Genomic DNA, 54080 nt, shown 5'->3' on the forward strand with positions numbered 1-54080 from the left:
TCCGGCCAGGGGCGTGGGCCCCGGCCCGGTGGCCCGGGCCACCCGTGACCCGATTGCACCCCGACCGCACCCCGACCGCGCCCCGACCGCGCCCCGGCCCGCCCCGCCGCCCCACGCGTCCCCGCACTGTCGCGGCGTGCTGGACAATGGAAGGCATGCCTTCCGCACTCCCCGACGGCGAGCCCGTCCCCGCCGACGGCGCGCTGCCCGCTTCCGCGCTCGCCGGGGCCGCCGGCCGGCCGCTCGGGTTCTACCTGCACGTGCCCTACTGCGCCACCCGCTGCGGCTACTGCGACTTCAACACCTACACCGCCACCGAACTGCGCGGCAGCGGCGGCGTGCTCGCCTCCCGCGACAACTACGCGGCGACCCTGGTCGACGAGGTCCGCCTCGCGCGCAAGGTGCTCGGCGACGACCCGCGCCAGGTCCGCACGGTCTTCGTCGGCGGCGGCACGCCCACGCTGCTCGCCGCAGGTGACCTGGTACGGATGCTGGCGGCGATCCGCGACGAGTTCGGTCTGGCGCCCGACGCGGAGGTCACCACCGAGGCCAACCCCGAGTCGGTCGACCCGGCGTACCTGGCGGCGCTGCGCGAGGGCGGTTTCAACCGGATCTCCTTCGGCATGCAGAGCGCGAAGCAGCACGTGCTGAAGATCCTCGACCGCACCCACACCCCCGGTCGCCCCGAGGCCTGTGTCGCAGAGGCCCGCGAGGCTGGTTTCGAGCACGTCAACCTGGACCTGATCTACGGCACCCCCGGCGAGTCCGACGACGACTGGCGGGCCTCCCTCGACGCGGCCCTCGGCGCCGGCCCCGACCACGTCTCCGCGTACGCCCTCATCGTCGAGGAGGGCACCGGGCTGGCCCGCCGGATCCGCCGCGGCGAGATCCCCATGACCGACGACGACGTGCACGCCGACCGCTACCTGATCGCCGACGAGATGCTGTCCGCGGCGGGCCTCGACTGGTACGAGGTGTCCAACTGGGCCACCTCCGAGGCGGGCCGCTGCCTGCACAACGAGCTGTACTGGCGCGGCGCGGACTGGTGGGGAGCGGGCCCCGGCGCGCACAGCCACGTGGGCGGCGTGCGCTGGTGGAACGTGAAGCACCCCGGCGCATACGCCGCCGCGCTGGCCGAGGGCCGCTCCCCGGGCGCCGGGCGCGAACTCCTCACGGACGAGGACCGCCGGGTGGAGCGCATCCTGCTGGAGCTGCGACTCAAGGAGGGTGTGCCGCTCTCCCTCCTGCGCCCGGAGGGCCTGGCCGCCTCCCGGCGCGCGCTGTCCGACGGTCTCCTGGAGCAGGCGCCGTACGAGACCGGACGCGCCGTCCTCACCCTGCGCGGGCGGCTCCTGGCGGACGCGGTGGTGCGGGACCTGGTGGACTGAAAACCCCTCCCCGCCTTTGCGGGGACCACGATCTGCTCGGCCGGGTCGACCGGCTCATCGACGAGACATCCCCGCGTCGGCGGGGACAGTCCACCGGGCTGGACGCGTTCAACGACCTTGACCGGCTCAGGGCACGGTCACATGGTCGATGAGACGTTCCACACATCCCAGCAGCTCCGGCTCCAGGTCCTTGTACGACCGCACCCGCGCGAGGATCCCCTGCCAGGCGGCGCCCGTGTTGTCCGGCCAGCCCAGCGCGCGGCAGACGCCCGTCTTCCAGTCCTGGCCGCGCGGGATCCGGGGCCAGGCCTCGATACCGAGGGAGGACGGCTTCACGGCCTCCCAGACGTCGATGTACGGATGGCCGACGACCAGGGCGTGCTCGCCGGTCACCGCCTCGGCGATGCGCCACTCCTTGCTGCCTGGCACGAGGTGGTCCACGAGGACGCCGAGGCGGGCGTCCGGGCCGGGCGCGAACTCGGCGACGATCGCCGGCAGGTCGTCGACGCCCTCCAGGTACTCGACGACGACCCCCTCGATGCGCAGGTCGTCGCCCCACACCTTCTCGACCAGCTCGGCGTCGTGCCGGCCCTCCACGTAGATGCGCCCGGCGCGGGCCACGCGCGCGCGTGCACCGGCGACGGCGACCGAACCGGAGGCCGTACGGGTGGGGCGTACCGGACCGGCGGCGGGCCGCACCAGCGTCACCGGCCGCCCCTCCAGCAGGAACCCCCGGGGCTGGAGCGGGAACACCCGGTGCTTGCCGAAACGGTCCTCCAGGGTCACCGTGCCCGCCTCGCAGCGGATCACCGCGCCGCAGAAACCGGTTGCCGGTTCCTCGACGACCAGCCCGGGCTCGGCCGCCACCTCCGGCACCGGCGGCGGCTTCTTCTTCCAGGGAGGGGTCAGATCGGCGGAGTACTGGCGCATTCGAGTGACGATATGGAGATCTCCGGCGGTGATCAGCGCGACACGCCGAAGCGCGCCGCCAGCGCGTCCCGCTGGGACCGGACGAAGGCCGCGTCGACCACCGCGCCGTGCCCGGGGACGTACAGCGCGTCCTCGCCGCCCACCTCCAGCAGGCGGTCCAGCGCGTCCGGCCACCGCTCCGGTACGGCGTCGGGGCCCGCCTGCGGCTCATCGGACTCCTCGACGAGGTCACCGCAGAAGACCACCGTCCGGTCCGCCGGCCGCTCGCCCGGCACCACCACGGCGAGGTCGTGCGCGGTGTGCCCGGGCCCCACGTTCGCCAGCAGCACCTCCCGGCCGCCGCCCAGCGGGACGGTCAGCCGGTCGCGGACCTCGCGGCCGGGGCGCACCAGGGCATCGGCGGCCTCCTCGGCCGCCCGCGCGTCCAGCCCCTGGCGGACCCCGTCCGCGCGCAGCTCCGCGCGCTCGCGCTCGTCGCCGAGCAGCGCGCCCGCCCCCTCTGCGGCGAAGACCTCGGCCGCCTCGAAGGCCGCCGCCCCGAAGACGTGGTCGAAGTGGAGGTGCGTGAGCGCGAGAAGAGTCACACCGCCGCCGGTCAGCTCCCGCGCCCGCGCCCGCAGCCACGCGCCCTCCGCGAGGGACGACCCCGTGTCCACCCACAGCGCCGCACCGTCCCCGAGGACCAGTCCGGCGGTGCAGTCCCACACCGGCAGCCGCAGCCGGCCGACCCCGCCCGCCAGCCGCTCCCAGCCCAGCTCTTCCCAAGTCATGGTCATACCGCGACGCTAAGGCAGGCCCGTCCTTGCGCGGACCGGTCTTGCCCCCGGCGTACCCGGCGGCCGTACACTGGGCCGGGGGATGCTGGCACTCGTATGCGCCGAGTGCCAGGTGGGAACCGAGGGACGACTCTGGAGGTGCGCGCGATGCTCAGTGAGCGAAGGCTGCAGGTGCTGCGCGCCATCGTCCAGGACTACGTCGGCACCGAGGAGCCGGTGGGCTCCAAGGCCCTCACCGAGCGGCACAACCTCGGCGTCTCACCGGCCACCGTCCGCAACGACATGGCGGCCCTGGAGGACGAGGGCTTCATCGCCCAGCCGCACACCAGCGCCGGCCGCATCCCCACCGACAAGGGGTACCGCCTCTTCGTCGACAAGCTCGCCGGGGTCAAGCCGATGACCGCGCCCGAGCGGCGCGCCATCCAGAACTTCCTCGACGGCGCGGTCGACCTCGACGACGTGGTGGCCCGCACGGTGCGGCTGCTGGCGCAGCTGACCCGGCAGGTCGCCGTGGTGCAGTACCCCTCGCTGACCCGTTCGACCGTCCGGCACGTGGAACTGCTCTCGCTCGCCCCCGCGCGTGTGATGCTCGTGCTGATCACGGACACCGGACGGGTCGAGCAGCGGATGATCGACTGTCCGGCGCCCTTCGGCGAGACGTCCCTGGCGGATCTGCGCGCGCGGCTGAACAGCCGGGTCGCGGGCCGCCGCTTCGCGGACGTGCCGCAGCTGGTGGAGGACCTCCCCGACGGCTTCGACCTGGAGGACCGGGGGGCGGTCGCCACCGTGCTCTCCGCCCTCCTGGAGACCCTCGTCGAGGAGAACGAGGAGCGGCTGATGATCGGCGGCACCGCCAACCTCACCCGCTTCGGACACGACTTCCCCCTGACCATCCGGCCCGTCCTGGAGGCGCTGGAGGAGCAGGTCGTCCTGCTCAAGCTGCTCGGTGAGACACAGGATCCGGGCATGACCGTGCGCATCGGTCACGAGAACGCACACGAAGGACTCAACTCCACGTCCATCGTGTCGGTGGGCTACGGTTCGGGCGGCGAGGCAGTCGCCAAGCTCGGCGTGGTCGGACCGACCCGCATGGACTACCCGGGAACGATGGGAGCGGTACGCGCAGTGGCACGGTACGTCGGACAGATCCTGGCGGAGTCGTAAGTGGCCACGGACTACTACGCCGTTCTCGGCGTGCGCCGCGACGCGTCGCAGGATGAGATCAAGAAGGCGTTCCGTCGGCTCGCGCGCGAGCTGCACCCGGACGTCAACCCGGATCCGAAGACCCAGGAGCGGTTCAAGGAGATCAACGCCGCCTACGAGGTGCTGTCGGACCCGCAGAAGAAGCAGGTCTACGACCTCGGCGGCGACCCGCTCTCGCAGTCCGGCGGAGCCGGCGCCGGCGGCTTCGGGGCCGGTTCCTTCGGCAACTTCTCCGACATCATGGACGCGTTCTTCGGCACGGCGTCGCAGCGCGGGCCGCGCTCGCGCACCCGCCGGGGCCAGGACGCGATGATCCGGCTGGAGGTGGAGCTGGACGAGGCTGCCTTCGGCACGACGAAGGACATCCAGGTCGACACGGCCGTCGTCTGCACCACCTGCAACGGCGAGGGCGCCGCGCCCGGCACCACCGCGCAGACCTGTGACATGTGCCGCGGCCGCGGTGAGGTCTCGCAGGTCACCCGGTCCTTCCTGGGCCAGGTCATGACCTCCCGCCCCTGCCCGCAGTGCCAGGGCTTCGGCACCGTCGTGCCGACCCCGTGCCCGGAGTGCGCCGGTGACGGCCGCATCCGCGCCCGCCGCACGCTGACGGTGAAGATCCCGGCCGGTGTGGACAACGGCACGCGGATCCAGCTCGCAGGCGAGGGCGAGGTCGGCCCCGGCGGCGGCCCGGCCGGCGACCTCTACGTCGAGATCCACGAACTGCCGCACCAGACCTTCCAGCGGCGCGGTGACGACCTGCACTGCACGGTCACCATCCCGATGACCGCGGCGGCCCTCGGCACCAAGGTGCCGCTGGAGACCCTGGACGGCATGGAGGAGGTCGACATCCGGCCCGGCACGCAGTCCGGCCAGTCGATCCCGCTGCACGGCCGAGGCGTCACGCACCTGCGCGGCGGCGGCCGGGGCGACCTCATCGTCCACGTCGAGGTCCAGACCCCGACCAAGCTCGACCCCGAGCAGGAGCGCCTGCTGCGCGAGCTGGCTGAACTGCGCGGCGAGGAACGCCCCCAGGGGCAGTTCCAGCCGGGGCAGCAGGGGTTGTTCTCGCGGTTGAAGGATGCGTTCAACGGGCGTTGAGCCGGGCGCCTGGTGCCGGGGGTCCGGGGGTCGTCCCCCGGGCGGGCACAGTCAGCCGGGGCAGCAGGGGTTGTTCTCGCGGTTGAAGGACGCCTTCAACGGGCGCTGAGCCGGTAGGCGTCGCCACGATGCACGTCCCAGGGCAGCCGCCGACGTCGGTGGCTGCCCTCGGCATATGCCGGAGGACGCCCGGATTCGGAGCCGTACGCAGGACGTGACACCATGCGGTCATGTCCTCCGCATTGTCCGCACTGACCGATCTCTTTCCCCATCCGATCGTGCAGGCCCCGATGGCGGGCGGCCCCTCCGGGCCGCAGCTCGCCGCCGCGGTGTCCGAGGCCGGCGGGCTGGGCTTCCTGGCCGCCGGGTACAAGACGGCGGACGGCATGTACCAGGAGATCAAGCAGGTGCGCGGGCTGACCGGCCGCCCCTTCGGCGTGAACGTCTTCATGCCCCAGCCGGAGCTCGCGGAATCCGGCGCCGTCGACCTCTACGCCCAGCAACTGGCCGGCGAGGCCACCTGGTACGAGACCGAGCTGGGCGACACCGACTGCGGACGGGACGACGGCTACGACGTCAAACTCGCCGTCCTCCTGGACGACCCGGTCCCGGTGGTCTCCTTCCACTTCGGCGTCCCCACCCGCGAGGTCGTCGACTCCCTGCACCGCGTCGGCACGTACGCCCTGGTCACCGCGACCACCGTCGAGGAGGCGCTGGCCGTGGCACGGGCGGGCGCGGACGCCGTGATCGCGCAGGGCGTGGAGGCGGGCGGCCACCAGGGCGCCCACCGCGACCAGCCGGAGAACGACGGCGCCGGCATCGGCGTCCTCTCCCTGGTCGCGCAGCTCCGCGAGGCCGTGGACCTGCCGATCATCGCCGCCGGAGGCATCATGCGCGGCAGCCAGATCGCCGCCGTCCTCGCGGCCGGCGCGAGCGCCGCCCAACTGGGCACGGCGTTCCTCGCCACCCCCGAGTCCGGGGCGAACGCCCTGCACAAGCAGGCCCTGACCGACCCGCTGTTCCCGCACACGGAACTGACCCGTGCCTTCTCCGGGCGGCCCGCCCGCGGACTGGTCAACCGTTTCGTGCGCGAACACGGCCCGTACGCGCCCGCCGCCTACCCGGAGGTCCACCACCTCACCTCGCCGCTGCGCAAGGCCGCCGCGAAGGCGGGCGACCCGCAGGGCATGGCGCTGTGGGCGGGCCAGGGCCACCGCATGGCCCGCGCGCTGCCCGCCGGGGAGCTGGTGGCGGTACTGGCGGCCGAACTGGATGCCGCCAGGACAGCGTTGTCGGCGTACCCCTCGACCGGAGGCGACCCGCGATGACGGCGCCGGTGTTCGTGGTCGACCGACTGGACGACGGGCAGGGGCAGTGCGTGCTGGACGGCCCCGAGGGACGGCACGCCGTCTCGGTGAAGCGGCTCCAGCCCGGTGAGCGGGTCGTGCTCACGGACGGCGCCGGGCGGTGGGCCGAGGGAGAGGTGACCGCCGCCGAGGGCAAGGACCGGCTCGTCGTGCGCCTGGACGAGGTGACCGAGGAACCCCCGCGGTCGCCCCGTATCACCGTCGTCCAAGCCCTCCCCAAAGGCGACCGCGGCGAGCTGGCCGTGGAGACCATGACGGAGGTCGGCGTCGACGCGATCGTGCCCTGGGCCGCCTCCCGCTGCATCACCCAGTGGAAGGGCGAGCGGGGGCTCAAGGCGCTCGGCAAATGGCGGGCCACCGCCCGCGAGGCCGGCAAGCAGTCCCGCCGGGTCCGCTTCCCCGAGGTCGGGGACGCCGCGACGACCAAGCAGGTCGCCGCGCTCCTCGCGGCGGCGGACTTCGCCGCCGTGCTCCACGAGAGCGGCGAGGAGCGGCTGGCCACCGCCCAACTCCCCGACCGCGGCGAGATCGTGCTGGTCGTGGGCCCCGAAGGCGGCGTCTGTCCCGAGGAGTTGGCGCTGTTCGCCGAGGCCGGCGCCAAGCCCTACGTACTGGGTCCTACTGTGTTGCGTACATCGACCGCCGGCACCGCGGCCGCGGCCCTGCTCCTGGGCCGCACCGGCCGCTGGTCCTGACCGCGCCAGGGGCAAACACCGTGGAACTCGCCCAAGTACGGCTCCTCGTCACCGACTTCGCCGCCTCCTACCGCTTCTACGCCGACGTGCTCGGCCTCAAGCCGCAGTCCGGTGCGGTGCGGGGACCGTACGAGAAGTTCAGCCCCGCCACCGGCTCCGCGGGCATCGCCCTCCAGGACCGGGCGATGATGGCCGGGGTGCTGGGCGAGCTGGGCGAAACCGTCACCGGGCACCGCTCGCTGGTGGTGCTGCGCGTGGACGACCTGGACGCCTACTGCGCACAGATCACCGAGCGCGGCGCGACCGTGCTGCACGGCCCGGCTCCGATGACGGACCGCATGCGCGTCGCCCACCTGAAGGACCCCGAGGGCAACCTCGTGGAACTCCAGGAGTGGCTGCTGCTGAGCTCCTGACGGTGTGCGGGCGCGCACGGCGCGCAGGTGGCCGCACGCGCTCCGGCGCACCGGCCCGGACACGCGGCCCGCTCCGACGGCGGCGGCAGGGCGAACACGCCGGAAAGGCAGGCGACGCGCGGGCCGCGAAGTGATCCCGAAGTGATCCGGACCCCTGTCCGTGACCGCGGGCGCTGCGTAGGGTGATCGGGTGACTCAGTCCGCATCGTCTGCATCGACCGTACCGTCTGCGTATCTCCGGTTTCCGCACCTGCACGGGGAGTTGGTCGCCTTCACCGCCGAGGACGACGTGTGGCTCGCGCCGCTGGACGGCGGCCGGGCCTGGCGGGTCAGCGCCGACAACGTGCCGGTGAACCACCCGCGCATCTCGCCCGACGGCACCACCCTCGCCTGGACCTCCACCCGCGACGGCGCCCCCGAGGTGCACGCGGCGCCGGTCGCCGGCGGTCCCGCCAAGCGCCTGACGCACTGGGGGAGTTGGCGCACCCAGGTGCGGGGCTGGACCTCCGGCGGCGAGGTCCTCGCGATCAGCACCCAGGGCCAGGCCAGCCTGCGCCGCAGCTGGGCCCGCGCCGTCCCGCTCGACGGCACCGAGGCCACCACCCTGCCCTACGGCCCGGTCGGCGACATCGCGTACGGGCCGCACACCGTGCTGCTGTCCGCGCCGATGGGCCGCGAGGCCGCCTGGTGGAAGCGGTACCGGGGCGGCACGGCAGGCAAGCTGTGGATCGACCCGGAGGACACGGGGGAGTTCGTCCGGCTCCACGCCGACCTGGACGGCAACATCGAGTACCCGCTGTGGGTGGGCGACAGGATCGCGTTCCTCTCCGACCACGAGGGCACCGGCGCGCTGTACTCGTCGCAGGCCGACGGCTCCGACCTGCGCCGCCACACGCCCCATGGGGGCACCTCCCGCTCGAGCGAAGCCGAGAGCGGGGGAGGCTTCTACGCCCGGCACGCCGCCACCGACGGCACCCGGGTCGTGTACGCGAGCGCCGGTGAACTCTGGCTCCTGGACGACCTCGACGGCGCCGAACCGCGCCGCCTCGACATCCGGCTCGGCGGGCCGCGCGTGGACCTCCAGCCGTACCCGGTCGACGCCGGCCGCTGGTTCGGCTCCGCCGCCCCCGACCACACCGCCCGCGGCAGCGCCGTGGCCGTGCGCGGCGCCGTCCACTGGGTCACCCACCGCTCGGGCCCGGCCCGCGCGCTCGCCGCCGAACCCGGCGTCCGCACCCGGCTGCCCCGCACCTTCCGCGCCGACGGCGAGGAGTGGGTGGTGTGGGTGACCGACGCCGAGGGCGACGACGCGCTGGAGTTCGCGCCCGCCACCGGCCTCGCCCCCGGCGCCACCCCGCGCCGGCTGGCTGCGGGGCAGCTCGGCCGGGTCCTGGAACTGGCCATGTCGCCCGACGGCAGCCGTGCCGCCGTCGCAGCCCACGACGGACGGCTGCTGCTCGTCGAGCGCGAGAGCGGCGAGGTCCGCGAGGTCGACCGCAGCGACAACGGCGACGTCACCGGTCTCGCGTTCTCGCCCGACTCGGCCTGGCTCGCCTGGTCCCACCCGGGCCCGAGCCCGCTCAGCCAGCTCCGCCTGGCCCACACCACCGACCTGTCGGTCACCGAGGCGACCCCGCTGCGCTTCCAGGACTACGCGCCCGCGTTCACCCTGGACGGCAAGCACCTCGCCTTCCTCTCCCACCGCTCCTTCGACCCGGTCTACGACGAGCACGTCTTCGACCTGGCGTTCGTGGAGAGTTCCCGCCCGCACCTGATCACGCTGGCCGCGACGACACCGTCCCCGTTCGGCCCGCAGCGCCACGGCCGCCCCTTCGAGGCCGCCGACAAGGACGAGACCCCGGACAGCGAGGGCGCCCCGGCCACCCGCATCGACCTCGAAGGACTCGCCGACCGCATCGTGCCCTTCCCGGTCGAGGCCGCCCGCTACTCCAACCTGCGCGCCGCCCGAGACGGCGTGCTGTGGCTGCGCCACCCGGTCACCGGCGTCCTCGGCGCCTCCCGCGCCACCCCCGAGGACCCCGACCCGAAGACCGAGCTGGAACGCTACGACCTCGCCCAGCAGCGCATCGAGCACCTGGCCGCCGACGCCGACCACTTCGAGGTCAGCGGCGACGGCAAGCGCGTCCTGCTGTGGTCCGACGGCAAGCTCAGGGTGGTCCCCAGCGACCGGCGGGCCTCCGGCGACGAGGACAGCGACTCCAACATCACCGTCGACCTCGGCCGGGTGCGCCAGTACGTCGACCCGGCCGCCGAGTGGCGGCAGATGTTCGAGGAGACCGGCCGCATCATGCGGGACAACTTCTGGCGCGCCGACATGAGCGGCGTCGACTGGGACGGCGTCCTCGACCGCTACCGGCCCGTCCTGGACCGCCTCGCCACCCACGACGACCTCGTGGACCTGCTGTGGGAGGTGCACGGCGAACTCGGCACCTCGCACGCCTACATCACTCCGTTCGGCGCCTTCGGGGACGGCGCCCGCCAGGGCCTGCTCGGCGCGGACCTCTCCCGGCACGAGGACGGCAGCTGGCGCATCGACCGCATCCTGCCCTCGGAGACCTCGGACCCGCACGCCCGCTCCCCGCTCGCCGCGCCCGGCGTCGCCCTCCGCCCCGGGGACGCCGTCCTCGCGGTCGCCGGCCGGCCCGTCGACCCGGTGACCGGCCCCGGCCCGCTGCTGGTCGGCACGGCCGGCAAGCCCGTCGAGCTGACGGTCTCGCCCGCCGGCGGCGGGGACGTGCGGCACGCGGTCGTGGTGCCCCTCGCCGACGAGGAACCGCTGCGCTACCACGCCTGGGTGACCGACCGCCGGGCCTACGTGCACGAGAAGTCCGGCGGCAGGCTGGGCTACCTGCACGTGCCCGACATGCAGGCGCCCGGCTGGGCCCAGATCCACCGCGACCTGCGCGTCGAGGTGGCCCGCGAGGGCCTGGTCGTGGACGTGCGGGAGAACCGCGGCGGCCACACCTCCCAGCTCGTGGTGGAGAAGCTGGCCCGGCGGATCGTCGGCTGGGACCTGCCGCGCGGCATGCGGCCGGAGAGCTACCCGCGGGACGCGCCGCGCGGCCCCGTCGTCGCCGTCGCCAACGAGTTCTCCGGCTCGGACGGCGACATCGTCAACGCGGCGATCAAGGCGCTGGGCATCGGCCCGGTCGTCGGCACCCGCACCTGGGGCGGCGTCATCGGCATCGACAGCCGCTACCGCCTGGTCGACGGCACGCTGATCACCCAGCCCAAGTACGCGTTCTGGCTGGAGGGTTACGGCTGGGACGTGGAGAACCACGGCGTGGACCCGGACGTCGAGGTCGTCCAGCGCCCGCAGGACCACGCGGCGGGCCGCGACCCCCAACTCGACGAGGCGATCAGGCTGGCCCTGGAGGCGCTGGAGTCGACACCCGCCAAGACGCCGCCGGACCTTCCCGCCTGAGGACCGGGGCTGCGGGCCGGCCGCCCACCGGCCCGCAGCCGACCGACTACGATGCCCCGTACCAGCTCACCGGCCCGAAGGAGCGCACGCGCATGGCAGGGGAACCCCAGGACGACTGCCTGTTCTGCAAGATCGTCGCGGGTCAGGTCCCCGCGACGCTCGTCCGCGAGACGGACACGACCGTCGCCTTCCGCGACATCAACCCCCAGGCGCCCACCCACATCCTGGTGATCCCCAAGGCGCACTACAAGGACGCCGCCGCCCTCGCCGCGGGCGCCCCCCAGCTCGCCGCCGACGTCCTGCGCGAGACCCAGGCCGTCGCCGAGGAGGAGAAGCTGGAGAGCTACCGCACCGTCTTCAACACGGGCGCCGGCGCGGGCCAGACCGTCTGGCACGCCCACGCGCACCTCCTCGGCGGCCGCGGCCTGCAGTGGCCCCCCGGGTAGGGTCCCGTGTCCGTCCGTGAACTCGTCGTCCTCGGCACCGCGAGCCAGGTCCCGACCCGGCACCGCAACCACAACGGCTACCTGCTGCGCTGGGACGGCGAGGGCATCCTGTTCGACCCCGGCGAGGGCACCCAGCGGCAGATGCTGCGCGCCGGGGTCGCCGCGCACGACCTGAACCGGATCTGCGTCACCCATTTCCACGGCGACCACTCCCTGGGCCTTGCCGGAGTGATCCAGCGGATCAACCTCGACCAGGTCCCGCACGAGATCACCGCGCACTACCCGCGCTCCGGCGAGCATTTCTTCGACCGCCTGCGGTACGCCACCGCCTACCGCGAGACGGTCGCCCTCACCGAGGCCCCCGTCGACGCCGACGGCCCCCTCGCCGTGACCCCGGCGTACACCCTGGAAGCCCGCCGCCTCTCCCACCCCGTCGAGTCCTACGGCTACCGGCTCACCGAACCCGACGGCCGCCGCATGCTGCCCGACCGGCTTGCCGCGCACGGGATCACCGGCCCGGACGTGGGCCGCCTCCAGCGCGAGGGGTCCCTCGGCGGGGTGCCGCTGGAGGCGGTGAGCGAGGTGCGGCGCGGGCAGCGGTTCGCGTTCGTCATGGACACCCGGCTCTGCGAGGGCGTGCACGCGCTCGCGGACGGCTGCGACCTGCTGGTCATCGAGTCGACGTTCCTCGACGAGGACGAGCCGCTCGCCGTCGAGCACGGTCACCTGACCGCCGCCCAGGCCGCCCGCGTGGCCCGGGACGCGGGCGTACGGCACCTCGTCCTCACCCACTTCAGCCAGCGCTACACAGAACCCGAGGAGTTCGAACGGCAGGCGCGGGCGGCCGGATTCGAGGGCGAACTGACCGTGGCCCACGACCTGCTGCGGGTGCCGGTCCCGAAACGCCGGTGAAAGAGCCGTAGGATTCTTCGATGCCCCTGCCCAAAGCTGAACTGCACCTCCATATCGAAGGCACCCTGGAACCCGAGCTGGCCTTCGAGCTGGCCGCGCGCAACGGTGTGGAACTCCCGTACGAGGACACCGACGCGCTCCGCGAGGCCTACCGGTTCAAGGACCTCCAGTCCTTCCTGAACCTGTACTACGAGCTGATGGCCGTCCTGCGCACCGAGCGGGACTTCGCGGACCTCGCCGACGCCTACCTCGCGCGGGCCGCCGCGCAGGGCGTGCGGCACGCGGAGATCTTCTTCGACCCGCAGGCCCACCTCGCGCGGGGCGTCAGCATGGACACCGTCGTCGAGGGACTGTGGCGCTCGCTCGGCCGCAGCGAGGAGAGGCACGGCGTCTCCACCCGGCTGATCCTGTGCTTCCTGCGCGACGAGTCCGCCGAGTCGGCCCTGGAGACCCTTCAGGCCGCCCGGCCGTACCTGGACCGGATCGCCGGCGTCGGACTCGACTCGGCCGAGGTCGGGCACCCGCCGGCCAAGTTCCGCGAGGTGTACGAGACGGCCGCCGCGCTCGGGCTGCGGCGCGTGGCGCACGCGGGGGAGGAGGGCCCGCCGGAGTACATCACCGAGGCCCTGGACGTGCTCGGCGTGGAGCGCGTCGACCACGGCCTGCGCTGCATGGAGGACCCCGCGCTGGTCGCCCGCCTGGTCCGCGACCGGATCCCGCTGACCCTGTGCCCGCTCTCCAACGTCCGGCTGCGCACCGTCGACACCCTCGCCGGCCACCCGCTGCCCGCCATGCTGGAGGCGGGCCTGCTGTGCACGGTCAACTCCGACGACCCGGCCTACTTCGGCGGCTACGCCGGCGACAACTTCGACGCGGTCCACCGCGCCCTCGCCCTGAGCGAGGACCGGCTGCGCGAACTGGCCCGCAACTCCTTCCTCGCCTCCTTCCTGGAGGACGACGAGGAGCGGCGCCGTCGCTACCTCGCCGAGGTGGAGGCGTACGAGTTCCCGTAGGCCCCTCCTTCCGCGGGACCGGAGGCTCCTTCCGCGGAACCCCGGGCCCGCGGGCCCGGGGGCCATGGGCCCGTAGGCCCCAGGGCGGAGTGCTCAGCGCCAGTGCGGCGCGCCGCCCGCGCCGGGAGCGGCGGCCTCGATCCCGGCCCTGATCCCGCGCATCACCGTGACGATCCGCTCCTCGTGGGCCGGGGTGAGCCGGGCCACCGGCACCGAGCAGCTGATCGCGTCCAGCGCCGGAGTGTCGTAGCGCAGGGCGAAGCCGAAGCCGGCGATGCCGGGGACGCTCTCCTCCCGGTCGACCGAGTAGCCGCGTTCCCGCACCCGCGCCAGATCGGCCGCCAGGGCGTCCCGGTCCGTGCGGGTGTGCGCGGTCAGCGCCTCGTACGGGCCGTCGGGAAGGTCGGCGTCGGCGCGCTCGGCGAGCAGCGCCTTGCCGAGCGCGCCCGCGTGCGCGGGCAGCCGCCGCCCCACCCTGCTGATCGTCCTCAGGTACTCGTGCGACTCCCGCGTCGCCAGGTACGCCACGTCCCGCCCGTCCAGCCGCCCCAGGTGGATCGTCTCGCCCAGCGCCTCGGACGCCTCGTCCAGGTACGGCCTCACCAGCCCGACCCGGGGGTCGGAGTCCAGGTAACCCGTGCCGGTGAGCAGGGCGTGGATGCCGATGCCGTAGAGCGAGCCGGTGACGTCCGTGCGCACCCAGCGGCGGGAGACGAGGGTCTGGAGCAGGGCGTACATGGAGCTGCGCGGCGCGCCCAGCGCGTCGGCCAGCTCCTGCAAGCGGGCGGGGCGGCCCCCGCGCGCGGCGAGCAGTTCGAGCAGTTCGACCGTCCGCGCCGCCGACTTCACCTCGCGTACGCCGCCCGCGGCGCCCCCGGTCTCCGACATGCGCCGATCGTAGACCGGGCCGGGGGAGGGGAGGGGAGGGGCGGTGGGCGGATGCCCAGCCATTGACGCCTCCCGTTCGGCTATCTAATCTCCATCTCCATACGTGGATGGCATCTACAGAGGGAGACGAGAGCGTGAGTGTCGCCGGCCGGAGGACCCTGCTCGACCTCACCATCACCGAGGTGCGCCTGACGCCGATCCTGGTCGCCGACCCGCCCCTGCTGAACACCCAGGGCGTGCACCAGCCGTACACGCCCCGGCTGGTCGTGGAGGTCGTCACGGCCGACGGGACGACAGGGGTGGGCGAGACGTACGGCGACACCAAGTACCTGGAGCTGGCCAGGCCGTTCGCCGAGCGCCTGAAGGGGCGTCAGCTCAGTGACCTCAACGGCCTGTTCACGCTCGCGGACGAGGTCGCTGTCGACGCCTCCCGCGTCGAGGACGCCGTGGACGTCGGTGGCCTGCGCGGCGTGCAGACCGCCGGCAAACTGCGCCTGTCCGTCGTCTCCGGGTTCGAGGTCGCCTGCCTGGACGCGCTCGGCAAGGCGCTCGGGCTGCCCGTGCACGCACTGCTCGGCGGCAAGGTGCGCGACAGCGTCGAGTACAGCGCGTACCTGTTCTACAGGTGGGCCGCGCATCCGGCGGGCGTGCCCTGCGAGCAGGACGACTGGGGCGCCGCCGTCGAACCGGCCCAAGTCGTCGCGCAGGCCCGGCGGTTCGAGGAGCGGTACGGGTTCACGTCCTTCAAGCTGAAGGGCGGCGTGTTCCCGCCGGACGAGGAGATCGCCGCCGTGCGCGCGCTGGCCGGGGCGTTCCCCGGCCGCCCGCTGCGGCTCGACCCCAACGGCGCCTGGTCCGTCGCCACCTCGCTGAGGGTGGCGCAGGAGCTGGGGGACGTCCTGGAGTACCTGGAGGACCCCGCGCTCGGCACGCCCGCCATGGCCGAGGTCGCCCGGCGGACGGGGGTGCCGCTGGCCACCAACATGTGCGTGACGACGTTCGCCGAGATACGGGAGGCGTTCACGAAGGACGCCGTGCAGGTCGTGCTCTGCGACCACCACTACTGGGGCGGACTGCGCAACACCGGGCAACTCGCCGCCGTCTGCCGCGCCTTCGGGGTGGGAGTGTCCATGCACTCCAACACCCACCTGGGCATCAGCCTCGCCGCGATGACCCACGTCGCCGCGACGGTCCCGGACCTCCATCACGCCTGCGACACCCACTATCCCTGGCAGGCGGAGGACGTCCTCACCGAGCGGCTCACCTTCACCGGCGGCCGCGTCGCCGTACCGGAGGGGCCCGGACTCGGTGTCGAACTCGACCGGGAGAAGCTGGCGTTCCTGCACCGGCGGTGGCTGGCGGACGACGGCTCCCTGCGGGACCGTGACGACGCGGCGGCCATGCGGATCACGGACCCGCAGTGGACGACCCCGGCGGTGCCCCGCTGGTGAGGGGCGCGGACTTCCCGAGGTGCCGCCCCACCCGGCGCGACCGCCCCGCCGGGTGGGCGAAGTGGTGCACACTGGCCTGATCCGCACCATGCCAGGGGAGCGCACCGTGACCGCGTCCAGCACGCCCGCCGGAGAAGGACCGGAGTATCCGAAGGGGCAGGAGTACCCGAGGGAGCACGAGCGCCCGAGGGGGCAGGAGCGCCCAAGGGGGCAGCAGGAGTCCCCTGAGGACCGCGAGTACCCCCGCGACCGGGAGTACGTCGTCGGGGCGCCGCACGCCCACGCCGCCCCGCAGGTCGACCCGCTGGCCGCCCTGCGCACCGTGCACGACCCGCCCTGGGACGTCTACCTCACGGGAACGGACTTCCTCGACATCATCTTCACCGGCCTCGGCTCCGCCCCGGTGCGCGGCACGGAGTCCTGGGCGCGCGGGATGGGGTCGAGCCCCGGCGGTGTGGCCAACATGGCGACCGCCCTCGCCCGCCTCGGCCTGCGCACCTCCCTCGCGGCGGCCTTCGGCGACGACCACTACGGGGAGTACTGCTGGGACGCCCTGGAACAGGGTGAGGGCATCGACCTCTCGCCGTCCCGCACGGTCCCCGGCTGGCACTCCCCGGTCACCGTCTCCATGGCGTACGAGGGCGAGCGCACGATGGTCTCGCACGGCCACGAGCCGCCGCCGGAAGACGTGCTGCTCCAGGAGGGCGGCCCCGTCTGCCTGCCGCCCGCGCGGGCCGCCGTCGCCTCCCTGACCCCCGGCAGGCGGGCACCCTGGATCGCGGAGGCCGCCCGCACGGGGACCCGCGTCTTCGGGGACGTCGGCTGGGACGACACCGGCGCCTGGGACCTGGCGGGACTCGCCGACCTGGAGCACTGCGAGGCGTTCCTGCCCAACGCCGAGGAGGCGATGCGCTACACGCGCACCGACTGCCCGCGCACCGCGGCGCACGCGCTGACCGAGTTCGTGCCGGTCGCGGTGGTCACCCTCGGCGCGGAGGGCGCCTACGCGGTCGACCGGCGCACGGGGGAGAGTGCCGAGGTGCCGGCCATCGCGGTCGAGGCCCTGGACCCGACGGGCGCGGGCGACGTGTTCGTGGCCGGGTTCGTCACCGGCAGCCTGGCCGGGTGGCCGCTGGCCGACCGGCTCGCCTTCGCCGGCCTCACCGCCGCGCTCTCGGTGCAGGAGTTCGGCGGCTCCCTGTCGGCACCGGGCTGGTCGGAGATCGCCGCGTGGTGGCGCCGGGTCCAGTCGGTGGCCGGCCAGGACCCGGCGGCCCTGCGGCGGTACGCCTTCCTGGAGCGGCTGGTCCCGGAGGCGTGCGTCGAGCCGTGGCCCAGGCGCAGGGCCGTACCCACCATCGGCTTCGGCAGGTCCGCCTGACGGACGACACCCTGCCGCGGGACACTCCCGGCCCCCGGGACAATCCCGGCCCCGGGCCACCCCCGATCGGGGCGTCCGGACACGCCATTGACAGACAGATGACGTTTGCTGCTCAATTATCCGCAGGATCAAGCATGATTTTGCACGGGCATCGCACTTCCTGACCCATGGCTCCCGCCTGACCCTCCGTCGAAGGACAAGCGTCGTGCGCAGACCCTCCCGCAGACCCAGAGTGCTCCTAGCCGCCCTCGCCCTGGCCCTCGCCCTCCCCGTCGGACTGACCGCGCAGGATCAGGCCCAGGCCGCCCCCGCTCCCGCCCCCCACGCGCCCCGGCTCACCTCCTCCCCGGACGAGGTGACCCTGACCGTCCCGCCGAGCCGTACGTCCCCCGGCTACCGCCTCCAGGTGACGACCGCTCAACTCTCCTTCACCACCCGCCGCTCCGGCACCACCGTCCTGGCCTCGGCCCCCGCCGACACGGGCGCCCTGCGCTTCCGCACCGGCGGGACCTGGCAGCACGCCACCCGCGTGACCGACTGGTCCTGGCGGGGCGGCACCCTCACCCTCACCGCGGCGACGACGGCACCCGGCGCCACCGTCCGGGCCCGCCTCACGCCGGCCGCCGACCGCTACCAGCTCGACTGGCAGGTCACCGGCCAGGCCGCCCCCGACCGCCTCGGCATCGCCTACGGCCTCTCCTCCGCCGGCCACTGGTACGGCCACGGCGAGGCCCAGACCCCCGCGGGCGGCCCCGGCACCGACCAGCCCTGGCCCCTCGACAGCGGCCAGGTGGTCCACTCGGCCTTCGGCCCGGCGTCGTACTACATGGTCGACCCCTTCTGGTACACCTCGCGCGCGACCGGTCTGCGCGTGGACACCGGCCACGTCATGGACGTGGCCATCAACCAGAACAAGGACGGCCTCGGCCGCTTCGACGTCGAGTCCGCCGACCCCTACAAGGCGACCGTCTTCGTCGAGTCGACGCCGCTGGACGTCTACCGCGACTACATCGGCATCGTCGGCAAGCCGGCGAAGAGCGACGCCACCTACCGGCAGTACGCCGAGCCCGTCTGGAACTCCTGGGCGCAGTTCTACACCCACGTGGACCAGCCGAAACTCCTCGACTACGCCCAGGACCTGCACGACAACGGCGTCAGGGGCCACACGCTCCAGCTCGACGACAAGTGGGAGTCCAACTACGGGAACATGACCTTCGACGCGAAGGCCTACCCGGACCCCAAGGCCATGTCGAAGAAGATCCACGACCTCGGCTTCGACTTCGGTCTCTGGGTCACCCTCTGGATCAACCTCGACTCCGACCAGTACCAGTACGCCGCCGACCACGGCTACCTGCTCAAGTCCGCCGCCGACACCGCCAAGCCCTGCACGGTCACCTGGTGGAACGGCACCGCGGGCATCGTCGACCTCGCCAACCCGGACGCCAAGGCCTGGTACGAGGGCCGTCTGAAGTCCCTCATGAGCACCTACGGCATCGACGGCCTGAAGTTCGACACCCGCTTCATCGACGAGAAGTGCGCCCCGCACGAGGGCTACAAGCCCACCGACTACCAGCGGCTCGGCGCCCAGCTCGCCGACGAGTACGACCTCCAGGGCGTCGGCATCCGCGTCCACTGGGACAGCACCGCCCACCAGGCCGGGTTCGTCACCCGGCAGGAGGACAAGGGCACCGGCTGGAACTCCCTGCGGGCCTCCGTCTCCCAGAACCTCGCCATCTCCACCATCGGCTACCCCTTCGTCACCACCGACATGATCGGCGGCTCCCTCGGCCAGCCGGCCCCCAGCAAGCAGGTCCTGGTCCGCTGGGCCCAGTCGGCGTCCCTGATGCCCCTGATGTACGCCTCGACGTCACCCGTCGACACCAACGACCCCACCACCGGCAAGAAGGTGGTCTACGACCAGGAGACCATCGACCTCTACCGCGCCGCGATCGCCCGCCACGGCCGCCTCGCCCCTTACATCTGGGACCAGGTCCAGGCGACCCTGCGCACCGGCGACCCGATCATGCGCCCCCTGTTCTTCGACTTCCCGAAGGACAAGGCCGCCTACACGATCACCGACGAGTGGATGCTGGGCCCGGCGGTCCTGGCGGCCCCCCAGCTCACCGACGCCCCCACCCGCACGGTCCACCTGCCCCCGGGCACCTGGTACGACGTGGCCCACGCCAGGACCGTCCACGGCGACCGGACCCTGACGTCCTACGCCACCCCCCTGGGCACGGCCCCGGTCTTCGTGAAACTGGGCGCGAAGGGAGCGGAAAAGGCCCTGCGGGCGCTGCGCTGACCCCACCCCCGGACGGCCGACGGGCCGGCCGCTCCCCTGCGGGGGACGGCCGGCCCGTTCACGTGACCCGGGCGGGAGCGCGGGCACACCCCCGTAGGAAGACCCCTCAGAACCCCAGTCGCCGCAGCTGCTTCGGGTCGCGCTGCCAGTCCTTGGCCACCTTCACGTGCAGGTCGAGGAAGACCGGCGTTCCCAGCAGTGCCTCGATCTGCTTGCGGGACTTGATCCCGACGTCCTTCAGCCGCTTCCCCTTCGGCCCGATGATGATCCCCTTCTGGCTGGGCCGTTCGATGAAGACGTTCGCGTGGATGTCCAGCAGCGGCTTGTCCGCCGGCCGGTCCTCGCGCGGCAGCATCTCCTCGACGACCACGGCGATGGAGTGCGGCAGCTCGTCCCGCACCCCCTCCAGCGCAGCCTCCCGGATCAGCTCGGCCACCATGACCTGCTCGGGCTCGTCGGTCAGGTCGCCCTCGGGGTAGAGCGCGGGTCCCTCCGGCAGCAGCGGGATCAGCAGATCGGCGAGCAGCTCCACCTGCTGGCCGCCCGTCGCCGACACCGGCACGATCTCGGCCCACTCGATCCCCAGCTCCTTGCCGAGCTGGTCGATCGCGATCAGCTGCTCGGCGAGCGCCTTGGAGTCCACGAGGTCCGTCTTCGTGACGATCGCGACCTTCGGCGTCCTCTTGATCCCCGCCAGCTCCTTGGCGATGAACCGGTCGCCGGGCCCGATCTTCTGGTCGGCCGGCAGGCAGAAACCGATCACGTCGACCTCGGCCCACGTCGCCCGCACCACGTCGTTCAGCCGCTCGCCCAGCAGCGTCCGCGGCTTGTGCAGCCCCGGCGTGTCCACCAGGATCAACTGCGCGTCCGGCCGGTGCACGATGCCCCGCACGGTGTGCCGGGTCGTCTGCGGCCGGTTCGAGGTGATCGCCACCTTCTGCCCGACCAGAGCGTTCGTGAGGGTGGACTTGCCCGCGTTGGGGCGGCCCACGAAACAGGCGAAGCCGGCTCGGTGGGCAGCCTCGGCGGACTGCTCGGATGACTGGGTACGAACGCTCATGGCGCCCATTGTCCCTGATCCACGACGCCCCGCCGCACGCCCGGCCCCGGGCCGCCCTCACCCCGCCGCGCCGCCGCCCCGGTCCACCCCCGCCGTGAGGCGGCGGAAACCCCCGCGCAACACGAAACGTCACGGAAACACACCCGTACGCGACCGGAAACGCGCACCGGTGACCCTCGGTCGAGCCCTCGTACCGTTGGAGACACCGTGACCCTGGCCGCGTCCCCTGCCGACACCGGCGACACCGCCTGGCTGCTCGCCGCCACCGCCCTGGTCCTCCTGATGACCCCGGGCCTCGCCCTCTTCTACGGCGGCATGGTGCGCACCAAGAGCGTGCTCAACATGCTGATGATGAGTTTCGTGTCGATCGCCCTGGTGACCGTGGTCTGGCTGCTGTGCGGCTACTCCCTGGTCTTCGGCGGCGATACGGCCGGCGGCCTGATCGGCGGCCTGCGCGAGGCCGGCCTCGCGGGCATCGGCCCGGCCGACGTCCACGGCACCGTCCCCACCCTCCTCTTCGCCGCCTTCCAGCTCACCTTCGCGATCATCACGGCCGCGCTGATCAGCGGTGCGGTCGCCGACCGTGCGAAGTTCGGCGCCTGGCTGGTCCTGGTCCCGGTGTGGACGCTGCTCGTGTACACACCCGTCACGCACTGGGTGTGGGGCCCGGGCGGCTGGATCGGGCAGGGCCTCGGCGCGCTCGACTTCGCGGGCGGCCTCCCCGTCGAGATCACCTCCGGCGCCTCCGGCCTCGCGCTCTGCCTGGTCCTCGGCCCGCGCCTCGGCTTCAAGAAGGACGCGATGCGCCCGCACAACCTGCCCATGGTGATGCTCGGCGCCGGACTGCTCTGGTTCGGCTGGTTCGGGTTCAACGCGGGTTCGGCGATGGGCGCGAACGGCCTGGCGGCGGCCGTCTTCCTCAACACCCTCGCCGCGGGCTGCACCGGCCTGCTCGGCTGGCTACTCGTGGAGAACAGGCGCGACGGGCACCCCACCACCCTGGGCGCCGCCTCGGGCGCGGTCGCCGGCCTGGTCGCGATCACCCCGTCCTGCGGCACGGTCTCGCTGCTCGGCGCCCTGGCCGTCGGCCTCGCCGCGGGCTGCCTGTGCTCGTACGCGGTGAGCTGGAAGTTCAGGCTGAACTACGACGACTCCCTGGACGTCGTCGGCGTCCACCTGGTCGGCGGCATCGTCGGCACCCTGCTCATCGGCCTGTTCGCGTGCAAGGCGATGACCGGCGGCACGGACGGCCTCCTCTACGGCGGCGGGCTCGCCCCGCTGGGCAGGCAGGCGCTCGCGGTGGCGGCCGTCGCGGCGTACGCCTTCGTGATGACGTACGGCCTGGGCAAGCTGCTCGACAAGGTGATGGGACTGCGGGCGAGCGAGGAGCAGGAGCACACCGGTCTCGACCTCACGGTGCACGCCGAGACGGCCTACGATCACGGGGTCCTCGGGCACGGCGCCCCCGTCGGCGCGTCCCCCGTCACCTCCTTCGCCCGGAAGGCCGGCCACCAGGCATGAAGCTCATCACCGCGATCGTCAAGCCGTACCGCCTCGACGAGGTCAAGACCGCGCTCCAGGAACTGGGCGTGCAGGGCCTGACGGTGACCGAGGCGAGCGGCTACGGCCGTCAGCGCGGCCACACGGAGGTGTACCGGGGCGCCGAGTACCGCGTCGACCTCGTGCCGAAGGCCCGCATCGAGGTGGTCGTCGAGGACGCCGACGCCGAAGCGGTCGTCGACGCCGTGGTCCGCGCGGCACGCACCGGGAAGATCGGCGACGGCAAGGTGTGGGCCGTGCCGGTCGAGACGGTCGTACGCGTCCGGACGGGCGAACGCGGCCCCGACGCGCTCTGAGCCTGCGCCGGGCCGCGCGGCCGTCCGGCGCGAGCAGCCCCGCGACCGCCGCGCGTGGGCGGGCGCCCCGCGGCTACTGCGCCGGACCCGCCGGCCGGGTCAGCCGCACGGCGCCGTCGGGCCCGGCCAGCAGCACCGGCGTCCCGGCCCCGCCCAGGTCGCCCACGGCGGACAGGTCCTCGGGCGCGATCCCTTCCGCCTCGCTGACCACGGCCGCCGCCTCCAGCGACGTCGCCCCCGACGCCACCGCCATCGCCACCGCCGTCTGCAGGGCGCTCAGCTTCAGCGAGGCGAGGTGCACCGAACCGGCGGCGTAGGTCCGGCCCGTCTCGTCCCGTACCGCCGCGCCCTCCGGCACGCCGTTGCGGGCCCGTACCGAACGGGCCAGGGTGACGATCTTGCGGTCCTCGGGGTCGAGCGCGTTGCTGTCGGTCATGATCCGAGCATACGGAGCCGCACCGGCGGCCGTACGGCTCACCCCGCCACCGGGTACATCGTCCCGCGCCGCCCCTCGGGCGAGGCCAGCCACTCCAGTTTCGAGGCGGTGTTCGCCTCGTCCAGCGGCGTGTGCAGCACCACTGTCAGGTCCGGCCGGGCCGGTACCTTCATCGCCGTCGACTCCACGCACAGCAGGCCCACCAGCGGGTGCTCCAGCTCCTTGCGGACCTGCCCCGGCTCCTCGATGTCCCGTTCCTCCCACAGCGCGGTGAACTCCTCGCTGGCCTCCGACACCTGGGCCAGGACCGCCCGGTACCCCTCGTCGCCGGGACGGGCGGCGCACGCGGCGCGGAACTGCGCGACGACCGTGCGCGCGTTGCGCTCCCAGCTCTGCGAGCGGGAGCGGTACAGCGGATCGGTGAAGAAGTCGACGAGGCAGTTCTGCGTGATGTCCGGGCGCATGCCCAGCACCACGGCGGCGGCGTCGTTGTACATCACGCAGTTGTAGTACAGGTCCATGATGTGCGCCGGATACGGCATCCAGGTGTCGATCAGCCGCCGCAGCCCCTCGCACATGTCCCGCTTGTCCGGGGCCACTTCGGGCGCGGGCGGGTTCAGCCCGGCGAGCAGGTACAGGTGGCGGCGCTCGGCGTTGCCGAGCCGGAGCACCCGGGCCACCGCGTCGAGGACCTGCGGGGAGACGGAGATGTCCCGGCCCTGCTCCAGCCACTGGTACCAGGAGGCGCCCACCCCGGCGAGCACGGCGACCTCCTCGCGCCGCAGCCCGGGCGTGCGCCGCCGGGCGCCGCCGTCGGGCAGCCCCGCCTGGGCCGGTGTCACCCGGGCCCGCCTGCTCATCAGGAACTCGCGCAGCTCGCGCCGCCGCTGACTCTTGAACACGTCCGTCTCGGGCACGTACCGCTCCCCCTCGCGCTGTCTGGTGGTGCCACCACCACCATAAGTGCCGACTCCCCACGGGTATTCCGGCCGCACGAAGCTCTTGCCCATGGCGATCGACACCACCACGACCACCTCACCCACGACCACTCCACCCGCCCCCGCCGCCGGGCCCGGCCGGGCGGCACCCGACGCCCCCCGGCTCTCGACGCGCGACAGGCTGGTCCTCTTCGTCCTGTGCGCGGCCCAGTTCATGGTCGCCCTGGACTTCTCCGTCCTGAACGTGGCCCTGCCGGACCTGGGCACCGACCTCGGCATGAGCCGGTCCGCGCTCCAGTGGGCGGTCACCGCGTTCGCGCTCCCCTCCGGCGGCTTCCTGCTGCTGTTCGGCCGGGTCGGCGACCTGTTCGGCCGACGCAGGCTGTTCCTGGCCGGCCTGGCCCTGTTCGGCGCCTCCTCGCTGCTGGCCACCCTCGCCTGGGACCCCGCCTCCTTCCTGGCCGGGCGGGCGCTGCAAGGGCTGGGCGCGGCGGCGATCGTGCCGACCGGCATGTCCCTGCTGACCACGACCTTCCCCGAGGGCCCGGCCCGCGACCGCGCCCTCGGTATCTCCGGCACCCTGCTCTCGCTGGGCTTCACCGTCGGCATGGTCGCCGGCGGCGTCCTCACCGACGCCCTCGGCTGGCGCTCCACCATGGCGCTGCTCACCGTCTTCGCGCTGATCGTGCTGCCGCTCGCCCCCGGCCTCCTGCCCGAGTCGCGCACCCCGGACCGCCAGCGCCTGGACGTGCCCGGCGCGATCGCCGTCACCACCGGTCTGCTCTCGCTGATCTACGCCCTGTCCACCGCCGCCGACCACGGCTTCGGCCGCGCCGACGTCATCGCGACCCTGCTCGCGGGCCTCGCCCTGCTGACCGCGTTCGTGGTCGTGGAGTCCCGCTCCGCCGCCCCGCTGGTCTCGCTGCCCATGCTGCGCCGCCGCACGGTCGCCTGGGGCAACGTGGGCGGCCTGGTCACCTTCTCGATGATGTCGACGGTGGTCTTCGCCCTGACCCTGTACCTCCAGGAGATCCTGCACCTGTCGGCCTTCGAGACCGGCCTCGTCTTCGGGGTGCAGGGCGTGCTGTCTGCGGTCGCCGGCTCGTACGCCGCGAAGGTCATCGGCCGCTTCGGCGCCCGCCGCACGCTGGTCGGCTCGCTGGCCGGGCAGGGCGCGCTGATCGCCGCGCTGATCGGCCTCGACGCCCACACGTGGTCGGTGTGGCTGGCCACCGCCGCCGTCTCGCTGGCCAGCATGTGCCACCTGGGCGCGATCATCTCCTACGGTCTGACCGTCACCTCGGGCGTCCCCGACGCGGAGCAGGGCCTGGCCACCGGACTGGTCACCTCCACCCAGCAGGTCGGCATCACGGTCGGCATCCCGCTGCTGGGCGTGCTGGCCACCACCTCCGACGACCTGCTCGCCGGTGTCCACACCGTGCTCACCCTGGACGCGGTGATCGTGCTGGCGGCGGCGGTGCTGGTGGGACTGGGCCTGCGCGGCCGGAAGGCCGCGGAGGGCCCGGCGGCCTGAGCGGCCGCGCGGCTCCCGATGGCCCCGGACGCCTCAGGGGCGGTCGAGGCGGAGCCGCTCGGCACGCGGCAGCCCGGCCACCACCAGGTCGTAGGAGTCCTCGACCAGCTCCCGGACCAGCCGGTCCGGGAGCTCGCCGTCGACCGTGACCGTGTTCCAGTGCCGCTTGTTCATGTGCCAGCCGGGGACGACCAGCCCCGGGTGCTCCCCGCGCAGCCGGGCCGCGTCCTCGGGGTCGCACTTGAGGTTGACGGTCAGGGGCCGCGCGTCCAGCGCCGTCAGCGCGAACAGCTTGCCCATGACCTTGAAGACGGAGGTCTCCGGGTTGAAGGGGAAGTCCTCCACGGCCGCGTTGAAGGACAGGCACAGGGCGCGCAGCTCCTGGGGCGTCACTCGGGGTCCTCACCCTCCTCGGCCGGCTCCACCGGCTCCACCAGCACCGTCACGATCTTGTTCCGGCGGCCCGCGGCGGACTCCGCGGTCAGCCGCAGCGCCCGCCCGTCGGGCAGTTCGACGAGAGCCGAGGCCCCGGCGATGGGGACCCGGCCGAGCGCCTTGGCGAGCAGCCCGCCGACCGTCTCCACGTCCTCGTCGTCGTACTCCTCCAGGCCGTACAGCTCGCCCAGGTCGGTGATGTCGAGGCGGGCGGTGACCCGGTGGCGGCCCTCGCCCAGGTCCTCCACCGGGGGCAGCTCACGGTCGTACTCGTCGGTGATCTCGCCGACGATCTCCTCCAGGATGTCCTCGATGGTGACGATCCCGGCCGTGCCGCCGTACTCGTCGATGACGACCGCGACGTGGTTGCGTTCCTTCTGCATCTCGCGCAGCAGGTCACCGGCGTTCTTCGTGTCCGGCACGAAGACGGCCGAGCGCATCGCCGTGGACACCAGGTCGCTCTCCGCGTCCCGGCTGATGTGCGTGCGCCGCACCAGGTCCTTCAGGTACACGATGCCGACGACGTCGTCCTCGTTCTCCCCGGTGACCGGGATCCGCGAGAAACCGGAGCGCAGCGCCAGCGTGAGGGCCTGGCGGATGGTCTTGTACCGCTCGATGACGACGAGGTCGGTGCGCGGCACCATGACCTCCCGCACCAGCGTGTCCCCGAGTTCGAAGACCGAGTGCACCATCCGGCGCTCGTCGTCCTCGATCAGCGACTCCCGCTCGGCCAGGTCGACCAGCGCGCGCAGCTCGGCCTCCGAGGCGAACGGGCCGCGCCTGAAGCCCTTGCCCGGGGTGAGCGCGTTGCCGATGAGGATCAGCAGCGAGGGGATCGGGCCCATGATCCGGGCGAGCGGCACCAGCACGTACGCCGCCACGGTGGCCGTGTTCAGCGGGTGCTGGCGGCCGATGGTGCGTGGGGAGACGCCGACGGCGACGTACGACACGAGGACCATGACCGCGATGGCGACCACCAGGGCCTCGGCCGTGCCGGAGAACGACTCCAGGCAGGCGTAGGTGACCAGCGAGGCCGCCGCCATCTCGCAGGCGACGCGGACCAGCAGGGCCACGTTCAGATAGCGGGTCGGGTCGGCGGCGACCTGGGCCAGCTTGGCGCCGCCCCGGCGGCCGGACTTCACGGCCTCCTCGGCGCGGAAGCCGGAGACGCGCGCGAGGCCCGCCTCCGCGCAGGCGGCGAGCCAGGCGACGACGACCAGGGCGACCGCGCCGACGACGATCTGCGGACTCATCGCCGGTTACGAGACGGTCGGCGCCGGGGACGGGCCCTGAAGGCCCCGCTCCGCACGCCAGCCGTCCACGATCGCCGCCTGGAGACCGAACATCTCGGCCTTCTCGTCGGGCTCCTCGTGGTCGTAGCCGAGCAGGTGCAGCACGCCGTGGACGGTGAGCAGCTGGAGCTCCTCGTCCATGGAGTGCCGCGTCTGAGCCTCGGCGCCCTGCCTGGCGGCGACCTCCGGGCACAGCACGATGTCGCCGAGCAGACCCTGCGGGGGCTCGTCGTCGTCCTTGCCCGGCGGACGCAGCTCGTCCATCGGGAAGGACATGACATCCGTCGGCCCCGGCAGGTCCATCCACTGGATGTGCAGCTGCTCCATGGCGTCGGCGTCCACGACGATCACCGACAGTTCGGAGAGCGGGTGGATGCGCATCCGCGCGAGTGCGTAGCGGGCGATGTCGAGGATCGCCTGCTCGTCGACCTCGGTTCCGGACTCGTTGTTGACGTCGATCGACATGGTCGTGCTGGTCTACTTCCCCTTGTGCCCGTGCCCGTGACCGGCGGTCCTGGACCGGCCGCCGCCCTTGGGCACGCCGCCGTTCTCGGTGCCGTGCGTGCTGTCGTACTTCTCGTACGCGTCGACGATACGGCCCACCAGCTTGTGCCGTACGACGTCCTGCGACGAGAGCCGGGAGAAGTGGACGTCCTCGACGCCCTCCAGGATGTCCTGCACCTGCCGCAGACCCGACTTGGTGCCGCTCGGCAGGTCCACCTGGGTGACGTCACCCGTGATGACGATCTTCGAGTCGAAGCCGAGCCGGGTGAGGAACATCTTCATCTGCTCGGGGCTGGTGTTCTGCGCCTCGTCCAGGATGATGAACGCGTCGTTCAGGGTGTTGTGCGTCAGCAGGTAGTCCTGCGTGACGTACAGGGAGTCCTCGGCCGCCACCTGGATGCAGACGCATTCCTCGCGGCCCGCGGGCTCGATGCTGTCGATGAACCGCATCGGGCGCCCGCCGCCCCCCTCCGCGTGGTACGTGTCGCGCTTGCGGGCCAGGCGGAAGGGCTCGATGCCTTCGGGGAGGCGGATGTCGACGATGTGGGCGTCACGCCGGTTCGCGACCTCCCGTTCCTTGGCCCGGCCCGGCTTGCGACCCTCAGCGGCCCTACGACGGCTGTATGCGACACCGCCCAGAGACCGCACGAGAGAGACCACGTCGTCGCGGAGCAGGATGGATGTCGTCGTGTACTGAATCCGGCAGGTGCGGTTCCTCTGGGTGACCGGACCGCCGTCCGAGTCGAGCAGCCCCTGGAGAACGGCCAGCCGTACGTCGGCCGAGTTGTACAGGTAGTCGTCGGGGACGAACTTGGTGTGCGAGCGGGTGCGCAGTAGGTCCAGCTTGCGCAGAACGCCCGTGACTGGATTTTCCAGGGTGATCACGTCCCCCGGAGCCTTGATCCGATTGAGGACGTAGTCCGGTCCACCACGATGCCGTACCGACATTCCCGGAAGGGCCGCCTCCAGCGCCGCTGCCAGCTCGGGGTCCTCCGTTGCGAACGAGGGTGTGGTGGAACCGGTCAGGCAGCCGTCGCCGAGGAGCAACCCGAGCGCGTACGGGTCCATCGGGACCTCGCGCTGCGGGAGGCACGCCGGAGCAGTGAGCATCGGCAGCTCGTAGCGGCGGGCGTGCGCTGCGCGCAGGTTGCCGATCATCTCCTGCGTCTCCAGAACCCGCCATGGCTTGTTCCGGCGCTTGTCGGAGGCCGTACGCACGGTCCAGAGGTGCTCGCCACAGCACAGGGTCCAGGAGCCGTCCTGGGCCGTGACGCGGTAGATGTCTTTTTCGCCCTGCGGGTAGACGCCGAGGACCGGAGTCGGCTCGCCATTGGAGCCGATGACCAGGTCGCCGACTTGAAGGTCTCCCATTGGCCGCCAGCCGTCCGGGGTCAGGACGTTGGTGAAGGTTGGTTGCGCTCTGCCCCTCATGTAGGCCAGCGGCGCCACCTCGATGGTTCCCGCCGCCATGAGCCGCGGGATCGAGTCCGGGTCGAGCATGTCGTGCAGCGCGTCGTACAGCGGGCGCAGGTAGGGGTCGATCTTCTCGTAGAGCGTGCCCGGCAGGAAGCCGAGGCGCTCGCCGGCCTCGACCGCGGGGCGGGTCAGGATGATGCGGTTGACCTGCTTGGACTGCAGGGCCTGTACCGCCTTGGCCATGGCCAGGTACGTCTTGCCGGTACCGGCGGGGCCGATGCCGAAGACGATCGTGTGCTTGTCGATCGCGTCGACGTACCGCTTCTGGTTGAGCGTCTTGGGGCGGATGGTGCGGCCACGCGAGGACAGGATGTTCTGCGTCAGCACCTCGGCCGGGGTCTCCTGGCCGTCGCTCTCCCCGTTCTCGCTCGCCTTGAGCATGGCGATCGAGCGTTCCACTGCGTCCTCCGTCATCGGCTGCCCGGTGCGGAGCACCAGCATCATCTCGTCGAACACGCGCTGTATCAGGGCGACGTCCGACGGGTCGCCGACCGCGCTGATCTCGTTGCCCCGGACGTGGATGTCGGCCCCCGGGAAGGCCTTCTCGATCACGCGCAGGAGGGAGTCGCCGGAACCCAGCACGGTCACCATGGGGTGCTGGGCGGGGACGGTGAACTGTGCTCTCGCCTGCCCCTGCGCGGGGGTTTTGGCTGCGGGTGTCTGAGTCATGGGCCGGCGCTCGACGCCTGCGATTCCTCCTCGTCACGGCCGCACAGCTGAGGGCGGCCTCGCGCTTCCCAGGGTACGACGGTGCGGTGACAACGCCGTAGGGCTTTTCGGCGCCGCCCCGCCCCGGCGGCCCCGCCGCCCCGCCCCGGTCGCCCCGGGGCCCGCCCCGCGGCGACGGCGGGCGGCCGGGCCTCAGTCCACGCCCCGGACCCGGCCCACCAGCACCGCCCCGGCCAGCCCGATCACGCCCGCGACCAGGTAGAGCACGCGGTAGCCGCCGAGGTACGTCACGATCGGCGCCGCCATCGCCGGGGCCGCGACCTGGGGGAGGGCGTTGGCGACGTTGATGACGCCGAGGTCCTTGCCGCGGTCCAGGGCCCTGGGCAGCACGTCGGTCATCAGGGCGAAGTCGACCGACGTGAAGACGCCGAAGCCGACGCCGAGGACCGCCGCCGCGGCGATCGCGCCCGGCCAGGTCTGCCACACCGACAGGGCGGCCGTGGCCACCGCCATCAGCACACCGGACCAGACCACGAACGGTTTGCGGCGGCCCACCCGGTCCGACCACACGCCTGCGGCCACGACGGTGGCGAGCAGGGTCACCCCGTTCACCGCCGTGAGGACGAGCACGCCCCGCTCGGGATCGGCGTACCCGATGCGGTCGCGCAGGTAGTAGAGGAGATAGAGCAGCACCAGGGAGTTGCTGAGGTTGATCAGGAACCGGGTCAGCCAGGCCCAGGCCAGGTCCGGGTGCCGGCGCGGGCTCAGCAGGAAGCCACCGAGGAAGGCGCGCGCGGACCAGGGCGGACGGTTTGCCGGCGCGAGCCGCAGGTCGCGGTGGAGGAGGACGTACGGCAACACGCCCGCCAGGGTGAACACCGCGCACGCCGCGTATCCGGCCCCGGTGCCGCCCGCGAGCGTCGCCAGGCCCGTCCCGCCGACCACGCCGAGGATCTGCGCCGCCCCCAGCCAGCCGCCCACCGACCCGCGCTGCGCGCGCGGCACCCGGTCCGGCACCGCCGCCGTCAGCGCCGCGAAGGCCGCGTTCAGCGTCAGCTGGACCAGGCACCAGCCGACCGCCATGACCGCGACCGTGCCCGCGCCCGCGAGCAGCAGCAGCGACAGCGCGCCGCCCGCCGCCCCGGTCACGATCCACGGGGAGCGGCGGCCCCGGCGTGCCGTCGTCCGGTCGGACAGCGCGCCGAAGAACGGGTTCGCCACCAGCGACACCACCGCGCCCGCGCCCGTCACCCAGGCCAGCAGGGACTCCTTGGACATGCCGGTGCCCGCCGCGAAGTCCCCCGCCTGAGCGGCGAGCAGGATCTGCAACGGCCCGTACCACCCCACCCAGACGGCACCGTTGGCGAGCGAGAGCGCGGCGGTCCACCCCCGTCCGACCCCCTCGACCGGCTCCCCGAGCGCGTCCGCCCCACCGAGCGCGTCCGCCCCGCCGGGCACGGCCGGTCCTGACGTCCTGGCGGCGCGCTCGGGGCGTCGGGTCACCTCTGGGTCCGCAGTACGTCCCGGAACCAGGTGTACGACGCCTTCGGGGTGCGCCGCTGCGTTTCGTAGTCGACGTGGACCAGGCCGAAGCGGCGGGCGTAGCCCTCGGCCCATTCCCAGTTGTCCAGGAGGGACCACACGAAGTAGCCGCGGACGTCCACGCCCGCTGTCAGCGCGCGGTGCAGGGCCCTGAGGTGGCCGTCCAGATAGGCGATGCGGTCCTGGTCGTCGAGGCCGTCGTAGGCGCAGCCGTTCTCGGTGATGACGACCGGGGGGAGGCGGTCGCCGTAGCGGGAACGGAAGCCGGTCAGCAGGTCGGTCAGCCCCTCGGGGACCACCGGCCAGCCGAAGTCGGTGACCGGGCGGCCCTCGATCTCCCGCACGCTGAAGGGCAGTTCGGCGGGGAGCGTGACCCCGCCGAACTCCGCGTCGGTGCCCTGCGGGGCGCCCACCAGGGCCGGTGCGTAGTAGTTGATCCCGTACCAGTCCAGCGGCTGGGCGATCACCTTGAGGTCGGCCTCGACATCGCCCGGCATCAGCTCGCCGATCCCCTCCGGGTACCGGCCCAGCAGCAGCGGGTCGGCGAACAGGCGGTTGAGCAGCAGGTCGTAGAAGTCAGCCGCCTCCACGTCCGCCGTCTCCCGCGACGCCGGCCAGGTGGGGCCGTGGGAGTTGGCGATGCCGATGTCGGTGGCCCCCGCCGCGCGCAGCGCCTGTACGGCGAGACCGTGGGCGAGGAGCTGGTGGTGGGCGACGGGCAGCGCGTCGAACAGCAGCCGCTTGCCGGGGGCGTGCACGCCCAGCGCGTGGCCCAGCAGGGTGTGTTCGGCGGGCTCGTTGAGGGTGATCCACTTGGTGACGCGGTCGCCCAGCCGCTCCGCCACCACCGACACGTACTCCGCGAACCGCTGCGCCGTGTCCCGCTGGAGCCAGTCGAGGCGGGCCGGCAGGTCCCAGTGGAAGAGGGTGGGGACGGGGCGGACGCCGGCCGCGCACAGCTCGTCGACGAGCCGGTCGTAGAAGCCGAGGCCGCCGGGGGAGTTCACGCGGGGCCAGGAGACGGAGAAGCGGTAGGCGCCCACGCCGAGTCCGGCCAGCAGGGCGACGTCCTCGGTGTGGCGGTGGTAGTGGTCGCAGGCCACCGCCGCCGTCGAGCCGTCCTTGATCCGGCCGGGCTCGCCGGTGAACGCGTCCCACACGGACGGCTCGCGCTCGCCGGCCGCGCCCTCGATCTGGTGTGCCGAGGTGGACACGCCCCACAGGAAGCCGTCCGGGAACCGGGGGACCGCCCCGGCTGACGTGCCTGAGGTGCCTGCGTCGGTCGCCATGCTCGGATCATCCGTACCGGCGGTAACAGAAGTCAACGCCCGTGCGTCGAAAGGCGTTCAGGGGCCTTCAGGCGTTCGGGTGCTCAGGGTCCAGGCGTTCACGTGTGCGCGCTCACGCGCCTTCCTTGAGCACCCGGGAGATCAGCGCGCGCTGGTCCTCGGTCAGGCGCGGGTCGGCGGCGTGGACCGTCCTGCCGTCGACCGTGATCTCGTAGTGGAACCCGTCGGGCACCCCGGCCGGTGCGCTGCTCCGGCCGGCGGTGAGGGCCTTCTCGGCCAGGGCGTGCCACTCGGGGGCATCGGGCAGATCCGTCGTGTCCACCTCGGCCTGCCGCTCGATGCCCGCGAATCCACCCGTGCGCCGCACTGAAATACGCATGGGACGTGTCTAGTACGGAATCAGAGTGTCCGCACCCCCACCTGCGACCAGGCCTTCTGCACGGCTTGCAGCGCGTCGCCCGCGCCGAACCGCTCGCGCGCGGCCTGCACGGTGAGGGTGGCGAAGGCCGCGAAGTCCGCGTCCTCCTTGAGCTTTCCGCCGGTCAGCACGTCGTACCAGACCTGCCCGGCCTTCTCCCAGGCGTGGCCGCCGAGCGCGGTGGCGGCCAGGTAGAAGGCGTGGTTGGGGATGCCGGAGTTGATGTGCACGCCGCCGTTGTCGCTGCCGGTGTGGACGTAGTCGTCCATGGTGGCGGGCTGGGGGTCCTTGCCGAGCCGGTCGTCGTCGTACGCCGTGCCGGGCGCCTTCATCGAGCGCAGCGCGACGCCCTGCACGTGCGGGGCGAGCAGGCCCGCGCCGATCAGCCAGTCGGCGTCGGCGGCGGTCTGACCGAGCGTGTACTGCTTGATCAGCGAGCCGAAGACATCGGAGACCGACTCGTTGAGCGCGCCGGACTGGCCGAAGTAGGCGAGGTTGGCGGTGTGCTGGGTGACGCCGTGGGTCAGTTCGTGGCCGATGACGTCGACCGGGATGGTGAAGTCGAGGAAGATCTCGCCGTCGCCGTCGCCGAACACCATCTGTTCGCCGTTCCAGAAGGCGTTGTTGTACTTCTCGTCGTAGTGCACGCTCGCGTTCAGCGGGAGGCCGCTGCCGTCGATGGAGTCGCGGCCGTACGCCTTCAGGTACAGCTCGAAGGTGGCGCCGAGGCCGGAGTAGGCGCGGTTGACCGTGGCGTCCTTGCCGGGCTGCTGGCCCTCGCCGCGGACCTTGGTGCCGGGCAGGTCGGTGCCGTGACGGGCGTCGTAGACGGTGCGGTGCGGCTGCTCGGCCTGCTTGCCGGCGGGCGGGGCGACGGCGGGTGCGCCGATGACGGTGGTCAGGCGGCGGCGGGTGCGCTCCATGGCGTCGCGCTGCAGGCTGCGGCGGGCCGGCTCGGAGAGCGCCGGGTCGTCGCTGCGCGCGAGGCGGTCCAGGACGTGGGGTGGCACGAAGGTGCAGAAGGCGGGCTTGGGGACAGGCTTGCGGACGGGCTCGGGGCCCCCGTGAGTGGTCATAGGTCGACCATCGCACTGCGTGATGTCAAAGTCACTACCTGCAACCTTGATTGGTGAAAAATCAGGGCAAGGGGTTCACGCGGCGATCGCGAAGGGTAGGGGTGGCTGCGGGGAGTGACATCGCGCACTTTTTATCCCCTTCGCCCCTTTTCCGGGTCCCCGTTTCGCATACTGGACCAGGTCCGCGCATCCGGCGCGGCTCGGCTAGGCTGCACAGCACCATGCGTTTCGGGCTGCTTCTCCTTAGCTGCCGCGGCGAGGGCCTGTAGTCGTAGGCCGACCCCCTCCCCGCGGAGTCTGGCGTTGCGCCGTCGGCCGTCATCCCGGCACCCGCGTCACCGCGGAACTCCTGAGGAGCCCACGCCACCATGGTCAACCGCCAGCAGTCCAGTTCCATGCCGATCCACAAGTACGGCCAGTACGAGCAGGTCGACATCCCCGACCGCACGTGGCCCGAGCAGCGGATCACCGCCGCCCCCCGCTGGCTCTCCACCGACCTGCGTGACGGCAACCAGGCCCTGATCGACCCGATGTCGCCCGCGCGCAAGCGCGCCATGTTCGACCTGCTGGTCAAGATGGGCTACAAGGAGATCGAGGTCGGCTTCCCGGCCTCCGGCCAGACCGACTTCGACTTCGTGCGCTCCATCATCGAGGAGGAGGGCGCGATCCCGGACGACGTCACGATCTCCGTACTGACCCAGGCCCGCGAGGACCTGATCGAGCGGACCGTGGAGTCCCTGAAGGGCGCCCGGCGGGCCACCGTCCACCTGTACAACGCGACCGCGCCGGTCTTCCGCCGGGTCGTCTTCCGCGGCTCCAGGGACGACATCAAGCAGATCGCCGTCGACGGCACCCGCCTGGTGATGGAGTACGCCGAGAAGCTGCTGGGCCCCGAGACGGAGTTCGGCTACCAGTACAGCCCCGAGATCTTCACCGACACCGAGCTGGACTTCGCGCTGGAGGTCTGCGAGGCGGTCATGGACGTCTACCAGCCGGGTCCGGGCCGCGAGATCATCCTCAACCTGCCCGCCACCGTGGAGCGTTCGGCGCCGTCCACGCATGCGGACCGCTTCGAGTGGATGCACCGCAACCTGTCCCGCCGCGAGTACGTCTGCCTGTCCGTCCACCCGCACAACGACCGCGGCACGGCGGTGGCGGCGGCCGAGCTGGCCGTCATGGCCGGCGCCGACCGCGTCGAGGGCTGCCTGTTCGGGCAGGGCGAGCGCACCGGCAACGTCGACCTGGTCACCCTGGGCATGAACCTGTTCTCCCAGGGCGTCGACCCGCAGATCGACTTCTCCGGCATCGACGAGATCCGTCGCACGTGGGAGTACTGCAACCAGATGGAGGTCCACCCGCGCCACCCGTACGTGGGCGACCTGGTCTACACGTCCTTCTCCGGCTCCCACCAGGACGCCATCAAGAAGGGCTTCGACGCCATGGAGGCCGACGCGAAGGCCAAGGGCGTCACGGTCGACGACATCGAGTGGGCGGTGCCGTACCTGCCGATCGACCCGAAGGACGTCGGCCGCTCCTACGAGGCGGTCATCCGCGTCAACTCGCAGTCCGGCAAGGGCGGCATCGCCTACGTCCTGAAGAACGACCACAAGCTGGACCTGCCCCGCCGGATGCAGATCGAGTTCTCGAAGATCATCCAGGCGAAGACGGACGCCGAGGGCGGCGAGGTCACGCCGGGCGAGATCTGGGCGACCTTCCAGGACGAGTACCTGCCCAACCCGGACAACGCCTGGGGCCGTATCCAGGTCAGGACGGGCCAGTCGACCACCGACACCGACGGCGTGGACACGCTCACCGTCGAGGCCACCGTCGACGGCGCGGACACGGTCCTGACCGGGTCCGGCAACGGCCCGATCTCCGCGTTCTTCGACGCCCTCCAGGCCATCGGCGTCGACGTACGCCTGCTGGACTACCAGGAGCACACGATGAGCGAGGGCGCCTCCGCACAGGCCGCCTCCTACATCGAATGCGCGATCGAGGACAAGGTCATGTGGGGCATCGGGATCGATGCGAACACGACACGTGCGTCGCTGAAGGCGGTCGTCTCGGCCGTCAACCGCGCCGCACGCTGACCACCCTGACCGGCGTTTTCCGGGCCCCGACCGCCTGCTGGGGCGGCCGGGGCCCCTCGTCGTGGCCGTCGTTTACCGGCCAGGTCACGGAAAGGTCTCGTCCGGGGTACTAACTCAGCCTCACCGATGTGGCTAACATCACGCCCACGCGGCGATGTTGCCGCGTGGTTACGGAGGTGCGACGTGCTGCCAGTACGGGGACGAAACGGCCGTGCCGCCAGGCTTGCCCGCATACTGGGCACCCGGACCGCCTGGACACCCGTCGGAGACGGCGAGTTCTTCTGCCCCGGCTGCGGAGGCGACCGCAACTACCAGCGGCTGAGCGGCCGGCGCCGCTTCACCGTCCTCGGGGTGCCGCTGCTGCCGCGCGGCGCCGCCGGGCCGGTCGTGGAGTGCGCCGCCTGCACCGGCCACTTCGGCACCGAGGCCCTGGACCATCCGACCACGTCCCGCTTCTCCGCGATGCTCCGCGACGCCGTCCACACCGTCGCCCTAGCGGTGCTCTCCGCGGGCGGCGCGTCCTCGCGCACGGCCCTGGAGACGGCCGCCGGTGCCGTCCGGGCCGCCGGGCTCGCCGACTGCACCGAGGAACAGCTGGCCGCCCTGGTCGAGGCGCTGGCCGCGGACACCGGCCGGGTGTACGAGGACCAGCCGTGCGCCCCCGGGCTGACCATAGAGCTGCACGAGGCGCTCGACCCGCTGGCCCCGCACCTGGCCCCGGCCGGCCGCGAGTCGATCCTCCTCCAGGCCGCCCGCGTCGCCCTGGCCGACGGCCCCTACACCCCCGCCGAACACGACGCCCTCGCCACGGTGGGCGCGGCGCTGACCATCCCCACGGACGACGTGACCCGCCTGCTGGCGGCGGCGAGGACACCGTCGTGACCGCACGACGGGGGCGCGAGGGGGCCGGACGGCCGTGAGCCGGTGACTACAGCAGCCCTGCTGCGGCGAGGTGCGCGCGCACCCGGTCCACCTCCGCTGCCGTCAGCGGGACCTGGGGTTCGGCGGTGGCCGGGCAGTCGATGACGCCGCGCAGGTGCAGGGCCGCCTTGAACGCGCCCAGCGCGGAGGAGCCCGGTCCCATCCGGGCCGGGTCCCCGGCGCGCGTCAGCCCGAACAGCGCGCACAGCCGCTCCTGCTCGGTCCGCGCGCCCTCCCAGTCACCGGCGCGCGCCAGACGGTAGAGCCGGACGAAGCCGTGCGGGTCGACGTTGGCGAGGCCCGGCACCGCGCCGTCGGCGCCCAGCGCGAGCGCCGCGTCGACCAGTTGCTCGGACCCGGTGAGCACGCTGAACCCGGCGGTGCCGGACGCCTCCCGCACCCCGGTCACCACTTCCCGGAAGCCGCCCAGCTCCCCGCTGGAGTCCTTCAGCCCGGCCAGCACCCCCTCGGCGGCCAGCTCCAGGACCAGCGCGGCGGGCAGCCTGCCGGGCACCGAGACGGGGATGTCGTAGGCGAGCACCGGGACCGGGCTGGCGGCGGCGACACACCGGTAGTGGCGGGCGATCTCCGCCGGATGGGCGGCGCGGGCGTAGAAGGGGGCGGTGACGACGACGGCCTGCGCCCCGGCCGCCGCGACCGCGCTCACGTGGTCGAGGACCCGGGCGGTGGTCATGTCGATGGCCCCGGCCAGCACCGGCAGGCTCCCGCCCGCATGGCCGACGACGGCCTCCACCACCTGACGGCGCTGCCGGTCCGTCAGGAACGCCGCCTCCGAGGTCGAACCGAGCACGAACAGTCCGTGCACCCCACCCGCCACCAGGTGGTCCACCAGCCGCAGCAACGAGTCCACGTCCACCTCGCGCTCCGGGGTCAGCGGAGTGCACACGGGCGGCACGACACCGGTCAGCGGCGCGGGGAAGGTCATGCGGACTCCCGGGAGGGGCGGTGGGCGACGACACCTGCCTTGTATAGTCGCCGCGCCGCACCGGGACACGGAGGAAGGGAGCGCCACGCCCATGAGTGAGCGGTCCGAGCCCCGCTGGGACGAAGACGCCCCCGGCGTCCTCCGGCTCCCGTCGGGCCGGCTGGTGCGGGGCAGGGGCCTCAGCCGCCCCCTCGACCCGGCGGCACCCGCCCCGACCTACGGCGTCTACCTCCTGGGCAAGCCGCCGCCCGAGTTCCCCTGGGAGTCGCACTGGCTGCGCTGGCCCGACTTCCGCCTCCCCGCGGACCGTGCGGCGGCCCGCGAGCAGTTCGCGCGGGGCTGGCGGCGCACGGCCACCGAGCGCGTGGAGTTCGCCTGCGCGGGCGGCCGGGGCCGCACCGGCACGGCACTGGCCTGCCTGGCCGTACTGGACGGCGTACCACCCGAGGAGGCGGTCGCCTATGTCCGGGAGCACTACGACCGGCACGCGGTGGAGACGCCTTGGCAGGCTCGGTACGTGCGCGACTTCGTGCCGCCGTCGCGCTGACCCGGAAGGAGCCTGGTCTTCAGCGGCCCGGGGTGAGGTGCAGGCGCAGCACCTGGCGGTCCATGCCGGGGCCGAAGTAGTCCGGGCGCAGGCCGGCGTCGGGTTCCTCGGGGCAAAAGCCCAGGGAGCGGTAGAGGAGGATCGCGGCCCGGTTGGAGGGCTCGACGGTGAGCCGGACCCGCTGGATGCCGCTGCGGCGCAGCCGCTCGAGGACCTCCTCCATCAGTTCCCGGCCCAGTCCGTGGCGGCGCCGGTCATGGGTCACGCACAGGCCGAGGATCCAGCTGTCGCGGCCCAGTGCCGTGGTGGCGGCCAGGACGTAGCCGCGCAGCCGGCCCGTGCCGTCGTCGAGGACGAGGAAGTGCTCCGCGTACATGTCGTAGAGCTGGCGCAGCAGGAAACCGGGGTAGGCGACCTCCTGGAAGACCTCCTCGTCCAGCCTCTGCAGTTCGGGCAGGTCGCTCTCGTGCGCGGGGCGCAGGACGAGGGGGCCCGGGAAGGGCACGGGTGCGGTGAGCTGCTCGTGGCGGTCAAGGAAACGTTCCAGCGGTTCGGCGGTCATGCCACCCCCCAGTGAGGACCTGCGGACGTCAATCCGACGGGAGCCGGTGCGCTCACTCGAAGGGCTGAGGCATCGGTGTGGCGGCCGGCTGCTCGTTCTGCCACAGTGGGGTCTCCAAGTTCCTTTCTGCAAGGGCGAGTTAGGGTGTGCGCCCGGCTGTGCTGACGTGCGCCGGGGTGCACCGGGCGCGGCCTGCGCGGGGGGACCGACGTGTTTCTGGCCTACCGTGCGGGGAACGACGTCTGCCGCTCATCTGCCGGTGTCCAAGGGGCTCGCGCACACGGATCGGCTCGCAAACGAATGGGACGCGGCAGGGTGACTATGGATCGCAACGCTGACGCACCGTGGTCGAAGTTCGATCCAGAGGTGTACGTCGACAACAACTACCGGACCCCGCTCGAAGCCGATCTCCAGATCGTCCGGCTGCTGCGCGACCACTTCAGCCGCTGCTTCGCCGGATCCGCCCCGGGCTCGGCGCGGGGCGTGGACGTAGGGGCCGGAGCGAACCTGTATCCCGCGCTGTCCATGCTGCCCTGGTGCGAGAAGGTCCTCCTGCTGGAGTACGCCCCCCCGAACATCGAGTACCTGGAGCGGCAGATCGCCCCCGAGGGCTTCGGCACCGAATGGGACGCCTTCTGGGAGGTGCTGCGCGAGGCGCCGGCCTACCGCGACGTCGAACCGAGGGGCCGGCTCAGCGAGATCACCCGGGTGGAGCGGGCCAACCTCTTCGACCTCGACGGACGCCGGCGCTGGGACATCGGGACGATGTTCTTCGTCGCCGACTCGATGTCCGAGTGCCCCGAGGAGTTCCAGCGGGGCGTACGGTGCTTCATGAACGCGCTCGGCGACCGGGCCCCGTTCGCGGTGGCGTTCATGAAGGAGTCGGTCGGCTACCGGGTGGGTGAACACCGGTACCCGGCCTACCGGGTCAACGAGGCCCGGGCCCGGGAGAGCCTGGAGCCGTTCACCGCCGAGCTGGAGATCCACGACCTGCACCACGTGGTGCGGCCGGGACACGAGGGGATGATCCTCGCTCTGGGGCGGCGCAAAGGGGAGATTGCCGCTCCGTAGGAACGGGGACCATGTCTGAGCGCGAGCACGGGCACGGGCAGACGGCAACGGGATCTGTACGAGGGGTGCGGGGATGCAGATCAAGCCACGGCAGCATCTGCTGGACATCTGGCGGGCCACGGCCCGTCATTCGTTCGAGGACGGCAAGCTCGTCACCGGGGACACCGACGGACTGAGCAGCGTCGCGGACGCCGAGCGCCTGCTGTGCCTGCTGTACCCCGCCACCGAGGTGCCCGCGTTCCGGCTCGACCAGCCCGACACCACCGAGCGGGACGTCCTGCGCGCCCTGGAGGGGATCGGCAGCCGGCTGGAGATCCCGCCCAACCTGATCACCGCGCTCAACCAGTTCATGCGCACCCACACCGGACCCGACGACAGCCCCACCTTCTCCGGCGGCCACTACTTCAAACCCGCCGACGCGGGCGGTGAGATCACCCACGACCAGGCGCAGTTGGGCGTGGTGGACTCCTACTCCATGTCCGTCACGCTGTGCCTGGCCACCCTCGGCTTCCTCAAGGTCTACGAGGGCACCACGACCCGCCCCGAGGTCCGCAGGGCGATCGACGAGCTGAGGGAGGCCACGAACGCACGGCTGACCGCCGCGATGATCAGCCTCCTGCGCTCCTTCACGGTCAACGTCTTCGACGCCGAGTCCGAGCAGGGCAGGCGCCTGATCCAGGTCATCGGGCAGAACCGGCAGTCCGACCGGGCCGTCCTCCAGCAGTTCGCCCGCCGCTTCCGCCCACTGCGCGCCACGATCATCGAAAGCCTCACCCGCGGCATCCAGGTCGACGAGAGCATCCGCGACGAGAGCCAGCTCTTCGAGTGCGGCTGGGCCTGGGGCGTGGTGCGGGACGCGCCGCACGTCACCGACCTCGACGTCCAGGTCCCCGGCCAGCCCGACGGCATCGCCGACCGGCTGCCCTACGTGTACTTCACCGTGGTCGCCCTCGACGGCATCCAGGACCTGTTCTCCGAGCGCACCCTCACCCTCGGTCTGCTCGACGCCGACCAGCAGAAACTCGCCGAGGCGTTACGCCTGCGCTGGGAGCTGAGCCAGCAGTACTGGTCCGCTGTCGCCCGGTTCGGCAGCGAGCGCTGGCCCCTGGAGGACCTGCCCTGGCAGACCACCGGCCTGCGCCTGGAGTCCGAGTACTTCTCCCTGACCGTCGCCGCCATCCTCGTGCACGACCTGGTCCGCAGGAAGGCCACCGACGACGACCTGACCCGCACCGTCGCCATCATGGAACGCCTGGCCGACCGCGGCCGGGTCACCAGCCGGATGACCCGCAACGACCCCGTCATCGCCCTGCACAACCCCGGCGTCACCATGCCGCTCGCCGGCTCCGAACGCTCCGGCGGCCTCCTCCTGTGGCGGATGACCGACTTCTCCGCCCAGCTCCTCAAACGCATCGTCCAGCTCGCCGAACTCTCCCGGAACATCGACGCCCAGGACCGCCTGCTGCGGCTGGCCGAGCAGACCTTCGAACACCTGTGGAACCGGCGGATCGAGGACGGCGTGGGCGCCGACCTCTGGGACGACGTACGGATCGTCTACCCGGACGCGCGCGACGCGGGCCCGCGCCTGTCCTGGAGCATCACCGAACGCCTCACCGAGTGCCTGGTGGCCGCCCGCAACCTGTACGAGCAGCAGCCCATCCGCAGCCCCGAACTGGCCCAGCTCGCCCGGGAACTGCTCAGCGAGGCCACCCACCTGTTCGGCAAGGAGCAACTGGAGGCGTCCGCGGGAGCCGACGGCGGCCGGGGCCGCACGATGCGGAGCATCGAGAGCCGCCTGGAGCACGCCCGCGACCTGCTCGACGAGCGCCCCGCCACCGCCTTCGCGCTGGCCCTGCCCGTCCTCCAGGAACTCGACACCCTGGCCCAGGCCAGGGGCGCCGCCGCGCAGGAGGTGTGAGCCGTGCTCGTCTTCGCCGCCTCCGACAAGGGAGGCACGGGCCGCTCGGTCACCAGCGCCAACCTGGCCTACCAGCGAGCCCTCACCGGCGACCACGTGGCCTACGTCGACTTCGACTTCGGCTCGCCGACGGCCGCCGCCGTCTTCGACGTCCCCGGCGCGATGCGCGGCACGGAGGAACGCGGCCTGCACTCCTACCTGGAGGGCGAGATCACCGAACCCGCCAGGATCGACGTCTGGCGGCAGACCGAGCACCCCCTGCTGCGGGCTCGTCCCAACCAGTCCGGCCGGCTGGTCCTCTTACCCGGCGACGCGGGCGGCGGCGAGTTCGCCACCGGAGAGGAGGCCCTGGAGCGGTGCATCGACCTGCTGCTGCGGCTGAACACCGAGTTCGACCTGATCGTGGTGGACCTCAGCGCGGGCCGCAGCTACGCCGTCGACATGGTCCTCGCGGCCACCGCCCACCCCCGGATGCGCAACGTCCCCCACCGCTGGCTCGTCTTCCACCGCTGGACCCGGCAGCACGTGATCGCCGCGTCCGGCCTGGTGCACAAGGAACACGGCATCATCAGGGGCGGCGTGGAACGCGGCCACGACGAGCAGACCCTGCGGGCGTCGATCCGCTTCGTGCGGGCCGCCGTACCGGACCCCGAGTCGCCGCTGTGGTCGCACGGCTCGCCCGCCCAGGCCGCCTGGATGCAGGCCTGCGACGAGACGCTGCGCCGGCTCGCCGCCGAGCACCGCATCGGCGACAGCGTCGTCGTCGGCATCGTGCCCCTGGAACCCATCCTCCAGTGGCGCGAACAGCTCATCACGGAGGAGGACGTGCTCTCCACCCAGATAGCCAACAAGGAGACCCTGGAGGCGCTGGAGGAGCTGGCCCGGCGCCTGACGGACGACACGTACTGGGGGCAGCTGTGACGGAGGCCGTGTTCCGTGAGACCGCGGCCGAGCCGCGCACCCAGGCGGTGCCGCTGTCCCACCTGTCGCTGGAGCTGGGCCACCTCTACATGGAGGACTTCGAGGCCGGCCCGCAGCGGCTGCGCGAGCACTTCGCCCAGGTACGGCCCTGGGCGGAGGCCGCGCGCGCCGCCGCGGCGGTCCGCACCGGCACCCGGCGGCCCCGCGTCAGCACCTGCTTCCTGATCGACGACTACTTCGCCCGGTTCTCCAGCCCCGCCGAACTGGTCCCGATGCTGCTGGCGGAGGCCGAGCGGGCCGGGCTGGTCGTCGACTACCTGGCCCGCGAGTCCGGCTGCGCCGTCACCGGCAAGGTGCCCGTGGCCGAGGCGGTGGCCGGGCGGCTCGTGGAGGAACCCCCGCCGGGCAGCTACGGCAACCGCCCGCCCGCCGCGCAGACCGGCTGGCTGGCCAACGGCGAGCGCAGTCCCGTCGCCCGTGCCCCGCAGGCGATGAAGACCGCCGCCGCCTGGCAGCCGCCCAGGGAGACCGCGGTCCGCCGCCACTCCGTCTTCCTCGACGCCGAGCTGTGGAGCGACGACGCCGACGGGCGCCGCACCTGGTCCTGCCCGTTCCTCGCCGCGGTGTGGCAACTCGGCCGCCTCGGACTGCTGCGCAACGAGGGCGACCCCGTCTTCGACCCCCACCCGCACAGCGCCGCCGCCTTCCCCGACGACTGGGACGACCTGCCCGCGCTGCTGCGCCTCAACGCCCGCGCGGACCCGTTCGCCGCGTACCGGACCTGTTCGGTGCTGCCCAGCCGCTTCCTCCCCGTCGAGCACGCCGTCCGGGTGGTGCTCGATCAGGTCGAGGTGGACCGCGGGGCGCTGGACCAGGTCGCCGAGCGGTCCGCCCGCGAGCGGGTGACCGTGCCGGACTCGGTGGCCGACCGCGTCTCCTACGTGTTCTACGCGGGGACGTGACATGGCCGACACGTCCGCCGCGAGGGGTCAGGACCGGGCGGCTGCCGGGTCCGGGAAGACCGCGCCGCACGCCGTGCTCGCCTGCGGTGAGATCCGTACCTGCCTGCTGCCCGCCGGGCAGGCCCTCGACATCCGGGCCGCGGCCCAGCTCCTCGGGCTGCGCGCCGACGAACGCGTCCTGCTCTCCGAGCGCCCCAACCTCTACGCGCGTTCCCCCGAGACCCTCACCGGCGTCGACTGCCCGCTGCCCAGCGCCAACGGCGCGCGGGTGCGCGCCGTCGGCACGGTCGCCGCGCGGGCCGCGCTCACCGAGGGCCGCGTCCTGCAGACCTCCGCGTACTTCCGCCTCACCGCCACCGGACCCGACCAGCGGCGCCCCTGGGGCCAGTACCTGGTGCGGCCCGGCCTGCTGGAGCCGTTCGGGAGACTGCCGTCGGAGGCGGTCGCCCAGGGCGTGCTCGGCGGCGGACGCCACGGCGACCTCGACGTGGGCCTCGTCGCCGACGGACTGCTCACCCGCCTGCTGCGCCACCCCCTGCTCGACCACTGCCCGCCCCTGCGCTCCCGCCCCACCCGGCTGCGCTGGGCCGCCCTGCCCGCCGAGGGGGACGCCGGCCCGGCCATCGAGCGGTTCACGCTCGCCGAGGACGAGCTGCGCACCGTACGGCTCCGGGTACCGGCCGGCACGCCCACCGCCGACATCGCCGGGCTCTGCGACGACCTGGCCCTGCACGACTGGCTGCTGACCACCCTGGTCCGCCTGCTGGACGGCGTCAGCCTGGGGGCGCAGGCCCCGCCCGCCCGGGCCAGAGCGGGGGAGCGGGACCGTTCCACCGCCGTCCGGGTGCTGCGGCCCGCCGTCGACCACCTGATGCACCTGTGGATGCCACGGGCCCGGGTGGCCACGGAGCTGGCCCCGCTCTGGGACGCGCTGGAGGAACGGCCCGGCTTCACCCGCCAGTGGCAGGCGCAGGTGCAGCGCATCCGCGACCAGCTCACCCTGCACGCGATCTCCTCGCTGCACCGGGAGGTGGAGCCGGTTCCCTGACCGGACGCCCGACCAGGTCCCCCACCGCACATCCCCGCATCCCGATCCGACGCGCATCCCAACGGGGGGAGAAGCGAGATGAGCACGGCACAGTCACCCCAGCCCGAGAGCACGACCGGCGCCGCCGCCGCGTCCGGCGCGGCCAGGCCGCCCGGCGAGGCGATCCCCGCTCCGGCGTCCGGCGGTTCCGGCACGCCCGGCACGCCCGGCCGGACCGGCGAGCGGCGGAGGTCCGGCCCCGCCGGCACAGTCCGGGCGGCCCTCGCGACGGACGCGTTACGGGCGCGGCGCCCCGGCCCGTCGCGCTGGCTGCGCCGCATCGCGGCCGGTGTCGTCACGGGCGCCCTGGCCTGGTCCGTCACCGCGCTGCTGGCCCCGCAGACCGCGGTGTCCCGGCAGGCCGGGGCCGCCGCCCTGTGCGCCGCGGCTGCGGTCCTCGTGCAGCACGTCCTCGGCCTGGACCGGCGCACGGACGAGCAGGCCAGGCGCCTGGAGGCGCACGCCCGGCGCACGGAGAGCCTGCTGGCCGAGACCGCAGCCGCGGTACGCGACGGCCTGCGCCGCCACGACGACAAGCTGGACACCGGCCTCACCCGCCACACCGACGACATGCGGCAACTGGTGGAGAGCCGGCTCGCCGAGGTGGAGCGGCCCGCCGACGAGCCCTACCTCCAGCCGGCCCGGATCCGGGCCGACGGAGTGCCCGAACTGGCCAAGAACTTCGCCGAGGTGCTGGCCCCCGGGCCGTCGATCCTCTACACGTTCGTCCGCCTGGAGATGAGCCGGGTCGTCGGCCACATGACCGACCTCACCAACCTGAGCGCCGAGTGCCCCGGCGAGAACCACGACTGGATGCTGTCCCTGACCCGGGCCGCCGAGGAGTCCATCTGCGCCACCAGCACCTCCGTGGACCGCGAGTTCTGGAACAGCGAGCCCGCCACCCGCTATCTCCAGGCGCAGCAGGAGGCGGTCCAGGAGCGGGGCGTCACGGTCCGCCGGGTGTTCCTGCTGGAGAGCGCCCGCGAACTCGACGACCGGCTGCTGCGACTGTGCGAGGAGCAGGAGCTGCTGCGCATCGAGGTGCGCGTGTCGGTGCTGCCCGAGCTGCCGCCGCACCTCCAGCGCGGCACCACCAACGACTTCATCGTCTACGACGAGGAGGCGTCCTTCGAGATCGACCAGGACCTGCGGGACGTCAACGTCAGGACCCGGCTCATCGCCCGCCACGACCACGTCCAGGAGCGCATGAAGCGCTTCACGGAGCTGTGGGAGGCGGGCATGAGCCTGCGGGAACTGGAGGTCCGCGTCGACGACGAGGAGGACGGCACCTGGATGGTCGACGGGTCCGAGCGGGACTGACCGGCGCGTCCGGTCAGTCGGTCAGTCGCAGTACACGTCCGTGTCCGGCCGCACGCCCGTGGCCAGGAAGCGCGAGACGGTGCGGTCGCCGCAGGCGTTGCCGTTGGCCAGGTAGGCGTCGTGGCCCGTGGAGTCCACGGTGACCATGACCGCGCGCCGGCCGAGCGCCGAGCGGAGCTTCAGGGCGCCGCCGAGCGGAGTGGCCACGTCCCGCTCGTTCTGCACCAGCAGCACGTTCGACGGCCCGTGGTCGGTGATCCGTACGGGCTCCTGACGGGGCGGGTAGGGCCAGGCGGCGCACAGCATCGCGTTGCGGGGCATGCCCGCGGTGAGCGGGTACGCGGCGCGGCTGTCCGCCACGTCCTTCTCGTACGCCGCCGCCGAGTGCGGCCAGGCGACGTCGTTGCAGAGGGTGCCGGCGCCCACGGCCGCGACGTTCTGGAGCACCGCCTCCGGCGGCGCCTTCGGCGCGGGCGGTACGGTGCCCCGCTGCGCGGCCAGCATCAGCTTGGCCAGGTCCGGGTACTTCGCCGGGGAGTAGAGGCTGTCCAGCATGGTCTGGCGCAGTACGTTCCCGTTCAGCTCCTCGGGGTTGGCGCCGGGCCACGGGATCGGGTCGCGGTCCAGGCGGGCGGCGAGCCGCAGGAACAGCGGCCGTACGTCGGCGGCCCGCTCGGCCACCCGGTCGGGGTTGCCGGGCCGGGACGCCCAGGCCGCGAAGTCGGGGAAGGTGTCCTCCACGCCCTGCTCGTGCCCGCCCAGCCAGGCGCGGCCGACCCGCGCCGGGTCCGGGTTGTCGTTGCTGTCCAGCACCATGCGGTCGACGCGCCGCGGGAAGAGCTGGTTGTAGACGGCTCCGACGTACGTCCCGTACGACACGCCCCACGCGGACAGCTTCTTCTCGCCCAGCGCCGCCCGGAGGCGGTCGATGTCACGGGCCTCGTCGGCCGTGCTGAGGTGCCGCATCAGCTCCCCGCCGTTCTTCGCGCACGCCTGCGACATGCGCTGCGCGTCGGCCAGGTTCCCCGCGATCGAACCGTCGGCGGCCGGCCACGGGCGCAGCCTCGTCGTGGCCAGGTCGGCGTGGTCGAGGCCGCAGCCCACCGCCGTGGAGGGCGCGAGGCCGCGTGGCGCGAACCCGACGAGGTCGTAGGCCTCGCGCACCGCCTTCGGGAGCTTCTGCCCCTTCCCCGAGGGGTCGTTCAGGCTGGACCCGCCGGGCCCGCCCGGGATCAGCAGCAGCGCCCCGCGCCGCGCGGACGGCTTCTCGCCCGGGATACGCGAGACGGCGATCGAGATGCGCGGGCTGTGCGGATCGGCGTAGTCCATGGGGACGTCCAGGGTCGCGCACCGCTGCCGGGAGTCGAGGCCGGTGCCCTCGCACTTCGTCCAGGTGAGGGTGTCCCCTCGGTGCGCGGGAGCGGCGGCGGCCGACGCCGTCACGGGTGCGGTGACTCCCAGGAGCACGGCGGAGACACCGACGAGGGCGGCGTTGCGGCGGGTGCGGTTACGGGTGCGGGTGGTGTTGCCCGTGCGCTGTGTGGTCATGCGACGAGCTTCGCGGACCGGGACCTCCCGCCCCATCCGGCCAACTGGCTTGTCCGCCGGGGGGTTTACCCCCTGCGTTCCCCCTGGCGGCCGGCATGGGGAGATGGCCGGTGACCGGCTTCCGCGCCGGTCCGGGTGCTGCGCACCATGGAACCGTGCCGAAACCACCACACGGGGTCGCGCCCGCGCTGCTCTCGGTTTCGAGCAGCGCACTGCCTGCGCGCGACCGTTTCTCCTGGTACACGGACATGACGCGGCAGCACGTCGCCCCCGTGTCGCTCATCAGCGCACACGCTGATGACTTCCGTGCCCGGGTCCTCGCGGTCGAGCTGTGCGTGGCGCAGATCGGGGCGTTCACCTTTCCCCCTCTGAGGGGTGTGCGCACCGCCCGGGACATACGCCGGGGAGACCCGGAGACCTACCAACTGGGGCTGATAACGGGGAGCCCGATGCGTGTGCAGCAGCGCCGTTCCGATTCCGTCGTCGAAAACGGGGGCCTGGTCCTCTTCGACACGTCCCACCCCCTGGACGCGTGGATCACCGACGCGTCCGGCACCGGCCAGGTCGCCCTGTTGCGCGTCTCCAAGCGGGCGTTCCCGCTGTCGGCGGGGCGGGCCGACCGCCTCCTGGCCCAGCCGTTGTCCCCGCACGGGGTGACGGGCACCCTCCTGCGCTCCTGCCTGACCACCATCTGCGACCGTGCTGCCGAGCTGGGCCCGGCCGAACGGCGCCGCCTCGGGTCGACAGTGGTCGACCTCGCCGCCTCGTTCCTCGCCGATCACCTCGACGCGCAGCACCTGGTTCCCCCCGAGACGCGGTGCCAGGTCCTGCTCACGCGGATCGACGCCTTCATCGACCACAACCTCGGCGATCCCGGACTCACACCGGCGGCCATCGCCGCCCACCACCACCTCTCGGTCCGCGCGCTCCACAGGCTGTTCCGCCAGAAGCCGGACACCGTCGCCGCGACGATCCGCAGCCGCCGTCTGGAACGCTGCCGCGCGGACCTCCAGGACCGGCGGTTCGACCGGACGCCGGTCGCCGTCATCGCCGCCCGCTGGGGTCTCCTGGCACCGGCCGAGTTCAGCCGGGCGTTCAAAGCGGCCTACGGCGTGACCCCCACGGAGTGGCGCTCCCAGGAAGCGGCCCCCGGCCGGTCGGCGCCGAGCCACAAGTGACCTGGCACGGATCCCCAAGCCGCCCGGTGGCTCCGTTGGGACGATGACCGTCCCGCACCAATCCACCGAACGACGAGGAGTCTCCATGTCCTTGGTACGGCGTGTCGCCGTGATCGCCGCTTCTGCCGCCGTCGTCGCGGGCGGGACGCTGTGCGCAGCGGCCCCGGCCTCCGCGTCGCCCGCGGCCATCTGGACGTGCAACGCGCCGCAGTACCTGACGGGCAGCGGCGGCCACGCCGGTGTATCGCTCCAGTGCTTCGGCACCAGCTTCAACGACAGTTTCAACACCGCGATCACCTGCAAGCGGCTGGACAACGGCTACGAGTACCGCCATGACGGTCCCATCGTGGTGACCGGTCACACCTCGACCGTGTGGTGCGATCTCAACGCCCGGATCATCCACGTGGCCTACGTCGCCCGCTGACACCACCGGCTCCGCACCGGGCCGTTCCCCCATCCAGCGAGAGGACAGACACGTGACCTCACTGACACGTCTCACCGGCGCGCTCCTTGCCGCGCTGGCCTGCGTCACCGTCTCCGCGAGCGCCACCCAGGCTGCCGTCGACGGCAGCGTCTCGGGGCCGCTGAGCATCCGCAACCTCAAGTCGGGCAAGTGCTTGTCCGTGCCGGCCGCGTCGAAGGACTTCGCCTACCTCAACCAGTTCACCTGCGGCTCTCCGTTCGTCTGGCCGGACCAGGTGTGGACGTACGAGAGCGTCGGTCAGGCCAACGGCCTGACCTGGTACAAGGTCGTCAACCGGAACAGCGGCCTGTGTCTCTCCGTCGACGCGGCGTCACGCGACGACTTCGCCGGCGTGACCCAGTACCCGTGCGGCTCGCCCGCCCTCTACCCCGACCAGTACTGGACGTTCCTGTACGACCCGGCCAGACGCATGGATCAGATCAAGAACCGCAACAGCGGCAAGTGCCTGGCCATCCAGGACGGCGACACCTCCGACACGGCGGCGGCCATCCAGTACCAGTGCGGCACCTGGGAGGACCACTACTGGCACTTCGGGAGCATCTGACCGGCGCCCCGGCGCAGGCCCTGTCCGTCCGGCGCTCAGCGGTGCACGCCGCTCGCCGAGCGCCGGATCACACACGGCCTGCGCCGGGGCGCATCACGTCCCCGACGAACCGGGCCCAGGCCGCCGCCCGCACGACCAGCACGGGCCCGTCCGGCACCTTGCTGTCCCGGACGGGGACGATGCCGGGGACTCCGTCGGCCACTTCGAGGCAGTCGCCGCCGTTGCCGTCGCTGTACGTGCTCTTGCGCCAGCGGGCGGCGCCGGGGAAGTCGCGGGCGACCTCTACGCAGTCGCCGCCTTGCCCGTTGCTGTAGCTACTCTTGTGCCAGCGGGCGTTGGTCAGGTCGTACTCGCGCATCGTCTGAAGTCCTCCGCCGCCGATTCGATCAGGGCCAGGGACGCCTCAGGCGACAGCGCGGCGGCCCTGATCTGATCGTATGCGGCGCGGGCACGCTTGACCACGGCCGGATCGTCCAGCAGGTTGCCCGAATACACCGCTTCTGTATAGGCCGTTGGCGGGGCGTCGTCGAACTCCATGAGCTTCAGGGAACCCGTCATGACGGGGTAGGGGCCGGCCGCGTACGGCAGCACCTGCACCACCGCCGTCCGCTTGTGCGCCATCCGCGCGATACTTTCGAGCTGCTCCGCCATCCCCGCCGGCCCGCCGACGGGGATGCGCAGTGCGTTCTCATGCAGCACCACCCAATACACCGGGCGCGCGGCGTCCTTGAGGATGCGCGCCCGTTCCAGGCGGCCTGACACCTTCTCCTCGATGTACTCGTCCACTGCGAACGGGTTCATCGACACCGTGACCGCCCAGGCGTAATCCCGTGTCTGCAACAGTCCCGGCACCAGTGCGGGCGCGAACTCGTAGATCTCGGTAGCCAGCGCCTCCAGCTCCGCCGCCCTCGCGAAATACTCCGCGTACCGCGGATCATCGATCAGCTTTCTGCACAACCGCTCGAAAATACCGTCGGTTTGCAGTACCTCGTCGATCCGCTGGGCCACGTCCAGTTGTGGTTTTCTGATCGCCTGTTCGAACTGGCCGATGTAGCCGCCCGAGACGAACACCCTCGCACCCAGCTCCACCTGCGTCAGCTCGGCGTTCTCCCGGCGGCGCTTCAGCTCCGTGCCGAAGAACTCCCAGACCGCCTGGCGTGAACCGTTGGCCATCGCCAACCCCCTTGTGCAGCCCTCTTCTTGTAGGGCCCGAAACCCTTCCGAGTGTAGACGCGGAGCGTCATCGTGGGGACACGAAGCGTAAAACTCTGGGATAACGGAAATCCCGGAGAAAAGGAAAGGGAGGAAGCGCGCAGTGGCACCACGGCAACACTCGACTCACTCGGCGGTCTGTGTTCAGGAAGCGGAGGAAACAATCGTTGAATTGCGTACCGCTCTCGAAAAAGCAGGAATCACCCTGCCCTCGCTCGGGCTCGACCCGGCCGGGCTCGCCCGCGAGGCGCCCTGCCCGCTGGTGGAGCTGGGCCGCTGCTCCGTGGAGACGGCCGCACGGCTCGCCGCGGTCCTGCGGTGAGCGGGCCGTGTCCGCCGGTCGGGGCTTACGCCCTCGACACCGGCACCGGGCGGGTCGGCGTGGTCATGGGTCACGAGGGGCCGTACGTCCAGCTGCGCCCCCTCGGCGGCGGCCGGGAGTGGGACTGCGCGCCGGAGCTGGTGCGGGCGGCCACCCCGGCCGAGCGGCTCAGCGCGGCGACGGCGTACGCGAACGCCCGCAGCCGGGGGGAGGTGCCCTGAAGGCGGGGCGGGGCCGCTCCCGCCGTGCGCGACAATGGGCGCATGAGTCTGTTCCGCGACGACGGCATCGTGCTGCGCACCCAGAAGCTGGGTGAGGCGGACCGGATCATCACACTGCTCACGCGGGGTCACGGACGGGTGCGTGCCGTGGCCCGCGGGGTGCGGCGGACCAAGTCGAAGTTCGGGGCCCGCCTTGAACCCTTCTCGCACGTGGACGTGCAGTTCTTCGCGCGGGGCAGCGAGCTGGTCGGGCGCGGGCTGCCGCTGTGCACGCAGAGCGAGACCATCGCTCCGTACGGCGGCGGGATCGTCACCGACTACGCCCGGTACACCGCCGGGACGGCCATGCTGGAGACGGCCGAGCGGTTCACGGACCACGAGGGGGAGCCGGCCGTCCAGCAGTACCTGCTGCTGGTCGGCGGACTGCGCACCCTCGCCCGCGGCGAGCACGCCCCGCACCTGGTGCTGGACGCGTTCCTGCTGCGCTCGCTGGCCGTCAACGGCTACGCGCCCAGCTTCGGCGACTGCGCGAAGTGCGGCATGCCGGGGCCCAACCGGTTCTTCTCGGTGGCCTCCGGCGGCTCGGTCTGCGTCGACTGCCGGGTGGCGGGCAGTGTCGTACCCTCGCCGCAGACGCTCACGCTGCTGGGCGCCCTGCTCACGGGGGACTGGGCAACCGCGGACGCCTGCGAGCCGCGGTACGTGCGGGAGGGCAGCGGGCTGGTGTCCGCCTATCTGCACTGGCACCTGGAGCGCGGGCTGCGCTCGCTCAGGTACGTCGAGAAGTAAGAAGCAGAAGCAAGAGGGACACGAGGGAGACGAGAACCACATGGCTGTACGCGGGTTCCTGGGAGGGCGGCGCCGCGAGTACGACGCGCCCGAGCCGCATCCGTCCGGCGCGCGGGCGCCGAAGCTCCCGGGCGAACTCGTCCCCGAGCACGTGGCGATCGTCATGGACGGCAACGGCCGCTGGGCCAAGCAGCGCGGGCTGCCCCGCACCGAGGGGCACAAGGTCGGCGCCGAGCGCGTCCTCGACGTGCTCCAGGGCGGGATCGAGATCGGCGTGCGCAACATCTCGCTGTACGCCTTCTCCACCGAGAACTGGAAGCGCTCGCCCGACGAGGTGCGCTTCCTGATGAACTTCAACCGGGACTTCATCCGCAAGTCCCGCGACCAGCTCGACGGGCTCGGCGTCCGGGTGCGCTGGGTGGGCCGGATGCCCCGGCTGTGGAAGTCGGTCGCCAAGGAGTTGCAGGTCGCCCAGGAGCAGACCAAGGACAACGACCTGATCACGCTGTACTTCTGCATGAACTACGGCGGCCGGGCGGAGCTGGCGGACGCGGCCAAGGCGATGGCCGAGGACGTGGCGGCCGGCCGCCTCGACCCGTCCAAGGTCAGCGAGAAGACCATCCAGAAGTACCTGTACTACCCGGACATGCCGGACGTGGACCTGTTCCTGCGCCCGAGCGGCGAGCAGCGCACCTCCAACTACCTGCTCTGGCAGAGCGCGTACGCCGAGATGGTCTTCCAGGACGTGCTGTGGCCGGACTTCGACCGCCGTGACCTGTGGCGGGCCTGCGTGGAGTTCGCCTCCCGCGACCGCCGCTTCGGCGGGGCCATCCCGAACGAGGAGCTGCTGGCGATGGAGGGCCGGGTCGGCGAGGAGGGCTGACGGCGGCGGCCGCCGTGCCCGCCGCGTTCGGGGTGCGCAGGGAGTCCTTCGCCCCCGTCGCCCTTACCCGTCCCTTCTCCAGGGGCGCTGTCCCTTCGGCCCCGCCAGGGGCCGCGCCCCCGGACCCCGGGTGCGGCTGCGCCCCGTCTTGTCCGGCGGGGCTGCGCCGAGCGGCCGGCTCCGGCCGGGGCCGGACCCAGCGCAGGCGCGCCCGGCCGTCGAGCCGGAGCGGGGGGGGGGGGCGGGGGCCGCCCCCCCCCCCCCCCCCCCCAACCCCCCCCCCCCCCCCCCCGGCCCCCCCCCCCCCCCCCCCCCCCGCCC

General features: G+C 72.6%; 51 protein-coding genes. 32 read left to right on the forward strand and 19 right to left on the reverse strand.

Annotated elements, in window-relative coordinates; genetic code table 11:
* The first annotated feature begins 155 nt into the window (after positions 1 to 155).
* Positions 156 to 1388 (forward strand): radical SAM family heme chaperone HemW, encoded by a 1233-nt coding sequence (hemW, locus tag ACFC02_RS08935; protein ID WP_376354230.1) that lies wholly within the window; start codon positions 156 to 158, stop codon positions 1386 to 1388.
* A gap of 126 nt (positions 1389 to 1514) precedes the next feature.
* On the opposite strand, the gene ACFC02_RS08940 is transcribed toward hemW, so the two are convergent.
* Both ACFC02_RS08940 and ACFC02_RS08945 read right to left on the reverse strand, forming a co-directional pair.
* A complete protein-coding gene (locus ACFC02_RS08940) occupies positions 1515 to 2318 on the reverse strand; it encodes a DUF3097 domain-containing protein (RefSeq protein ID WP_376354232.1) in 804 nt (267 codons plus the stop codon).
* A 32-nt stretch (positions 2319 to 2350) separates the two neighbouring features.
* Complete coding sequence (locus tag ACFC02_RS08945) at positions 2351 to 3094, reverse strand: MBL fold metallo-hydrolase (protein ID WP_376354234.1); 744 nt, start codon at positions 3092 to 3094, stop codon at positions 2351 to 2353.
* Positions 3095 to 3241: 147 nt separating this feature from the next.
* Between ACFC02_RS08945 and hrcA the strand changes: the two genes are divergently transcribed.
* From hrcA to ACFC02_RS08990, 9 genes are all read left to right on the forward strand, one after another.
* Positions 3242 to 4258 (forward strand): heat-inducible transcriptional repressor HrcA, encoded by a 1017-nt coding sequence (hrcA, locus tag ACFC02_RS08950; protein WP_360973451.1) that lies wholly within the window; start codon positions 3242 to 3244, stop codon positions 4256 to 4258.
* Positions 4259 to 5395 carry a molecular chaperone DnaJ gene (gene dnaJ / locus ACFC02_RS08955; RefSeq protein WP_376354239.1) on the forward strand — a complete coding sequence of 379 codons (1137 nt, stop codon included), beginning with the start codon at positions 4259 to 4261 and terminating at the stop codon, positions 5393 to 5395.
* 230 nt (positions 5396 to 5625) lie between these two features.
* Positions 5626 to 6723, forward strand: a complete 1098-nt coding sequence (locus ACFC02_RS08960) for a nitronate monooxygenase (protein WP_360973447.1) — start codon at positions 5626 to 5628, stop codon at positions 6721 to 6723.
* Positions 6720 to 7457, forward strand: a complete 738-nt coding sequence (locus tag ACFC02_RS08965) for a 16S rRNA (uracil(1498)-N(3))-methyltransferase (protein ID WP_376354242.1) — start codon at positions 6720 to 6722, stop codon at positions 7455 to 7457. The genes ACFC02_RS08960 and ACFC02_RS08965 overlap by 4 nt, the downstream gene beginning before the upstream one ends.
* A 20-nt stretch (positions 7458 to 7477) precedes the next feature.
* The gene (locus ACFC02_RS08970) at positions 7478 to 7870 is read left to right on the forward strand and encodes a VOC family protein (protein WP_376354245.1); all 393 of its coding nucleotides are present in this window, start codon (positions 7478 to 7480) and stop codon (positions 7868 to 7870) included.
* Positions 7871 to 8060: 190 nt separating this feature from the next.
* On the forward strand, positions 8061 to 11315 hold the full coding sequence (locus ACFC02_RS08975) for a S41 family peptidase (RefSeq protein WP_376354247.1): 3255 nt from the start codon (positions 8061 to 8063) through the stop codon (positions 11313 to 11315).
* A gap of 92 nt (positions 11316 to 11407) precedes the next feature.
* Complete coding sequence (locus ACFC02_RS08980; RefSeq protein WP_360973439.1) at positions 11408 to 11761, forward strand: histidine triad nucleotide-binding protein; 354 nt, start codon at positions 11408 to 11410, stop codon at positions 11759 to 11761.
* 6 nt (positions 11762 to 11767) lie between these two features.
* Positions 11768 to 12673, forward strand: coding sequence for a ribonuclease Z (locus ACFC02_RS08985; protein WP_376354251.1), 906 nt, complete (start codon positions 11768 to 11770; stop codon positions 12671 to 12673).
* A gap of 20 nt (positions 12674 to 12693) precedes the next feature.
* The gene (locus ACFC02_RS08990; protein WP_376354253.1) at positions 12694 to 13686 is read left to right on the forward strand and encodes an adenosine deaminase; all 993 of its coding nucleotides are present in this window, start codon (positions 12694 to 12696) and stop codon (positions 13684 to 13686) included.
* 93 nt (positions 13687 to 13779) lie between these two features.
* On the opposite strand, the gene ACFC02_RS08995 is transcribed toward ACFC02_RS08990, so the two are convergent.
* Complete coding sequence (locus tag ACFC02_RS08995; RefSeq protein WP_376354256.1) at positions 13780 to 14574, reverse strand: IclR family transcriptional regulator; 795 nt, start codon at positions 14572 to 14574, stop codon at positions 13780 to 13782.
* A 158-nt stretch (positions 14575 to 14732) separates the two neighbouring features.
* Between ACFC02_RS08995 and ACFC02_RS09000 the strand changes: the two genes are divergently transcribed.
* The 3 genes from ACFC02_RS09000 to ACFC02_RS09010 all read left to right on the forward strand — a co-directional run bounded on the left by ACFC02_RS09000 (position 14733) and on the right by ACFC02_RS09010 (position 19708).
* Positions 14733 to 16025, forward strand: a complete 1293-nt coding sequence (locus ACFC02_RS09000) for a glucarate dehydratase family protein (protein ID WP_376354359.1) — start codon at positions 14733 to 14735, stop codon at positions 16023 to 16025.
* 106 nt (positions 16026 to 16131) lie between these two features.
* Positions 16132 to 17406, forward strand: coding sequence for a carbohydrate kinase family protein (locus tag ACFC02_RS09005; RefSeq protein ID WP_376354259.1), 1275 nt, complete (start codon positions 16132 to 16134; stop codon positions 17404 to 17406).
* Between the two features lie 205 nt (positions 17407 to 17611).
* Entirely contained in the window at positions 17612 to 19708 is a 2097-nt protein-coding gene (locus tag ACFC02_RS09010) for a glycoside hydrolase family 31 protein (RefSeq protein WP_376354262.1), read from the forward strand.
* A gap of 106 nt (positions 19709 to 19814) precedes the next feature.
* Here ACFC02_RS09010 and era read toward each other — a convergent pair whose 3' ends face one another.
* Positions 19815 to 20768 carry a GTPase Era gene (gene era, locus ACFC02_RS09015; protein WP_376354264.1) on the reverse strand — a complete coding sequence of 318 codons (954 nt, stop codon included), beginning with the start codon at positions 20766 to 20768 and terminating at the stop codon, positions 19815 to 19817.
* 207 nt (positions 20769 to 20975) lie between these two features.
* Between era and ACFC02_RS09020 the strand changes: the two genes are divergently transcribed.
* Positions 20976 to 22289 (forward strand): ammonium transporter, encoded by a 1314-nt coding sequence (locus tag ACFC02_RS09020; protein WP_376354267.1) that lies wholly within the window; start codon positions 20976 to 20978, stop codon positions 22287 to 22289.
* Positions 22286 to 22624 (forward strand): P-II family nitrogen regulator, encoded by a 339-nt coding sequence (locus tag ACFC02_RS09025; RefSeq protein ID WP_376354270.1) that lies wholly within the window; start codon positions 22286 to 22288, stop codon positions 22622 to 22624. Before ACFC02_RS09020 ends, ACFC02_RS09025 begins: the two co-directional genes overlap by 4 nt.
* Before the next feature lie 73 nt (positions 22625 to 22697).
* Here the strand turns inward: ACFC02_RS09025 and ACFC02_RS09030 are convergent, their stop codons facing one another.
* Both ACFC02_RS09030 and ACFC02_RS09035 read right to left on the reverse strand, forming a co-directional pair.
* Positions 22698 to 23060: a cytidine deaminase gene (locus tag ACFC02_RS09030; protein ID WP_376354272.1), complete on the reverse strand. Its 363-nt coding sequence runs from the start codon at positions 23058 to 23060 to the stop codon at positions 22698 to 22700.
* Positions 23061 to 23098: 38 nt separating this feature from the next.
* The gene (locus ACFC02_RS09035; protein WP_376354362.1) at positions 23099 to 23920 is read right to left on the reverse strand and encodes a helix-turn-helix transcriptional regulator; all 822 of its coding nucleotides are present in this window, start codon (positions 23918 to 23920) and stop codon (positions 23099 to 23101) included.
* 148 nt (positions 23921 to 24068) lie between these two features.
* On the opposite strand from ACFC02_RS09035, the gene ACFC02_RS09040 reads away from it, so the two are divergent.
* Positions 24069 to 25532, forward strand: a complete 1464-nt coding sequence (locus tag ACFC02_RS09040) for an MFS transporter (protein WP_376354275.1) — start codon at positions 24069 to 24071, stop codon at positions 25530 to 25532.
* Between the two features lie 33 nt (positions 25533 to 25565).
* Here ACFC02_RS09040 and ACFC02_RS09045 read toward each other — a convergent pair whose 3' ends face one another.
* The 8 genes from ACFC02_RS09045 to ACFC02_RS09080 all read right to left on the reverse strand — a co-directional run bounded on the left by ACFC02_RS09045 (position 25566) and on the right by ACFC02_RS09080 (position 34233).
* Positions 25566 to 25925, reverse strand: coding sequence for an MmcQ/YjbR family DNA-binding protein (locus ACFC02_RS09045; RefSeq protein WP_376354278.1), 360 nt, complete (start codon positions 25923 to 25925; stop codon positions 25566 to 25568).
* Complete coding sequence (locus ACFC02_RS09050) at positions 25922 to 27220, reverse strand: hemolysin family protein (protein ID WP_376354281.1); 1299 nt, start codon at positions 27218 to 27220, stop codon at positions 25922 to 25924. The genes ACFC02_RS09045 and ACFC02_RS09050 overlap by 4 nt, the downstream gene beginning before the upstream one ends.
* Positions 27221 to 27226: 6 nt before the next feature.
* The gene (ybeY, locus tag ACFC02_RS09055) at positions 27227 to 27724 is read right to left on the reverse strand and encodes an rRNA maturation RNase YbeY (protein WP_376354284.1); all 498 of its coding nucleotides are present in this window, start codon (positions 27722 to 27724) and stop codon (positions 27227 to 27229) included.
* Positions 27725 to 27736: 12 nt separating this feature from the next.
* Positions 27737 to 29908: a PhoH family protein gene (locus ACFC02_RS09060; RefSeq protein ID WP_376354287.1), complete on the reverse strand. Its 2172-nt coding sequence runs from the start codon at positions 29906 to 29908 to the stop codon at positions 27737 to 27739.
* 192 nt (positions 29909 to 30100) lie between these two features.
* Positions 30101 to 31366 (reverse strand): MFS transporter, encoded by a 1266-nt coding sequence (locus ACFC02_RS09065; protein ID WP_376354366.1) that lies wholly within the window; start codon positions 31364 to 31366, stop codon positions 30101 to 30103.
* Between the two features lie 41 nt (positions 31367 to 31407).
* Positions 31408 to 32739, reverse strand: a complete 1332-nt coding sequence (locus tag ACFC02_RS09070) for a GH1 family beta-glucosidase (RefSeq protein WP_376354290.1) — start codon at positions 32737 to 32739, stop codon at positions 31408 to 31410.
* 112 nt (positions 32740 to 32851) lie between these two features.
* The gene (locus ACFC02_RS09075) at positions 32852 to 33118 is read right to left on the reverse strand and encodes a protealysin inhibitor emfourin (protein WP_376354293.1); all 267 of its coding nucleotides are present in this window, start codon (positions 33116 to 33118) and stop codon (positions 32852 to 32854) included.
* Between the two features lie 20 nt (positions 33119 to 33138).
* Positions 33139 to 34233 carry a M4 family metallopeptidase gene (locus tag ACFC02_RS09080; protein ID WP_376354296.1) on the reverse strand — a complete coding sequence of 365 codons (1095 nt, stop codon included), beginning with the start codon at positions 34231 to 34233 and terminating at the stop codon, positions 33139 to 33141.
* Between the two features lie 368 nt (positions 34234 to 34601).
* On the opposite strand from ACFC02_RS09080, the gene leuA reads away from it, so the two are divergent.
* Together leuA and ACFC02_RS09090 are read left to right on the forward strand one after the other, a co-directional pair.
* The gene (leuA, locus tag ACFC02_RS09085) at positions 34602 to 36323 is read left to right on the forward strand and encodes a 2-isopropylmalate synthase (protein WP_376354300.1); all 1722 of its coding nucleotides are present in this window, start codon (positions 34602 to 34604) and stop codon (positions 36321 to 36323) included.
* Positions 36324 to 36506: 183 nt separating this feature from the next.
* Positions 36507 to 37205, forward strand: coding sequence for a TerB family tellurite resistance protein (locus tag ACFC02_RS09090; RefSeq protein ID WP_376354302.1), 699 nt, complete (start codon positions 36507 to 36509; stop codon positions 37203 to 37205).
* 46 nt (positions 37206 to 37251) lie between these two features.
* On the opposite strand, the gene ACFC02_RS09095 is transcribed toward ACFC02_RS09090, so the two are convergent.
* On the reverse strand, positions 37252 to 38190 hold the full coding sequence (locus ACFC02_RS09095; protein ID WP_376354305.1) for a dihydrodipicolinate synthase family protein: 939 nt from the start codon (positions 38188 to 38190) through the stop codon (positions 37252 to 37254).
* A gap of 91 nt (positions 38191 to 38281) precedes the next feature.
* Here ACFC02_RS09095 and ACFC02_RS09100 point away from each other — a divergent pair, with 91 nt between their 5' ends.
* A complete protein-coding gene (locus ACFC02_RS09100) occupies positions 38282 to 38737 on the forward strand; it encodes a protein phosphatase (RefSeq protein ID WP_376354307.1) in 456 nt (151 codons plus the stop codon).
* Between the two features lie 19 nt (positions 38738 to 38756).
* Here the strand turns inward: ACFC02_RS09100 and ACFC02_RS09105 are convergent, their stop codons facing one another.
* Positions 38757 to 39299: a GNAT family N-acetyltransferase gene (locus ACFC02_RS09105; RefSeq protein ID WP_376354310.1), complete on the reverse strand. Its 543-nt coding sequence runs from the start codon at positions 39297 to 39299 to the stop codon at positions 38757 to 38759.
* A gap of 321 nt (positions 39300 to 39620) precedes the next feature.
* Between ACFC02_RS09105 and ACFC02_RS09110 the strand changes: the two genes are divergently transcribed.
* The 6 genes from ACFC02_RS09110 (at position 39621) to ACFC02_RS09135 (ending at position 46578) form a co-directional block, all read left to right on the forward strand.
* Positions 39621 to 40370 carry an SCO2525 family SAM-dependent methyltransferase gene (locus tag ACFC02_RS09110; RefSeq protein ID WP_376354313.1) on the forward strand — a complete coding sequence of 250 codons (750 nt, stop codon included), beginning with the start codon at positions 39621 to 39623 and terminating at the stop codon, positions 40368 to 40370.
* Between the two features lie 73 nt (positions 40371 to 40443).
* The gene (locus ACFC02_RS09115; RefSeq protein WP_376354315.1) at positions 40444 to 42288 is read left to right on the forward strand and encodes an SCO2524 family protein; all 1845 of its coding nucleotides are present in this window, start codon (positions 40444 to 40446) and stop codon (positions 42286 to 42288) included.
* Positions 42289 to 42291: 3 nt separating this feature from the next.
* Complete coding sequence (locus ACFC02_RS09120; RefSeq protein WP_376354318.1) at positions 42292 to 43209, forward strand: SCO2523 family variant P-loop protein; 918 nt, start codon at positions 42292 to 42294, stop codon at positions 43207 to 43209.
* Entirely contained in the window at positions 43206 to 44171 is a 966-nt protein-coding gene (locus ACFC02_RS09125; protein WP_376354320.1) for an SCO2522 family protein, read from the forward strand. The genes ACFC02_RS09120 and ACFC02_RS09125 overlap by 4 nt, the downstream gene beginning before the upstream one ends.
* A gap of 1 nt (position 44172) precedes the next feature.
* Positions 44173 to 45219 carry an SCO2521 family protein gene (locus tag ACFC02_RS09130; RefSeq protein WP_376354324.1) on the forward strand — a complete coding sequence of 349 codons (1047 nt, stop codon included), beginning with the start codon at positions 44173 to 44175 and terminating at the stop codon, positions 45217 to 45219.
* Between the two features lie 78 nt (positions 45220 to 45297).
* The gene (locus ACFC02_RS09135) at positions 45298 to 46578 is read left to right on the forward strand and encodes a hypothetical protein (protein ID WP_376354326.1); all 1281 of its coding nucleotides are present in this window, start codon (positions 45298 to 45300) and stop codon (positions 46576 to 46578) included.
* Positions 46579 to 46599: 21 nt separating this feature from the next.
* Here the strand turns inward: ACFC02_RS09135 and ACFC02_RS09140 are convergent, their stop codons facing one another.
* Complete coding sequence (locus ACFC02_RS09140) at positions 46600 to 48126, reverse strand: alpha/beta hydrolase (RefSeq protein WP_376354329.1); 1527 nt, start codon at positions 48124 to 48126, stop codon at positions 46600 to 46602.
* Between the two features lie 155 nt (positions 48127 to 48281).
* Here ACFC02_RS09140 and ACFC02_RS09145 point away from each other — a divergent pair, with 155 nt between their 5' ends.
* The 3 genes from ACFC02_RS09145 to ACFC02_RS09155 all read left to right on the forward strand — a co-directional run bounded on the left by ACFC02_RS09145 (position 48282) and on the right by ACFC02_RS09155 (position 50332).
* Entirely contained in the window at positions 48282 to 49304 is a 1023-nt protein-coding gene (locus ACFC02_RS09145) for a helix-turn-helix domain-containing protein (protein ID WP_376354332.1), read from the forward strand.
* A gap of 85 nt (positions 49305 to 49389) precedes the next feature.
* Positions 49390 to 49728 carry a hypothetical protein gene (locus ACFC02_RS09150; RefSeq protein ID WP_376354334.1) on the forward strand — a complete coding sequence of 113 codons (339 nt, stop codon included), beginning with the start codon at positions 49390 to 49392 and terminating at the stop codon, positions 49726 to 49728.
* A gap of 52 nt (positions 49729 to 49780) precedes the next feature.
* Positions 49781 to 50332, forward strand: a complete 552-nt coding sequence (locus tag ACFC02_RS09155) for an RICIN domain-containing protein (RefSeq protein ID WP_376354337.1) — start codon at positions 49781 to 49783, stop codon at positions 50330 to 50332.
* 67 nt (positions 50333 to 50399) lie between these two features.
* Here the strand turns inward: ACFC02_RS09155 and ACFC02_RS09160 are convergent, their stop codons facing one another.
* Both ACFC02_RS09160 and ACFC02_RS09165 read right to left on the reverse strand, forming a co-directional pair.
* Positions 50400 to 50690, reverse strand: coding sequence for a DUF397 domain-containing protein (locus ACFC02_RS09160; protein WP_376354340.1), 291 nt, complete (start codon positions 50688 to 50690; stop codon positions 50400 to 50402).
* Positions 50672 to 51505, reverse strand: a complete 834-nt coding sequence (locus tag ACFC02_RS09165; RefSeq protein WP_376354343.1) for a Scr1 family TA system antitoxin-like transcriptional regulator — start codon at positions 51503 to 51505, stop codon at positions 50672 to 50674. Before ACFC02_RS09165 ends, ACFC02_RS09160 begins: the two co-directional genes overlap by 19 nt.
* A gap of 142 nt (positions 51506 to 51647) precedes the next feature.
* Here ACFC02_RS09165 and ACFC02_RS09170 point away from each other — a divergent pair, with 142 nt between their 5' ends.
* The 4 genes from ACFC02_RS09170 to ACFC02_RS09185 are packed head-to-tail and all read left to right on the forward strand — an operon-like array spanning position 51648 to position 53759.
* Positions 51648 to 51866, forward strand: coding sequence for a hypothetical protein (locus ACFC02_RS09170; protein WP_360973376.1), 219 nt, complete (start codon positions 51648 to 51650; stop codon positions 51864 to 51866).
* Positions 51863 to 52087 (forward strand): hypothetical protein, encoded by a 225-nt coding sequence (locus ACFC02_RS09175; protein ID WP_376354372.1) that lies wholly within the window; start codon positions 51863 to 51865, stop codon positions 52085 to 52087. The genes ACFC02_RS09170 and ACFC02_RS09175 overlap by 4 nt, the downstream gene beginning before the upstream one ends.
* 42 nt (positions 52088 to 52129) lie before the next feature.
* Positions 52130 to 52876 (forward strand): DNA repair protein RecO, encoded by a 747-nt coding sequence (gene recO / locus ACFC02_RS09180; RefSeq protein ID WP_376354347.1) that lies wholly within the window; start codon positions 52130 to 52132, stop codon positions 52874 to 52876.
* A 40-nt stretch (positions 52877 to 52916) separates the two neighbouring features.
* Entirely contained in the window at positions 52917 to 53759 is an 843-nt protein-coding gene (locus ACFC02_RS09185; RefSeq protein WP_376354350.1) for an isoprenyl transferase, read from the forward strand.
* Positions 53760 to 54080 lie beyond the last annotated feature (321 nt).

The organism is Streptomyces sp. NPDC056160 (assembly GCF_042268205.1).
GTDB lineage: Bacteria > Actinomycetota > Actinomycetes > Streptomycetales > Streptomycetaceae > Streptomyces.

Bases quoted from the DNA above. Each gene is read 5' to 3' on its own strand.
- hemW (WP_376354230.1), top strand. From the start codon at position 156: ATGCCTTCCGCACTCCCCGACGGCGAGCCCGTCCCCGCCGACGGCGCG.
- ACFC02_RS08940 (WP_376354232.1), bottom strand. From the start codon at position 2,318: ATGCGCCAGTACTCCGCCGATCTGACCCCTCCCTGGAAGAAGAAGCCG.
- ACFC02_RS08945 (WP_376354234.1), bottom strand. From the start codon at position 3,094: ATGACCATGACTTGGGAAGAGCTGGGCTGGGAGCGGCTGGCGGGCGGG.
- hrcA (WP_360973451.1), top strand. From the start codon at position 3,242: ATGCTCAGTGAGCGAAGGCTGCAGGTGCTGCGCGCCATCGTCCAGGAC.
- ACFC02_RS08960 (WP_360973447.1), top strand. From the start codon at position 5,626: ATGTCCTCCGCATTGTCCGCACTGACCGATCTCTTTCCCCATCCGATC.
- ACFC02_RS08965 (WP_376354242.1), top strand. From the start codon at position 6,720: ATGACGGCGCCGGTGTTCGTGGTCGACCGACTGGACGACGGGCAGGGG.
- ACFC02_RS08980 (WP_360973439.1), top strand. From the start codon at position 11,408: ATGGCAGGGGAACCCCAGGACGACTGCCTGTTCTGCAAGATCGTCGCG.
- ACFC02_RS08990 (WP_376354253.1), top strand. From the start codon at position 12,694: ATGCCCCTGCCCAAAGCTGAACTGCACCTCCATATCGAAGGCACCCTG.
- ACFC02_RS08995 (WP_376354256.1), bottom strand. From the start codon at position 14,574: ATGTCGGAGACCGGGGGCGCCGCGGGCGGCGTACGCGAGGTGAAGTCG.
- era (WP_376354264.1), bottom strand. From the start codon at position 20,768: ATGAGCGTTCGTACCCAGTCATCCGAGCAGTCCGCCGAGGCTGCCCAC.
- ACFC02_RS09025 (WP_376354270.1), top strand. From the start codon at position 22,286: ATGAAGCTCATCACCGCGATCGTCAAGCCGTACCGCCTCGACGAGGTC.
- ACFC02_RS09030 (WP_376354272.1), bottom strand. From the start codon at position 23,060: ATGACCGACAGCAACGCGCTCGACCCCGAGGACCGCAAGATCGTCACC.
- ACFC02_RS09035 (WP_376354362.1), bottom strand. From the start codon at position 23,920: ATGAGCAGGCGGGCCCGGGTGACACCGGCCCAGGCGGGGCTGCCCGAC.
- ACFC02_RS09040 (WP_376354275.1), top strand. From the start codon at position 24,069: ATGGCGATCGACACCACCACGACCACCTCACCCACGACCACTCCACCC.
- ACFC02_RS09050 (WP_376354281.1), bottom strand. From the start codon at position 27,220: ATGAGTCCGCAGATCGTCGTCGGCGCGGTCGCCCTGGTCGTCGTCGCC.
- ybeY (WP_376354284.1), bottom strand. From the start codon at position 27,724: ATGTCGATCGACGTCAACAACGAGTCCGGAACCGAGGTCGACGAGCAG.
- ACFC02_RS09060 (WP_376354287.1), bottom strand. From the start codon at position 29,908: ATGACTCAGACACCCGCAGCCAAAACCCCCGCGCAGGGGCAGGCGAGA.
- ACFC02_RS09070 (WP_376354290.1), bottom strand. From the start codon at position 32,739: ATGGCGACCGACGCAGGCACCTCAGGCACGTCAGCCGGGGCGGTCCCC.
- ACFC02_RS09075 (WP_376354293.1), bottom strand. From the start codon at position 33,118: ATGCGTATTTCAGTGCGGCGCACGGGTGGATTCGCGGGCATCGAGCGG.
- ACFC02_RS09080 (WP_376354296.1), bottom strand. From the start codon at position 34,233: ATGACCACTCACGGGGGCCCCGAGCCCGTCCGCAAGCCTGTCCCCAAG.
- leuA (WP_376354300.1), top strand. From the start codon at position 34,602: ATGGTCAACCGCCAGCAGTCCAGTTCCATGCCGATCCACAAGTACGGC.
- ACFC02_RS09095 (WP_376354305.1), bottom strand. From the start codon at position 38,190: ATGACCTTCCCCGCGCCGCTGACCGGTGTCGTGCCGCCCGTGTGCACT.
- ACFC02_RS09100 (WP_376354307.1), top strand. From the start codon at position 38,282: ATGAGTGAGCGGTCCGAGCCCCGCTGGGACGAAGACGCCCCCGGCGTC.
- ACFC02_RS09105 (WP_376354310.1), bottom strand. From the start codon at position 39,299: ATGACCGCCGAACCGCTGGAACGTTTCCTTGACCGCCACGAGCAGCTC.
- ACFC02_RS09110 (WP_376354313.1), top strand. From the start codon at position 39,621: ATGGATCGCAACGCTGACGCACCGTGGTCGAAGTTCGATCCAGAGGTG.
- ACFC02_RS09115 (WP_376354315.1), top strand. From the start codon at position 40,444: ATGCAGATCAAGCCACGGCAGCATCTGCTGGACATCTGGCGGGCCACG.
- ACFC02_RS09130 (WP_376354324.1), top strand. From the start codon at position 44,173: ATGGCCGACACGTCCGCCGCGAGGGGTCAGGACCGGGCGGCTGCCGGG.
- ACFC02_RS09135 (WP_376354326.1), top strand. From the start codon at position 45,298: ATGAGCACGGCACAGTCACCCCAGCCCGAGAGCACGACCGGCGCCGCC.
- ACFC02_RS09140 (WP_376354329.1), bottom strand. From the start codon at position 48,126: ATGACCACACAGCGCACGGGCAACACCACCCGCACCCGTAACCGCACC.
- ACFC02_RS09150 (WP_376354334.1), top strand. From the start codon at position 49,390: ATGTCCTTGGTACGGCGTGTCGCCGTGATCGCCGCTTCTGCCGCCGTC.
- ACFC02_RS09160 (WP_376354340.1), bottom strand. From the start codon at position 50,690: ATGCGCGAGTACGACCTGACCAACGCCCGCTGGCACAAGAGTAGCTAC.
- ACFC02_RS09165 (WP_376354343.1), bottom strand. From the start codon at position 51,505: ATGGCCAACGGTTCACGCCAGGCGGTCTGGGAGTTCTTCGGCACGGAG.
- recO (WP_376354347.1), top strand. From the start codon at position 52,130: ATGAGTCTGTTCCGCGACGACGGCATCGTGCTGCGCACCCAGAAGCTG.
- ACFC02_RS09185 (WP_376354350.1), top strand. From the start codon at position 52,917: ATGGCTGTACGCGGGTTCCTGGGAGGGCGGCGCCGCGAGTACGACGCG.